This is a genomic window from Sulfidibacter corallicola (assembly GCF_017498545.1).
GTDB classification, from domain to species: domain Bacteria; phylum Acidobacteriota; class Holophagae; order Acanthopleuribacterales; family Acanthopleuribacteraceae; genus Sulfidibacter; species Sulfidibacter corallicola.
The window spans coordinates 749729-807399 of sequence record NZ_CP071793.1; the positions used below are offsets into that span (position 1 = coordinate 749729).

Here is a 57671-nt window from a genome sequence, read left to right on the forward strand (position 1 = left end):
CGCCGTCGCGAGCAAATCTTCCAGCGCGAAATCGATCTGCGTGAACAGCAACTGCTCGACGAGAAGCTGGTCGCCGATCGCCTCAAACGCGTCGACAAGCTGAAGGACCAGATCCTGGCCAATACATCCCACGAGTTGCGTACCCCGCTCAACGGCATGATCGGGTTGGCCAAGTCGATGCTCGACGGCGTCACCGGGCCCATGGCCGAAGACCAGCGCGACAACCTGGTCATGATCGTGTCCAGCGGCGTGCGTCTCAACAACCTGGTCAACGACATCCTCGATTTTTCCAAGATGGTCAACAAGGACCTGGAACTCAAGCTGGAATCCCAGGACATTCACGCCATCGTCAGCATGGTGCTCAACCTCTCGCGGCACATGATGGGCGAGCGGGAACTGCTGCTGACCAACGCCATTCCCAAGACCTGTCCCTTCGTGCACGCCGACGGCGACCGCCTCCAGCAGATCCTCTACAACCTCGTGGGCAACGCCATCAAGTTCACCGAGGAGGGCGAAGTCGTCGTGCGCGCCCACACCGAGGATCGATGGGTGTGGGTCGAAGTCCAAGACACGGGCATCGGCATTCCCGAAAGCAATTACCAACAAATTTTCCAGACCTTCGAGCAGGGCGATGGCTCGACCGCCCGCAAGTACGGCGGCACCGGTCTCGGTCTGGCGGTGACCAAACAGTTGGTCGAACTACACGGCGGCACCATCAAGGTTTCCTCCAAGGTCGGCAAGGGCTCTTGCTTCGCGTTCTCGCTGCCGATCTCGACCGAGCCCCTGGCGGAGAAGACCATGCCAGGACTGGAAACGGTCTCCAAGGTCTCCGTGATCCATGCGCTGTTGGACGACGACGATCTGAGCCGTAGCCGCGATTTCGAGGCCGAAATCACCGGTGACGGTATCTACAAGATCCTGGTCGTGGACGATAACCCCATCAACCAGAAGGTGTTGGTGAACCGCCTCGTGCTGGAGCGCAAATTCACGATCTTTCGGGCCTCCTCCGGTAAGGAAGCCCTGGAAATCGTGTTCTCCGAAATTCGACCCGACTTGATCCTGCTGGATATCATGATGCCCGAGCAGGACGGCTACGAGGTCTGTAAGCACATTCGCGGCAAGTTCTCCGCGGACGAACTGCCGATCCTGCTGGTGACCGCCAAGAACCAGGTGGGCGACCTGGTGGAAGGTTTCGATGCGGGCGCCAACGACTTCCTGACCAAACCCATTTCACAGGAAGAGCTGATTTCGCGCATCAACGTCCATCTCAAGATGTTGGAGCTGCACCGCGACCTGATCGACTCCAACGAGAAGCTGGTGAACGTCAACCGCAACCTGGACCAAATGGTGCGCGATCGAACCGAAGAACTGGCGCAGCGCAACACCGAGCTCAACACGCTCGACGAAATCGTCAAGCTGATCAACAAGGAAGTCCAGCTCCCGGCCCTGCTGAAAACCATTCTGTCGCAAGGGCTCTCCCTGTTCCCGCGCGCCGAACGGGCCAGCTTTTGGCTGATCGACGCCAAAACCGAACACTACAAACCGGTGACCTGGGCGGGTAAGGAACCGGACAACCTGGGCGAAGTGCAACTGCACATCAACGACCTCAACGACCGCTACGTGCGTGACGCGGTCCACGCCGACGAAGGCGTCTACATTGTGCGCGACGTTCAGCTCGCCAAGCTCCCGCCGCGCACGCGCTTCCTCCCACCCGCCAAGACCAGCATGTCGCTGCCGATGCTGGTGGGTGGCAAGCTGGAAGGGTTCCTGATCTTCGAGAACGATGCGGACCCGCTCGCCTTCGACGACGTGGACGCCCGCAAACTGCACCGACTGCGGGGTCACGTGGTCTCGGCCCTGAACAAGGCCCGCATGCTGGAGGAGCTGACCGAAAAGAACCGCGAGATCCTCAAGGCCCAGCAGCAACTGGTGGTTCAGGCCAAGCTGGCGTCGTTGGGTGCGCTGACCGCGGGCATCGCCCATGAGATTCGCAATCCGTTGAACTTCATCAACAACTTTTCGGAGATTTCCATCAGCCTGGCCGACGAACTCAAGGAGTACCTGGCAACGAAAGGCGTTTCCATGGATGCGCGCACCAACGAGGACGTGCAAGGCGTCCTGCAGGACCTGGAAGAAAACGCGTCGCGTATCAGCCATCACGGCCGCCGGGCCGAGGACATCGTGCAGCGCATGCTGGACCACTCGCGCACCGGATTGGGCGAGAAGCAGTGCAAAGACCTGAACACCCTGGTGGAGGAATCGGTCAGCTTCGGTTTCCACGGCGTGATCACCCGCTACCCGAATCTGGACATCTACCTCGAGCGCGATTACAACAAGGATGTCGGTGAAGTGGAGATGATCACCAACGACATCAGCCGCGTGATCATCAACATGGTGGAAAACGCCTGCTACGCGCTGCGCGAGAAAAAGCAGCAGCTCGGCTCGGGCTTCGAACCGGTGCTGAGCGTGCGCACCCGCCGCACCGGCGACTGGGTGGAAATCGTGATTCGCGACAACGGCTCGGGTATCCCCAAAACCCATCTGGACCAGATCTTCATGCCGTTCTTCACCACCAAGCCCACCGGCGAGGGCACCGGCCTGGGGCTCTCGATCAGCTACGAGATCATTACCCAGGGCCACAACGGGCACCTGCTGGTGGACACCGCCGAAGGCGAGTTCACGGAGTTCACGGTACGCCTGCCGGTGTAGGCGACAGGCGGGTTCGATGGTGGGAATGGGATGCACCGTGAAGCGCGCAAAGAACGCCCCTTGGCCGAATCCGGGTTTTATCGGCTGAAATATATCTGAAATGCAGATGTTGACGTCTGGATGGGTTTGATTTCACGATTTTTTCACGTCGAAACATTGGCAAATTTGTCTGTGTTTGCGAACGAATTGCCGGTTGATGGTCGTCATCTGTGCAGCCTGCGGGACAAAAGGGTCAGCTCATGGGACATGTCCCATTTGCTGACTTCTTTGTCCCACAACGCGTTCCGCATCGCCTTAGCTTGGGACTCGTCGCGGTTATCGCGGCATCCAATCGTTATAAGGAGTCTCCAGTATGCGTATGCACTTCGTCCTTATCTGTTTATTTTCTCTGTTTCTTCCTATTCTATCCGCTCAGACCGCTCCCGATGGCCCCCAGGGCCGACGCGTGGCGCCCTCGAACGTGATCCGCCACGAGTTGGCCCCCCTGGCTCCTCTGACCGCGAAGCAAATCACGACCATGACCAAACGTCCTGCCCGTTCCGTCCTCACCCGTGAATTGGCGGGCCAGAACGATGTCCTGACTCGGCTCGGTGCGGCCAATCAGGTCAGTGTCGGCGTGCCGCTCAACGCGACGCTTGCCGCGGCGAGACTGGGCAAGGCGCAATCCTTCGAACGCGAGTTCTATTGGACCGTGCCGATCGAATCGGCCGACGCGCTCGGGATTCGGGCACGGGTGGACTTGGGCCGCCTGGACCGCGACGAACGCGTCTACTTCGTCACGCAAGACCGCAATCGCGCCTACGGACCCTTCACGGTCGAGGACGGCGCTTTTTGGTCGCCCCAAGTTCGGGGAAGCCGGCTTTACCTGATCCTGGTCTCGCCGGACCCCAAACCGAGCCTGCTCACCGTAACCGACCTGAACCACACCTACAAGGACGACTACGACGATCCGGCCCTGGACTGCCACTGGGACGTTTCCTGTGAAAGTCTGGCGATGCAGGAGCTGGGTTCCGCCGTGGGTCACTACTTCTTCATCGAAGACGGCGACGGCTACGTGGCCACCGGCGCCCTGATCAACAGCAGCGACTGGCTGGAGATTCCTTACTTCCTCACGGCCAATCACGCCATCTACAACCAGGAACTGGCCGACACCATCCACATCTACTGGGACTTCCGCTCCACCTTCTGCGACAGCGGCGACATCCCCGACATGGATTTGCTGCCCCAGACCTATGGTCGCGTCGTTCTCGAAGAAACCAGCTCTAACTTGGATCTGTCCCTGCTGCGCCTTCCGAGCTACGGCACCGAAGACCGGACCTTCCTGGGCTACGACACCACCGTACCTGCCTGGAACAACATGGACCTGACCTGCATCCACCACCCCAGCGGCAGCTACCAGCGCATCAGTGCCGGCCACGTCACCCACACCAACCAGAATTCCTGTGGCGGCGAGTACAGCCATCAGTTCCGCGTGTTCTGGGACCTCGGCCTGACCGAAGGGGGCTCCAGCGGCTCGCCCTTCTTCGACGAAGACGGTTACGTGTTCGGTGCCCTGACGGGTTGCGGGCCGGAGAATTGCGGTGGCGACAACTACGACTACGTGTCCAGCCTGTACCACTTCTACGACCAGGTCGAGTACCTGATCGGCGCCGAACCCAAGCCCTCCGTCATCGGTCAGGGAACCCAGGTCTCGCTGCAGGCCGGTGAAACCTACCAATTCACCCGCGAATCGATCGGTGGCTTGGCTTCCCTGGGTGTCAAAACCTCGGGCGTCGGCAACGTGGACCTCTATGTCAAGACCTCACCCATCAACTGGCCCGCCCACCAGGGCGCCCACGACGAAGACCAGTTCAAATCCGCGCTGGGCAACGGCCCGGACAAAACCATCCACATGGAGCGTCCCATCAGCGCACCGTACCACGTCCTGGTCCACGCCAAGGAGGACAGCGAGGTTTCGGTGGTGTTCTACGGCATCAGCAGTCCTGCCTACTATCCCACCTGGCAGTTCGCGACGCCGCACAACTACGGCCACAACCAGGTCTATGAGAAAACCTATTCCATCGCCAAAGCCTACAAAATGGGCATCAAATTCGAGGAACTGCGCGTGCACCCCAGCGATACGCTCCAAATCGTGGACGAGCACGGCGAGATCGTTCACGAAGTGAGCGGGAACCTCGTGACCAACGGCAACGGCTCACCTTTCGGCTGGCTCGACGGGTGGGTGTACGTACCGGGCAATACCTTGACGTTGCGTCTGATCACCGACGGAGCCGGCAGCGACTTCGGTATCGAGACGTCAACTGGATATTTCCGAAAACGTCCGTAAACTGCATTCTTGGAAGGACATGGATGACGCGGGCCACGTGCCCGCGTCTTTTTCGTTTGGTGCCCGGGTTGCTTCGAAGGAATTCTCGAAGTGGGCGGCCATGTGGGGACTTGCGAGTTACGTCCTTCGATGGTTCGACCGAGCTCGGTGCCGGGGTTCCGCACCCGCAAGGTAGAACGCGCGTCGAAACAAACAGGCTTGAAGTGCCCGTGTGATCGAAAGTGACGTAAGGCCTGTAGGTGGAGCAGCCTGCTCCACCAATCGAAGCAACTTTCGGAACGAGAGAGGGTTACACCAAAGAGCGAAGCCGATCACTCCCCTGGCCGCGCGCCATCAAGGCCAAAAAGTCCAAGATTCCCGCATCGTGAGAGGGACGTCGTGCAGGGCCGGTAAGGCCTGTAGGTGCCGGGCCCGCCTAGGGCGCTGGGCCGACGCGTCGAAGCGGCCGAAGCCAGGACGTTGCACGATTGCCAAGAGCGGAGCCAAAGGTTCCGCTGAAGGACTACGGTCGAAGAGCCTGCATGCTCGTTGGCGACGTAAGGCCTGTGTGGGTGAGCAGCTTGCCTTACCTGCCCTGCTCAACCAATCGAAGCAACCCTAGCAACTACAATCGATTGCGCCAAAGAGCGGAGCACAGAATCTCCCTCGCAACCCCAATTCGAAGTCGCAAAGTTCAAGGTCCCCACATCGTGAGAGGGGCGTCAGGCTGAGCCGGTAAGGCCTGTGGGTTGAGTAGCTTGCCTTACCGGCCCCGCTCAACCAATCGGAGTGATCATGATGCGCTGAGGCGAAGCGATCGAGAGTGTCGAAATCTCGGCATAGATCAGCTCGGGGAAGGGGCGCGCTTCGCTCTTTGGCTCGGTTGCAGGTCAAAGCACACGTCGCTTCGATTGGTGGAACAAGCTGCTCCACCTACCGGCACGACGTCACTCTGAGGATGCGGGAACTCCCGAGTCGAATCGCTTCGAGATGTCGGCCCAGCGGGCCAACCTACAGCGACGACGTCACTCTGAGGATGCGGGAACTCCCGAGTGGAGTTGCTTCGATTGGTGGAACAAGCTGCTCCACCTACATGCCTTACGCCTCTCTCATGGTGCGGGGGCTTTGAACTTTGCAACTTCGGATTGGCGTCGCGAGGGCGTCTCTGTGTTTCGCTCTTTAGCGCGTAGGGACAGCCAAGACCGTGCTTCGATTGCCTGACCCAGGGTTCGTTCGTGTTGTTTCGTGGTTTTCGCGGACACCTTTGGTCAGCGGGTCGGGGCCGAATCGCGGTGGTGGTTGACGAATTGGGTCGGCGTCTGGCCGTAGGTCTCGCGGAACATGGCCGAAAAGCTGCGCACGTTCTTGAAACCGACGCGATGGGCCACCTCGGCGATGCCGCCCACCCGCCGCGACAGAAGCTCGCAGGCACGCGCCAGCCGATACTCGCGCAACACGTCCGAAGGCCCCCGACCCGTCAGCGCCGTCAACTTTCGCAGCAATTGCCTGCGCGAATAACCCACTTCCGCGGCCAGGTCTTCCACGCCGAAGGACGGGTTCCCACTGAGCTCCTCGAGAATGTCCGCGATTCGCTGAAGGAACATCTCGTCGGCGGAAGGCTCCTCGGACTGGGACGAATCCGAGGCCAAGGCCTGCATGGGCGCTTGGGAAGCCTCCGTTTCGGAGGAGCCCTCCACCGCACTCAGGAAACGCCGGCGGTAGTGATCGGCCAACTTTTTGCGGCCCTCGATCAGGTTACCCATTCGAGTCAGCAACTCGGCGGTGCTGAACGGTTTGGAAAGGTAATCGTCGGCACCCTGGCTCAATCCCTCCAATTTGCCGGCCTCGTCGGCGCGCGCGGTCAAGAGGACGACGGGAATGTGGGAAGTGCGTTCGTCACCCTTGAGCGCTTCGCAGAGTGCGAACCCGTCGCGGCCCGGCATCATGACGTCGCTCAATACCAAATCGGGCACCCACTCGCGCGCTCGCTGGAAACCGTCTTCGCCATTGATCGCTTCCACGACCCGATAGTGATCTTCCATTTTTTCGCGCAGGTAACGGCGGATGTCGCGGTGATCTTCGACGACCAGGACCGTCGGCCGGTGATCTTCACCATCCTCCGTCGGCGGCGCTGCAATGCCGGGATCCGGTTCGAAGTCGGCGGCGACGTCGACGTAATCGGCGCGGTGCGACATGGAAGAGGCGCCGGCCGAGTCGCGTGTCGAGAGAGAGGCGCCGGTCGCGGTAGCTTCCGCGCCACCCTGGGCGACGGATTGCGCATCCTCGGGATGAGTCGGGGCTTTCGGCAACGCGACCGTGAAGCGGGTGCCCTCCTCCGGCTCACTCCTGACGCGAATGTCGCCGCCGTGCATTTGCACCAACTCTCGGGCGAGGGCGAGGCCGATCCCGGTTCCGCCGGAGCTGATCCGTTCGGCACCCGGCGCCTGGTAGAACCGGTCGAAGATATGCGGCAGATCCGCTGGCGCGATACCTTGGCCGGTATCGGCGACCTGGATACTGACGCCACCGTCGGTCGCCGCTTCCAGCGAGACCGTCACCTTGCCACCGGCGGGCGTATGCTTGAAGGCATTGGAGAGCAGATTGAACAGGACCTTCTCGAGTTTGTCCTCGTCACAGGAAATGGTGACCGGACCCGTTTCGCCCGCGCGTTCCAGATCGATACCCAAGCGTTCGGCCTGATGCCGAAAGGCCGCCACACAGCGATCGACCATCAACGCTACATCCTCACGGCGTGGGTGGAGCACCATTTGACCGGCTTCCAGTTTGGAGACATCCAAAAGCTGGTTGATCAGCCCCAGCAGTCGATGGGTGTGCCGGTGCATCAGATCCAGACGCTCGTGGGCGCGCTCTTCCATGGCCCCCAAGGTGCCTTCGCGAAGGTCTTCCAAGGGGTTGAGGATCAGCGTCAGGGGCGTGCGAAGCTCGTGGGAGATGTTCGTAAAAAACGCGGTTTTGAGGCGATCGGCTTCGAGTAACTTCTCTCGACCGGCCTGGAGCGCCTCGTTCTGTTCCTGAAGTTTGCTGGTGGCGGCTTCGATGCGGCGTTTCAAGACGCGGTTGAGCTGGCGGTCGCGCTCCGCCATTTCCTGGCGCTGCTTGGCCAGGCGTTTCTGGGCGGCGGCATTCTCGCGTTCCACTGCCAGCTTGGAGCGCTGCCAGTGGATTTCCCAGAGGAGCAGCGCCAGAATGATCAGGCCGTACCCACCATAGGCCCACCAGGTCTGCCAGGGCGCCGGATCCACCTCCAGCGACAACCCTGCGCCCGGTGTTCCCCAGTTGCCCTCGCTGTCGGCCGCGGCCACCTGGAACTGGTAGCTGCCGGCGTCGAGGTCGGTGTACACGGCCAGCCGTTCGGATCCGCTGGTCTCGATCCATTCGCGATCGAACCCTTCCAACCGGTAGCGGTAGCGGAGATCGTCGGGTGCGGAGAAGTCCAGACCGGCGAATTCCAATGTGAGATGGTCCTGGTCGTAGGCCAGGTGGATGCGATCCGAAAGGTGCGCCGGCTTGGACAACAGTGCGGAGGGGTCGGTTGAATCGGGCACCACCACGCGGTTGTTCAGGCGCAGTTGGGTCAACACGACGGAGGGGGCGTCGCAGTGGCGATCGATCTCCGCCGGGAAAAATCGGTTGAAGCCGTTGACGCCGCCGAACATCAACCGTCCGTCGTTGCCGACCGCGGCCGCCTGGAGATTGAACTCGTCGCTCTGCAGACCGTCTCGACGAAAATAGGACGTCACCCGGTCACTGTCGGGGTCGAGCCGGAACAGGCCGCTGTTGGTCGCGCCCCAAATCATGCCCTGGCCATCCAGGGACAGCGACACCACGTGCGTGTTGGGGAGTCCCTGGGCGCGTCCGTACCGCACGGCTCGGGTTTGGCCCGGGTCGAGTCGGTTCAAGCCCTCCGGTGTACCGATCCACAGCCGACCGGCCCGGTCCGGTTGCAGCGAGTAAATCGAATCCGAGGTCAGGCCGTTCGCTTCGGCCGAAAAGCGCTCGAACGCTTCGGATCGTGGATCGAAGCGATCGAGCCCCTCGTGGGTGCCCACCCAAATGCGCCCGTCCTCGGCCGGAGCGGTCGATTGGATCCAATTGTGGGAAAGCGAACGGGCGTCGTCGGGATCGTGCTTCCAGGAAATGAAGGCATCCAATTCGGCGTCGTAGCGCACCAGGCCGTGGTAGGTCCCGATCCAGACGGGGGCGTTCACGCCGGGTTCCACCAGGAAATTGAACACGTAAACGCTGCCGAGCTTGTTTTGGGAAATATGCGTGAATTGACCGGAATCGGGATCCAGCCAATGGAGCCCGCCGCCGAAGGTCCCGACCCAAATGCGCCCGGCGGCATCCTCGGCCAGGGCCACCACGCGCGGGTCACGCAACGTCTCGGCCGATGCCGACGATTCCGCGTCGGGGCGATAGCGCGTGACGCGGTTCGTGGCGGGGTCCAGACAATCCAGCCCGATTTCGCGCAGGCCGACCCAGATGCGATCCCGCGAATCCTGCAATAGTGCCCAAACGTTGTTGTGGCTCATGGTCGCCGGGTTGGTAGGTTCGTGACGGTAATGACCGAACGCCTCCTGGTCGGGATCGTGCAGGTTGACCCCGCCAAACCCCGTGCCCACCCAAAGCAGGCCCGAACGATCCTCGAACAGGCAGTAAATGTGCGACGAGGTCAGGCCCTCCTTGTCGCCCGGATCGTGTTGAAACCGTCGGAATCGGATGGACCCGTCCGAGCCGGCGTCCGTATCGGGACGCACCAGGTTCAGGCCATCTTCCGTGCCGATCCAGATACGGTCGCTTCGGTCCGAAAAAATGTCGATGACCGTCTTTTGCGACAGGCTGTGGGGATCGCCGGGGTTCGGTTGAAACGCCTGCAGGGTCTCGCTCTCCTTGGCGAGCCGAAACAATCCGCGATTGGTGCCGATCCAGAGTGCCTGGTCGGCACCGCGATGCATGCTGATGACCGCCGCCTCCGGCAAACCGGCGAGGGGTTTCAGCGATTCGGGAAGGTCCGCGCCGGCGTTCACCCGAACCACGCGTTCCTTGCGGCCCTCGTAGAGATAGAGCCCGCGTAGGGTGCCGATCAGCATGTGGGATTCGTCCACGTCGAAAAAAGCGTAGACCCGAACCCAGTCGTCGGCCTCGGTCTGCTCGACGTCGGGTCGAAAGAAACGAAAGGTCTGCTGTGTGTCGTCGTAGCGGCAGATCCACGGATTGGCGCCGCCGACCCAGATGCCGCCGAGGGGATCCTGATGAAGGGCGGACACGTCGGCCACCATCGTTTCGCGCTGGTGGCTCAAGCTTGGAACGATGCCCGTGAATTCGTCTCGGTTCGGCCGGTAGAGCGCCAGGCCCCGTTGCGTTCCGGCCCACAGGCGACCGTCCGCCGACAACAACAGCTTGTTGACCCAGTCACTGGGCAATCCGGAAGCGGATGGCGCGTCGCGGCGATACGTTTTGAAATGTTGGCCGTCGTAGCGATTGAGGCCGTCGCTGGTGGCGATCCAAACAAAGCCGGTTTCATCCTGGACGATGGCCTGAATCGAGTTGATGGAAAGCCCGTCCTCGACCGTCAGGTCCTGGAAGCGGAACGCCTCGTCCAGGGCCAGGCCGGGCGGAATCAGGAGTGCGGCGATCAGCAGAAAAAGCCGCCGGGTCAGGCTCCGGTGAGCCTGCAAAAGTGTAGGCCATGCGGCAATCAAGGTGCGCGACACATCCATTTAAATGAACCCGAATCACGAATCATTCGTGTTCGCGGGGAGCGCGTTCGTGAGACGCGTTCCACGAGATACCGGCAAACACGGAACCAGCCCGCCTCGCTCGTCGACTTCCCGCTCCGAGGTTGAAAGCCATCGCCACGGCTGCGTGTGAGCCATCGAAAAACCCGCTACGCACCGTCCCTGTACGCCTCCGGTTTTTCTCCGACGCAAGCCTTGTATCGACAGCGTTTTTCATCCTCTCGTAACGAATTTTGACGAGAAATGGGGCTCGGTTCTGAAAACGGGCCCATTATACATCGGAAACCGTGGGTCCGAGGGACAAGCTGGGTCCCCGAAATGAAAGAACCGGGACCGCTTGGCGCAAGCGGTTCCCGGTGCGTTGGTTAGTGCCCATCCAGAAACGGGGACCCCGCCGCTATCGAAGCGGCCAGCCTGACCGGTGCGGTCGCCGATCTCGGACGCCAACCCTAAACCAGCTCAGAACCGGCACGAGTCTGCCGCCATTTGGTACGGCGAATCCCCTGGCGACATTCGCGTTGCAAGGGTTCGATCGTCGCCTGCCGAGATCGCGCCCATCCAGTCGAGAGGCCTCGTTGAAAGGGGCCGCCTCGGTCCGGATGGGCGTCGGTATGTCCAGGAAGGACGTTCGCAGCCGTCAGTCGACCGGCTCGGTGGAGAAGGTGAGGGGGAACAGTTCCTGGTTGGAGAAGGAAAGATTGGTTTCCTCGTGACCCCAGATGATCTTCTTCACGGCGAAGTCGACGGCCTTGTTGAACGACAGGTTGTTGCGGAATGCGGTACGGAAGGTCAACCCGAGCATCTTGCGGATGGTGCGGGTGATCTTGGCCCGCGTCTGCTCTTCCGAAAGCTTCTCGATCTCCAGGTATTGGATCGAGCAGACACCGCCCATGTTGGCGATGTAGTCCGGGCAATAGACCACGCCCCTGGCCTGGAGCGCCTTGCCGATGCTGGAGTTCTGGAGCTGGTTGTTGGCGGCGCCACAAATGATCTTGTAGCGAATCATGTCCAGGTTGCCGCGGTTGACCACCTCGCCCCGTGCGCAGGGAACGAAGACATCGACCTCCGCGCTTTCCCAGTTGTTGGGATCGATGATCGTGGCCTCGGGATAGTTGGTCAGGACGCGCTCGACGTTTTCCGGGCGAATGTCGGAGATGAAGAGTTCGGCGCCCGCGCCGTGCAGGTACCCCAGCAGGGAAGTACCGACCTTGCCCAATCCCTGGACCAGGACCTTCTTGCCTTCGAGGGAGCGTTTCCCGTCGAAGAGATCCATGGCGAAGTAGTTCACGGCGAACTCGATGCTGGCGAACACGCCCCAGGCGGTCCAAGGCGAGGGATCGACGATGATGCCGAAGATGTTCTTGGTGTGCTCGTGCACGATGTGCATGTCGGGCACGGTGGTGTTCATGTCCTCGGCGGTGTAGTAGCGATCACCTTCGCGGTTGACCCAGGCCACGAACTTGCCGAACTCCTGCAGAATGGTTTCGCGCTCGCGGCCTTCCACCTTGGGATCGCAGATGATCACCGATTTGCCACCCCCCAGCGGCAGTTCGGCGACGGCGTTTTTGAAGGTCATGCCGCGGCTCAACCGCAATACGTCGGTCAAGGCCTCGGATTCATTGTTGTACTGGGTCATGCGGCAGCCCCCCAGGGCCCAGCCTCGTGACGTATCGTGTACCGCGATGATGGACACCACGCCCGGGGCGATTTCGGCCCGGTACACGGCTTCCCATTGGGGAATGCTCATACGCGTCACTTTGCTTTCATCGAACATGTCTGCTCCTTCCTAAGTCATGCCGGGACCCGCCCCCGGCGCGTTCGATATTCAATAAGGTCCGGTTCTCGCCGGTTGGAAATCAAAACCCGATGGTTTCAGCGGCTCAGCACATCGATCAATTCGAATGTCACATTGCGAAACCAAGGATTCGGTACACAGCTTCGCTGCTGCGCCGACCGCTCCTCCTGGCGACCTGAAGCGCGAACGGCTCGGTTCTCGCCGGGTCGCCCATGGTCGGCTTGTCACGCTCGTCCTGGCCGATGGTGGTGGACGAGCGAATGCCCCCAAATAAATCGAACTACACGAAAAAGATGTCCCGGATGGTGTGGTGGTCGGATGCACGGCCCGTTTCGATGGGCCTCTCGACTACCTACGATCGACTCGCTCGACGGCAGGCGTGCGCGCGAACGGATTCGGGCTCCTTCGTCCCTTGGGTGAATGGAGCCTGCCCGAACCGGCGTTTCCCGACCTCGATCGCGACGAGCGATCCTCGTCCCCCGAACCCATCCGTGGATTCACCAGATCATTGTCATAACGCGATGAAAAAAGCAAGGCGACCCGCGGCAGAACCCAAGCCGCTGACACCGCGCGAACGGGGGCTTCGCGCCTGGTCGTGCCGTTTCGGAACCAGAGCCCAAAAACGACAAAAGCCCGAAAGCGAAAAACGCTTCGGGCTTTTTTGTCATGTTCCATTTCTCGAAGGAGAAGATGGTGGCGATGGAGGGATTCGAACCCCCGACACTACGGATATGAGCCGTATGCTCTAACCACCTGAGCTACATCGCCACAGGGCTTGCCTATACTAACTGATCTCGAACAAAGGTCAACCCCTTTTTGTACTTTTTTGCGGCTCCGGCGAGCCAACTCTTTCATCTTCAGGCGGGTTGGCGGCTTACTGAGTCGTTGCTCCGGCCGAGGGCGGGATTGCCGGTGGTCGGAATGCCGATCGTCCGGCAATCCAGCCAGCGGCACACCGGGCATTGGGTTTTCAAGTGGGTAACTAATCGAAGCGAGCCCGCATGCTGTTCCCGGCTGCCAGAGATGGTCGTCGGGCAGGGCCGGTAAGGCCAGGTAGGTGCGACCGCTGGTCGCACATTCCGAAGCCGGATGCTTCAATGTTCCCGCAATGGGCTGTGTTTCTCTCTTTCAAGTCTCGAACCTGCGATGCGCGGATCGCTTCGACAAGTTCAGCCGGCGGGCTTACCGCCCCTGATGCCCCTACCGGGCACGACGAATCTCTCGGCATTCGGGGACTCCCAACAGATCTCCCGATCAGGGAGGATTTCCGTCGCGGGTCCGTCATTGAAGGCCCAGGACCGCCCGGGTGATCAGGAACCCGAGGAATACGGCGATCATGGTGCCCACCACGTTGAGCGCCCACTGGGTCAGGCCCGCCCAGGGTTTGTGCTGGAGGAACAGGACGAGGGTCTCCGCGGCGAAGGTGCTGAAGGTGGTCAAGGCGCCGAGCAGGCCGGTCTGGAAGAGCAACCGGACCTCGACCGCCATGTGGCGCTCCTGGAGCCAGGCCAGGATCATGCCCGCCAGAAAGGAACCCAGCAGGTTGGCGGCCAGGGTGCCCCAGGCCAGGTTCTCGCTCAGCGGGGCCAGCCAGATCGAAAGCGCGTAACGGGCCATGGCGCCCAAGGCCCCGCCCAACGCCACCATGGCAAAATATTGCGGCACGATTCACCTCGATGGGGATCCGCGATGGGGTCTACATGTCCTTCCAGCGGTAGATCAACTCCAGAGCCTTGAGCGGCGTCAGTTGGTCCACCTCGAGCCCGCGCAGCTCGTCGAGGATCGGCGAGGGCTCGGGTCCGAACAGGCTGAGCTGCAACTCGCCGGTGCTCGGCGGCGACGGGGCCGACGACTGGGAGCTGTGGGCCAGGCGCGGCTGCCCGGTGGTGTCCAGCTCGTTTTTCTCGAGGTTGGACAGAATCTCTCGGCCGCGGTGGATCACCTCACCGGGAAGGCCCGCCAACTGGGCCACGTGAATCCCGTAACTCTGGTCGGCCGCACCTTTCTCGATGCGACGCAGGAAGACGATCTTGTTCTTCCATTCCTTGACCGTGATGTGCAGATTGGTCACGCCCTCGCACAACTTCTCCAGTTCCGTCATCTCGTGGTAGTGGGTGGCGAACAGGGTCTTGGCCCCGATCTTTTGCTTGTCGTGAATATATTCGGCCACCGACCAGGCGATCGAAAGCCCGTCGAAGGTGGAGGTGCCGCGTCCGATCTCGTCCATGATGATCAGGCTGCGGGCACTGGCGTGGTTGAGGATGTTGGCCGTTTCGGTCATTTCCACCATGAAGGTCGATTGACCGCGCGCCAGGTGATCGCTGGCGCCCACGCGGGTGAAGATGCGGTCGACGATGCCCATCTCGGCTTTGGTGGCGGGCACGTAACTGCCCATCTGCGCCATCAGGCAGATCAGGGCGACCTGGCGCAGGTAGGTACTCTTACCGCCCATGTTGGGGCCGGTGATGATGAGCACGCGCTCGGATGCCTGATTGAGAAAGGTATCGTTGGGAATGAAGGGTTCGTCGGACAACGACTCGACCACGGGGTGACGACCCTCGATGATTTCGATTTCGTCGCCGGCGTGCATTTCGGGTTTGCAGTAGTTGCGCTGCACGGCCAGATCGGCCAAGGCGGCGTGAAGGTCCACCTGGGCCACGGTCTTGGACCAGATCCGCAGGTCCTGCAAGCGCCCCTGGCAATCGACGAGCAGTTCCTGGTAGAGGCGCTGCTCGATCTCGATGATCTTCTCCTCGGCGTTGAGGATCTTGCTCTCGTATTCCTTGAGTTCGCCGGTGATGTAGCGTTCGGAATTGACCAGCGTCTGCTTGCGGATATAGTGCTCGGGCACCTTGGCCGTGTGGATCTTGCTGACCTCGATGTAGTAGCCGAACACCTTGTTGTACTGCACCTTCAGCTTGGGGATGCCGGTCGCTTCGCGCTCGCGCGTCTCGATCTGGGCCAGAATCGCCCGCGAATCCTTGCGCAGGGTTCGCAGTTCGTCCAACTCCTGGTCCACGCCTTCGCCGATATAGCCGCCGTCGCGCATGTGGCTGGGCGGTTCGGGCACGATGAACTTGCTGATCTGGGTATGCATTTCCCAGAGGTTGGCGAACAGGGCGTCGCTGAGACCGTAGCGGTCGGGTACCACCTCGTCGAGTTGTTCCACGATGGCCGGGATGCGGCCCAGGGCGGCGGCGATCCCCAAAATGTCGCGCGGGGTGATGTTGCCCATCGCCAGGCGGCTCACCTGACGATCCAGGTCGGGGACCTCGCAGAGGATCTTGCGCAGTTCGGCGCGTGGGATGGTGGCGTCGACGAAGGAGGTCACGAAGGTCTGGCGCTCGACGATCTGGGCGATATCGGTCAAGGGCTGGAGAATCCACTCCTTGAGCAGTCGCGAACCCATCACCGTCTTGCAGTAGTCGATCTGGCCCAAAAGACTTTCGCCGCGGTTGCCGTCGTAAATCGAACGGGTCAGTTCCAGGTTGCGCTGGGTGGTGCTGTCCAAAACCATGTAATCGCTCTGGTTGAGCACCTTGAGGCTTTGAAGGTGGACCGCCTTGCCCTTTTGGGTCTGGTAGATATAGGAGAGCGCGGCGCCGGCGGTGCGGGTCGCCAGGTGGAGGGCCTCCAATCCGAAGCCGTCCAGCGAAAGGGCCTCGAAATGATCCAGCAATTGTTGGCGGGCGTAGTCCTTGCCGAAATACCAATCGTCGATGGGCGTGACGCAACGCTCGTTGAGGTAACCCGGATCGATCAACGACCAGGCGTCCGATTCGCGCACGATCAGCTCGGCCGGGTTCTTGGCCATCAACAGGTCCATGATTTGATGATAGCGTTGCTCGCCTTCCAGCTCGGTCACCTCGAAACGGCCCGTCGAAAACTCCATGAAGGCCACACCGAGCTGGTCGTCTTCTTCGATCATCGCGGCAAGGTATTGAAAGTCCTTACCTTCCATGCAGTTCTCGTCCAACACCGTGCCGGGAGTGACCACCCGCGTGACCTCGCGTTGGACGATGCCCTTGGCTTCCTTGGGGTCCTGAACCTGGTCACAGATGGCGACGCGCTGGCCCAACTTGATCAATTTGGCGATATAGCCTTCGACCGCGTGATGGGGAACCCCGCACATGGGTGCCTCGGCGGCCGTTCCGCGGCCGCGTTTGGTCAGGGTGATGCCCAGCAGTTCGGCGGCCTTGATGGCGTCGTCGAACATCATTTCGTAAAAGTCGCCCATCCGGAAAAACAAGATTTCACGCGGATACTCTTTTTTGATGGCGTGGTACTGCGCCATCATGGGCGTGACTTTGGCGGTCTCCTTCTTCTTTTTAGAGCCGTTCTTCATAGGTTCCAGCCTCTTGGGTCGGGGGATAGATGTTCATGGCGAGTACGGCCGTGCAACCCAACGCGATGCCGCAAACGTCGGCAATAAAATCGCCTACCGAGGCACTTCGGTGATTCAAAAGACTTTGCACCGCTTCGATCATGAAACCGTAACTCAGCCAAACCATCCAGTTCAGAGCGAGTATTCTAAAGGAAAAACCCTTGATTCCCGGAAAGAAATCAAAATTCAAACTGAGATGGCCCAGGATGTAGAGCACCATAAAGGCGCCACAATGGAGAATCTTGTCCTGAAAACGCACGGGCAGCATGACGCCCCCAAGCGTAAATGCCTGATAGGAAATGAAATCGATCAAGCCCAGCAAAATGATGCTGGCCATCCATCGGTAACGGAAGACACTCAAGATCCATTTCGCGACATACCGCTTCAAAAAGGTGTGCAAGTTGGCTCCAGAAAACACGGAAGATGGTGGAGAGAACCGAATCGGGCGCAACGCTTGGCGGCTTGATCGCCGGATCGGGGACCGGGGCCGATGCGCGCCGGACCTCGGCACGAAATACGAATCACCGGCCGCAGCCGAAAGTGCCGGACAACGCGCGGCGGCGCCGGCCCGGTTCCGGTTTCCCAAACGAAGCCGGCACCCATTCGGGGTGGGGTCGCCGCCGCCGGGTAGGGACCGGTGACAGGGAAAAGGGTACGGACGGGCATGGGCACCCTGTCGATCCTAGCGATTTTCCTTGAAAAACCGCTGTTTCCAGATGGGCACAACCTAGCAGTATCCCCCAAAAAAAGTCAAAAAAATCCTGGGGAGTGCCCATCCAGAAACGAAATCACCGGAACCGCCATGGTATTTCGTCTGGATGGGCACGGTTTCGGGTTTCAGGTGTCAGGTCTCAGCAAAGGTTTTATTTGTAGGTGATTAGCTGAAACCTGATGCCTGAAGCCTGATACCGGCCAGCATTGGGGACCCAGTCCATTGCGAAGGACCATTTCCAAGAGGCCCTATTTCCCGATGGACACTGGAAAATTGACGGTTGTGGACAAGGGCTGTCTCGGCCTTGTGCCAAAATAAATTTGCTGAAAATCCCGATCTCGACTGCTAAGATAACCCACCTTTGAGATGCATCATCCGAAACGGAATGCGTGCCAAACTGCTACGGCAGGAAGGAGAGTGACATGGCCAGCTTGAACAAGGTCACCCTGATCGGCAATCTGGGAAAAGACCCTGAAGTTCGCTACACCAAAAGCCAGACCCCCTTTGCTCGATTTTCTTTGGCCACTACCGAGGAATTTACCACCCAGCAGGGGGAGCGCCAGAAAAAGACCATGTGGCACAACATCGTGGTCTGGGGCAAACAAGCCGAGATTGCAGGGCGCTACCTGCACAAAGGCAAACAGATTTACATCGAGGGTAAGATCGAATATCGCGAGTACGACGACCAGAACGGTCAGCGCCGCAATATTACCGACATTCGCTGCGATCGCTTCCTGATGTTGGGTCGCGCCGGTGACAGCGCCGGTATGGGCGGTGGCGGTCCCATGCGCACCGGTGAACCGCAGCCCATGAACTACGGCGGAGGCGGAGGCGGCGGTAACTTCGGCGGCGGCGGTGGCGGCGGCGGAGGCTTCTCCGGCGGCGGTCAGCCGAAGCCCATGACGTATGGCAGCCAGCAGAACGACAGCACCCCGGATTACGAGGTCCCCGAGAGCGATCAGTTCAGCGACGACGATATCCCGTTTTGATCCGCGCGACGTTTGGCGGTTCGCGCCGGGCCTACCCAAACAAAAAGCCACCCGCATCCGGGTGGCTTTTTTATGTTTGACTTCCATTTGAATGCGGGCTGCCATCAGCTTCGCGGCGTCTCCAGCGGGAAAGAGGTGAGGGTCTCGTAGAATGCTGGGGCCAGGCACTTCCTGGCTCGCGGGTTGTTCCAGATATCAAAGTGACATGAACGCGGTCACATGCCCATCGATTCGGGGTTATCGATGGAGCCGATGCCGCTCCGCACTGCGTTCGAAATTCTCGGTCATATGATGAAGTTCTTCTTCGAGATCGTGCCGAACATGCTCAACCTGGTGTTCCATATCGATCACTTCTTTGTTCAGGTATTCGGCTTGGCGAATGGAATTTTCCATTAGCAAGATATCGGCCTCGAGATCTTTCAATTTCATTCTGAGATCCTCCTGGGTCTTGTCACGATTTGCGATGCGTAAGGTTCGTGCGGAAGTTTAAATAGATTGTCTTACTGGGATCAGTACAACCAACAAAAATTTCGACACAACGCATCCAAATCTTCAGTAATTTTTGGCCAAAATGAGTGCTGCCTCACACCTCGTCAACAACGGGTTCTCGACACGTCCGGTCAAATATCGTGAAGCCAGCAGCTTGCCATTTCGTCCAAGACAAACCTCGAAATGACGTTTTTTCGACTTTTTTGGGCCAATAGGATGACGAAAATCCGGATTCTCGGTAACCCCGAGAAAATCCTAACTCTGGGCAATATTCCGCTATCACGTTTTGCGGTTCGCGCAACGCTCTATAATCCAGTGGGTTCTCAATGCGGCACTATAGAAAAACAAAACGGCACTCACTATCGCGGCAGCCTGCACAAAAAACGGAGCCACCCGCCGCGGTTAGAAATCACCGATGCGCAAATGCGTCAGCCCCTGTCGACACAACCAGACGAGACCGAGCGCCTCGATCAGAAAAAGGCTGCCGAAATAGTAATACACTTTCCCATCCTGGAGGTCTGGCCACCAGGTCATGTAGGAAAGCAGTAAGTTGATTTCGGGGCTGTTGCTCGTCAATCTCAGTATGACGTGCAGCAAGGTGACGAACAGGCCGACCGCCATCAGCAGGAATCCGCCCGTGGAGACGATCATCTTCAACGGGTTGTCGATGCCCGGATTGATGAACAACATACCCAGGCCCAAAGCCAGGAAGACCATGAAGGCGGTATCCCACACTACGCCGATGCCAAGGTACAGCAATTGTTCGCCGGTCAGTTTCATCAGCATGCCGGAGAGCAGATTCAACACGAGTGCAAAAATAAGGGTTGGCACGCCGTAGACCAACAATTTGCCCCGCACGAAGTGGACCCAGCCGTCCGGGGTGGTTTTCATGAGCCATATCGCCTGGCCGTCACTGCTGAAGGAGGTGAACACGAAGCGACTGGCCAACGACAGGGAGATGAAGGCGACGAACCCCGAATTGCCCAGGGCCAGGTTGTACATGGTGCCGCCGAATGGGTTTTGCGGCAGTTTGGTGACCGAAAACAGGTACAGTCCCAAAAGTGCCAGCAGGACGAAGACCTGCGACCACTGCGAGGGGTCGCGCAGGAACAACAGGACCTCGCGGGCTTCCTGGCTCCAGCGCGGATACTGCAGACCGCGGCTGAGGAAGGAATCCTTGGCGATGTCGAGTTGAATTTCGCCCTCGCCGCTGAGCGACTGCAGCGCCCGGTCCCAGGACGATCGATACAGGCGGCGACCCGCCAGCAACATGAAACCCACGGTCCCGACGAAGGCGCCGCCGAGCTGACCGCCGTGACGCAGCGCCTCGGTCCACTGTTTCTGGCTGAGTGCGGCGAGCAGGTTCGAGGCCCAGATGGCGGGGTTCCATTGTTGGGAATCGAGGCTGACCAGGTCGATGTACCCGCGAAACCGATCCATCCCTCCGGGGCCGATGAACTGCTCGGGCTCCAGGTAGCGGAAGAGGAATACCAGGCTGGCGACCATGATCACGGTAGCCACGAGAAAAACCTGGTGAACCCGGCGGGCGGGGAAGACCTTGACGAGCGACATGCAGAGCAGCGTCGAAAACAGCACGGGAAAGGCCGACAGGGCGGCGAGCACCCCGACGCCCAGCAGGCAGACGAGCATGTTGTTGCCGCTCAGGTCGAGAAAGATCCAGATGAAGGGGCCGCCGAACAGGAGCAGCATCCAGTTGGATTGGATGTAGACCTGAAAGAAGCGATGCAGCAACCAACTGTTCAAATTGACGGGCAGACTGAATTGGAACTCGAGGTCCCGGCTGAGGTAGAAGTGGGCGATGGCGTTGGTGAGGCTGGACATGAGCCCGATGCCCAGCGCGATGAAGAGCAGGATCTGGATCAGTTTGGTCGCCAGCAAGACCCCGTACACGGGTTGTTTGAAGATGAAGGCCAGCAGCATCACGCTCAGCTCGAGGTAGCCCCAATAGAAGAGTCCACCCAGGCAGAGGAGCAGGATCATGACGATGGGATTGCGTTGGAAATTCACGAGGAAACGGTTTTTGAGCTGGTAGAACCCAAGCCGGTCCAGGACAACGTAATCGTGAATCAAAACGGAACCACCTCCCGGTCCTGATCGCGCTCCAAATCCTTGGTCAACGCCATGAATACCGCTTCCAAATCGCCGTCGTTGGCCTCGATGCGCTTGGTCAAATTGGGAATGCTTTCGTCGGCGACCAGCTTGCCCTTGTGGATGATGCCCACCTGATGGCATAGCTGGGCGGCGACCTCGAGCGTATGGGTCGACATGAACACGCTCTTGCCCTGCCTGGCGAACTGGAGAATGAGTTCCTTGACCTGTTTGGCCGCACGCGGGTCGAGACCGACCATCGGTTCGTCGACGATCAGCAGATCCGGATCGTGAAGCAGCGCGGAGGCCAGCACCAATTTCTGACGCATGCCGTGTGAATAGCGCTCGATCAACTGGTTGGCGAAATCGGCCAGGTTGAACTGGTCCAGCAGATCCATGGCGCGGCGCTGCACTTCGGCACCCTGTATTTTGCGCAGGCTGCCGAGGAAGCGGAGCAGTTCCATCGCGGTCAGCTTTCCGTAGAGAAAGGGTCGGTCGGGCACGTAGCCCAGTCGATTGAGAATATCGTTTCGGTTTTTTCGGTAGGTCTTGCCGAAAACCAACAAACTGCCCTCGTCGGGCTCCAGAATTCCGGTCAGCATGCGAATCGTTGTCGTTTTGCCGGCGCCGTTGGGGCCCAGGAAGCCGAAGACGCTACCGGGCGGAACGTGTAGGGTAAGTCCGTTCACGGCCACGAAGTTTTGATAAGATTTGACAACGCCCTCGAGTCTGATCATGAACCCTCCGTAGTTCGAGACATCGTGAATCTGCCAGGCTCGCCCCGTTTGACGCGCAAAGCACTTCCGAAAAAAGTCCGCTGGATGCTGAGACGAAGCCAAAGCCCAAAAGGACGGGGGGACGATGATGGTTCCTCGTTTTTCACGGTTAACGGCAGTCCCATTCTAACCCGCTCCGATCTTTTCGGGAAACACTTCGACACCGCTCAAGGAACGCGATCTCAATGAAAGAATGCCACTTAGCCAACCGTTGGGCCCTTATCGCCCTGGTTCTCCTTTCGCTCCACTGCACCAAGAAAGTACCAGAACCGGTGGCCGCGATCGAGCCGGAACCGGTCGTCGAAATCGCAGCCGAGCCCGATCCGGTCGAGGCGGCGATCGAAACCAGTGAAGCGCTCTACCAGCGGGGTCTCACCGCTCTGGAGACCAACCGCGACGACCTCGCCCGCCAGTACTTCGATCTGGCGTTGCAGGAGCTGATGACCTGTGAAAGCGATGCCGGCGCCCATTCCGAGGATCTTCAGTACCACCTGATGCACCTGGTGGAGCACATCCACCAGGCCGAGCGGGAATTCGGTGGGCTTTTCGCCGAGGACAATGGATACACCGCCTCGGCGCTGGACAAACTGGTCGACGACACCCTGGTGGACCTGGAATTGCGGGAGATCGATTCGAACTGGTCGAACCTGGAGCAGTTGGGCGATCAACCGGTGGATTACGACGTGCCGATCAAAACCAACCGGGTGGTGCAGAGCTTCATTCGCGCCTTTTCCACCGACCGGGGCCACATCATCGGCGCGGGGCTGGAACGCTCCACGCGCTATCTGCCGATGATGCGCAAGGTGTTCGAGGAGGAAGGCGTTCCCCTGGATCTCTGCTACCTGCCGCTGATCGAATCGGCGTATCGGAACCGGGCCAAGTCGCGAGCCAGCGCGATCGGGCTCTGGCAGTTCATCGCCAGCACCGCCCGCATCTACAAGCTTCGGGTGAATTGGTGGGTGGACGAGCGCATGGATCCCGAAGCGGCGACCCGGGCCGCGGCCAAGCATCTGAAAGATTTGCACGAGGAGTTCGGCGATTGGTATCTGGCCCTGTGCGCCTACAACGCGGGTCCCGGGCGGGTGCGCCGCGCGATTCGCCGGGGCGGCAGTCGCGATTTCTGGCACATGGCCCGGCGCCGGCTTCTGCCGCGCGAAACCATCGGGTACATTCCGGCCTACCTGGCTGGTGTCACCATCGCCAAGAATCCGGAACAGCACGGCTTCGCCAACCTGGACTACCAGCAACCGCTGGAGAGCGACACCCTGGTCGTGGAAGAAGCGGTGGAACTGGACGTCCTGGCCAAGGCGATGGGACTCAATACTTTGGAGCTGGCCTACCTCAACCAGCACCTGATTCGCGGTGTCTCTCCCGACGAGGAAACCACCCGCATCCGCGTACCGCGCGGCATGAAGGAGGCCGCCGAAAAGGCGCTCGCCACCCTGCCGCCGGCCCAACGGGTCTCCTGGCAGCGTTACACCCTGGAACGCGGCGATACCCTGGGCAAGCTGGCCAAACGGTTCGGGACCACGGTCCACGCCCTCACCAGCCTCAACGCCATCAACAATCCCCGTCGTCTGCGCGTCGGTCAAAAACTGCTCATTCCCAAGGGCAGTCGCCGGGCCTATCCCTTGAGGGTCCAGGAGTTCGATCGCGAGGAGCGGCTGGAGGCCAAGGACGTTCGCTACGAGGTCAAACGCGGCGACACCCTGTACCTCATTTCCAAACGCTTCCAAACCACCATTCCCTCGATTCTCAGCCTGAACGCCGACCTGGACCCCTTCGCGCCGGAGCCGGGCCAGTCCCTGAGCATCCATCAAGGGGATCGGTGGGATCGCCAACGCAAGCCGCCCAGCCGGGCACGGGGGTACACCTACTACCGCGTGCAACGCGGCGACACCCTGTCGGAAATCGCCCAGCGGCACCGGGTCGGCTTGTCCAAGCTTCTGCGAATCAACGGCTTCAACAAGCGGAGCACGATTCGGGTCGGTCAGCGGGTCAAGATTCCGAATCGATCGGGCGTTTCGGGGCGAGTCGTGACCTACCGCATCAAGGCCGGCGACACGCTGTCGAAAATCGCCGCACGCTACAAAGTCAGCGTGGGCAAGATCATGGAATGGAACCGCCTCAAATCGCAGCACAAGATCACGGTCGGCCAGAAATTGACACTCTATCTGTAGGTGCCTTACGGCCCTCTCGCGATGCGGGAATCTTGGACTTTTCGGTTTCGTTGGCGCGTGGCCAGGGGAGTGATCGGCTTCGCTCTTTGTTGTAACCCACTCCCGTTACTAATATTGCTTCTACTGGTTGAGCTGGCAGCTCAACCTACAGGCACGACGTCTCTGTCTGCATGCGGGGATTCCGCTAGCAGGTCACTCCGCTTTGGTACGATCGGGGAAAGAGCGCGCTTCGCTCTTTGTCGTAGCCTGCTGCCGTTGATCATGTTGCTTCGACGCGTCGGCCCAGCGGGCCAACCTACAGCGACGACGCCCCTTCCGTAAATGCGGGAACTCCCAAGCGATTCGCTTCGATTTGTTACCCACCTGAAACCCGGGTCCCCGGCCTGAGTGGTGACTCCATGGTAAAAATTGAATTTTACCAGTAGTTTGAAAAAATCGGTAAAAACCGCGGTGGAGGAATGGCATTCACCCTGTTATCATGAATGTTCCATCAACGTGATCATCGGCCTTACGCTCTGTCCGCCTAGGCCATAAGTCGGGTGTTTCTATGGTATTCCGTGTTTTTCTGCTCGGGTTCCTTTGCACTTGGTCGATATCGCCCTGCCTGGCGCACGACCATACGCCGGGCATCGTGATCGAGGGACTTCCCAAGACGCCGCCCGTGGCGCTTCGCTTGAAACCCGGCGACATCGTGACCGGATGGCGACTGCCCAAGGGTGCCGAAAACCAGGCGCCCCCCACGGTCTTCGAATTCCTGCGCATGCTGGAAGGGGACGGCTTGATCGTGCCGGTCGCGCTGCACGTCGTGCGCGAGGGCAAGCCGGTGAAGATCGAACTGCTGCCCAACATGTGGCGGTTCGATGTGCGGCCATCACTGGACGACCCGTTTCGCGAGCCCTATGCGCGAGGCTTGGCGTTGGTCGTCTCCGGTCAGGTGGAGCAGGGGATGGGTGCATGGCAGGAACTTCTGGATCGTGCCGACCTGCCCGCCGAACTGGCCTGCTGGCTGGCCTACGACATGGGCCAGCGGTGGATGAAACAGCGGAAATGGGACAAGGCCCTGGAAGCCTACGATCGGGCTTGGGCCAGCGCGCCGCACGATCAGGCCCGCATCGCCATTATGGACGCCCGCCGACTGGGATTCCTGAGAGCGAGAAAACTGGACAAGTCCATTGAATCCAGTGAAGCCGCCCGGGCCTTGATTCGGCGACACGACGGTGAAGGGCCCCGTTACGCGCGCCAGACCGTGTTTCTCGGCAGACTGCTCCAGCGCACCCAGAGCTGGGAAACGGCCTGGGATACCTTCGAAGAAGGCATACGCATCTACAGACCGCTGGGCAAAAGCATGGCGCTTTCCTATGCCCTCAACTATCAGGGAGGCACGGCCTGGTACGGCGGTGCCTTCAAAAAGGCCGAGGAACGATTGCGGGAGGCGTTGGCGATCCGCGAGGCACTCGCCCCCGATAGTATGGAACCGGCGAAAACGCTCCACCTGCTGGCGGGCCTGAGCACCGAAATCGGGGACCTGGCCCAGGCTCAGCAATACATGGCGCGCGCGCTCGAACTGTCTTCCAAAGTCGATCCAGGCAGTATGGTCCACCTCAATTTTCTCAGCAGCATGGGCCTGGTCACCATCTGGATTGGCGATTTCGAATACGCGCGCGATTTGCTGCTTCAGGCCAAAGACGGGTACAAAGGTTCCGAAAGTGAAGGTCTGGCCGCTGCGCTTCACAACCTCGCCTTGGCCTACCAAAACCTCAAAGACTACGAAAACGCCGAAAAGTACTATCTGGAATCCATCCGTATCGCGGAACGGACCCTGACGAAATCCGAGGCGGAATTGATGACCAGTCACCTCAACCTGGGGATCATGTTCACCGCCGCCGGAGATTTCGAAAAAAGTGAAGGGTACCTGAAGCAGGCCTTGGCTTCGCTCAAGGGTCCGACGATGGATCTGGCCAAGGTACGCTCTGCGATGGGATCGCTTTACCTGCGGCAGGAGAAATGGGCCGAAGCGGCTTCCTACTACCGCCAATCGCTGAAGATCGCCGAGGACATCAGTCCGGAGTCGAAGTTTACGGCCCTTGTTTGGAACCGATTGGCCTTGAGCGTTCAAAACCAGGGGCAGATGGAGCGGGCCGGCGAATATTTCGAGCGATCTCGCAACGCGATGGATGCCCAAATCGTGGCCCTGGGCGGTACCCTGTTACAGAATGCCCGCTACCTGAGCCAGGAAGACGACATTTACCGCAACTATCTCACCTATCTGGTGAAAGCCGAAAAGCACGAAGCGGCGTTCGAGTTGTTGGAAACCCTGCGAGCCCGCAACTTGCGGGGCCAACTCGGGCGGCGGCGTTTGTCGTTCGAGAAAGACGAGATCCCTGCGGAATTGCTGGCCGCGTTGAAGGACCTGGGCTCACGTTATGACCGGCTGCTGTCGGAGCGGGCCAAAGTGGTGCCCGAGAACCGCGCGGAAATCGAGCGGTTGGATGCAGCGCGACGCGAATTGCGCGTTCGGCACGGCCAGATCGTCGTAGACATTCACGAGGCTGCGCCACGCACTGCCGCCATCCGCCATCCCAGACCTCTGAAATTGGAGGAGGTGCGAGCCGCGCTTGACGAAAGCACGGTGTTGCTCAGCTACGCCGTGATGGAGGAGCGGACCTTTCTGTTCGTGTTGAACGAGCGCGGGCTTGCCAGGGTCGTGACCATTGAACGCGGCAGCGAGGACCTGGCCGCACAGGTTCGCGACCTGCACACCCGCATCAAGTTGAAATCGGGCGGTGCGGGCACCCGTCGTTTGTTGGATCGGCTGTGTCGCGATCTCTACGGAACCCTGATCGCCCCGATCGCGCCCTTGTTGGTCGATGCCGAGCGATTGCTGGTCGTTCCCGACGGCCCGCTTCACACCCTGCCGTTCAATGTGCTGATCATGGATCCGGCGCCCGCCGGAATGGCGGAGGGTCGTCACCTGGTGGCGTGGAAGCCGGTGACCAAGGTGGAGAGTGCGACGATTTTCGCCATGTTGAAGGCCCAAAAGGGACCCGAGGGGTCACATCTGGCGGCCTTCGGCAATCCCAAATATCCCTCGCCCGCCGTTGCCCGAAACGAAGCCCGGGATTTGGACGCCAGGGTTCGCTCGGCGATGAAAAACCGCGACTTCGCGTTCGAGCCGCTTCCGTACTCCGAGCGCGAGGTCATGGCCATCTCGAAACTGTTTCGCGACAATGTCTCCCTATACCTCGGTGCGGCAGCGATCGAGGAGAAAACCAAGTCCCTCGGCCCGGAAACGACGCACGTCCACTTTGCCTGTCACGCAGGGTTGGACAACCGGTTCCCCATGGACTCCTACTTGGCGTTGACCATTCCGACCGATGGGAAGGACAAGCGGGACAACGGTCTGCTGCAGGTGTGGGAAATTTACGAGCAATTGCGGCTTCACGCCGATCTGGTGGTGCTTTCCGGCTGTGAAACCGCGTTGGGCAAGGATTTCGGGGGCGAGGGGTTGCTTGGGCTCACCCAGGCGTTCCAATACGCGGGGGCGCGCTCCGTGGTGGCCTCGCTCTGGGCCGCCAACGACCTCTCCACTTCGTTGCTGATGGAGCACTTCTACCGGTTTCTCGATGAGGGGCTCGCGAAGGACGAGGCCCTGCGCCGGGCCCAACTGGAGCTGATCCGTGGGCCCGTCACCATCACCGATGCCGATGGGGAATCGCGCCGATTCGATGCCTCCCATCCTTATTATTGGGGAGCCTTCCAGCTCATCGGGCCCTGGAACTGAGTTTTCGCGAGGGAAAATGTGCCAATCCCGGAGGTCTCATTCGAAACGAATCCAATCGGCGTGCCCGGATGCCGAGAGAGTCGTCATGCCCGGTAGGTTGGGCCGCCGGCCCGACACTTCGAAGCGATCCACGCTTCGCAAGATCGGGTGGGAAAAGAGCGAGGCAGATAAGTCGAGCCTCTAGATCTCTCAATGATGGATTTCGATCCTTGCTCAGTTGCTTCGATTGGTTGAGTAGGACCGGTAAGGCAGGCTGCCATACCGGCCGTGGCATACCGGCCGTGCCATACCGGCCGTGCCATACCGGCCGTGCCATACCTACAGGCTTTACGAAGCTTGTGTACTTGCGGGGAGCTCGTGCCAGGTGGCTCCGACGAGCTGCCGATCTTGGGGGAACGGATCCCTGACCCGAATCAGGTCGACCCATCGTAGCGCGTGATCGGGGAGTTCCCGCATCTCGGGAAGGGCGGCAAGGCCTGTAGGTGGAGCAGCTTGCTCCACCAATCGAAGCGACGTCGGCTTCGGCCAGGTATTGAGCCAAAGAGCGGAGCGATCCCCTCGCCCGAGCAGGTCAAAGCCGAGATCCAGGCCCTCTCGATCGTATCGATACATCGCATCGGCGGGGCTTCGGCTGGTTGAGCAAGCTGCCTTACCGGCCCTGCTCAACCTGCAGGCTTTACGTCTCTTGCGCACGTGCGGGCCCTCGGGATCGGCTCGCTTCGCGTTGTTTCTTTCCCGAAATCGAGTTGGCTATGCCCACTGGTCAGGGGCTTTGTTTCCAGGAGTTCCGGCGGTCTCAGGGCTCCTGATCCCGGCGTTTCAACATCTCCATGTATTTGGCCGCCTTTTCCTCGTCCCCGACCAGCTCCGCGGCCAGGATCATGTGTTCCAGGGCGCGCACGAACTCGGGGTCCAGTCGATAGGCCAACTCGAAATCTCGCAGTGCCGCCCGATGGTCCTCCGCGCTGTCCCGACCCAGCAGGTGGACGCCGCGTTCAAACAGGGCTTTGGCGATCTCGCGGTCGTAGGTACGGGTCTCCGGTGGGAAGGCGAAGGGGACCTCGTCGGATCGAACGATATCAGGGATGGGGTCGATCAACTGCGGTGCGCGAGATGTTCCCAGAAACCAGCCCAACAGCGGCAACAGGATCAAGCCGCAAACCAGAACCCAGCGAGGGGTCGTCGCCAAACCCGACCACCACTGGGCCAGGGTGCTGACCAGACGCTGGAACCGGTTGTCGAAATAGCTGAGGTGAAGCAGGGTGCCGTGGTCGAACCATCGGAATCGAAGGCTGCGCCCCTGCCCCAGCGACATGTGCTCGCTGGTGCCCTCCTCGGGGCTCGAAAGACCACCCCACAGGGGATGGAAACACAGCGGCTGCAGGTCGCCGTCGCTGCCGCCCCAAACTTCCAGGTTGTCGTCATGGGCATCCAGTTCGAGCATGACCGGTTCGGTGCCTCCCAGCGTCCACCGTTTGATTTCCTGGCCGCCGACCTTCACGACCAGCAGTCGAAGCTCCGTCACCCCTCGTTTCGAGAGCACGAAACGCTCGTACAGCTCTTCTCTCTGTTCCGGTTCCAACTCGGGGTGGTCGTTTTGTTCGGGCGTTTCTTTGTCTTTCACATTCACGAACCTGGGAATCCTCAGAGCTTCGTCCAACGGGGTCAGGTCGAGGTCGCGGACTCGGTCGCTCAGGGTTTGCGGTTCAAGCATAACCTGGATGCGTTCCATGTTTTCATCGGCTCTGTCCGCCGGCCAGGGTGAAAACAGGGCCATACATCGATGGAGGAGGGGGATCCACCGATGAGGTCGCTGGTCGATTTCGAAGAACTTCTCGCCGCGAAAGCCGATTTTTTCGACGATGAACCCATCGAAGCGGCTCTTCACGTCGGCATGCAGGCGCGCCTTGGCCCGGCGATAGGCGGCCATGTCCAGGATTCGGTTTTGGTCCAATGATTCGAAGAGGGCGGCACAGTCGGCGCTCGTGTAGTCGTAAATGAACCGGGTGAGACCGACCGTGACGTGGAAGGCGGTGTGGGGCGTCGTCCGCTGCACGATGAATTTGACGTATCTGACGAACAGGTCCCATTCGGTTGCCAAGCCCTGGCGTTCGTTTTTCCTTTCGAAAAGCAACGAACGCTCCATGACCAGTTGTTGCAGCAGTTGGGCTTCGGTGAACTGTGTTTTCGAAGGTTGGGCCGCGCGATAATAGGCGCGTTTCTGTTGCCTGAACATCGTCACCGGCAGGAAGGCGAACGCGTCGGCGACAACCGAAAACGCGACCTGTCGATTTCCATGAAGAAAAAACGCGATCACATATGCGCGTTGCGCGTACTCGTCAAACCTGGATCGGCGCATGTAAAACCCGTAACCCTTTCACGTCCCTCGAGTTGGCATCGAATCAAAAGTGACCCTGATGTAGCGAAGCACGCCGGAGCCTATTTATGAAATGGCGTCGCTACCATATTATTGATTTCAAGTACAAGAAAACTTTCTTTTTCAACACTCGGTATCTACCGAATCTTTCGGTTAAGTCCAGTTTATCTGTGAGCGTATCTTTTTTGGAATCCCAAAGTGTCATTCTCCTGCCGAAGCCGCGGCGTTAGGTTGTAGTCAGACGCGAAAGCGTTGATTCATTTCCGGTCCCATGGACCCTCCATCCTCGTGTAAAACCCGGCCCCCGGTTTTCACTTCGGAAATCCGGGAAGACGGCACAGGTTTCGGACCTATCTGGTGGCATCGCTTGTTTCCAATGCGGTCGATACCCGTGTGCCCACCTGTGATGGGTGAATTGGGGGATCGGTCAACATGCTGAATTAAAAACACTTGTGCTGGGTTGTGTCCTGAGTCCGGTACCGCACCTGCGACCGTGAACCGGCCCTGACAAGAAATCCTCGCGCAAAACCCCAAACCCGATTTCACCAATTGTTCTTCGTTAAGGAGTTTTCCATGTTCCGTCTAATTTTGGCCTCGATGGCGACCATGCTGACGTTCCCCATTTTTGCCGGCGTCGATTTGGATGCGCGTACCTTCGTGTACCATCAAGAGAAGCTCTCCTCCACCAACTACACCACCGTTCCGGGCAATAAGGACACCACCAGCGATCCTGGATGGTGGCTTTGGGAAGAAACCGGAAGCTTCGATCTCCCGGATCTTCTCGGCACGGATTTCCCCGACACCGCGACCCACGTCGTCATTCGCGCCCAGGTCGATGTCAATGGGTTGGCCAATGGGTTCACCGACCTGTACATGGATGCCTATCCCGCACTGGGCGACTTCACCGGATTCGAAAACTCGGACAACCATTGCGGTCATACCGACGTGGAAAATGGTCTCGAGTCTCAGGTCTGGCCGACGGTGGTCGTACCCTTGGACGACGACGGCCTGATCGGTTGGAAATTGAAGTTCAAGCTGTTGGCCAATTCATCCCTGGGCCTCACCACCCTGGAATTCTGGATCGACGGCTTCTATCAAACGGCAACCCGCCAGGATGTCTGGAACGAAACCGCCACCGGCGTCTATCTGGTGCCGGATCACGAGGACGTGGGCATCGGTACCTTCAGCCCGCAAACCAAGGTTCACGTGGAGTCGGGCACCGACGCGATGGTGCGGATCGAAACCACCAATGCCGCCGGAGATGCGGGCGTCGAGTTCAAGAACAGCCATGCCAACGTGAATCAAGCCTACAGCCTGTTCAACCACAACAACGACGGCAAGCTTTTCCTGTGGGACGACACGGCCAATGCCTGCCGGCTCTCCGTGCAAACCAACGGCAACATCGGCATCGGACGCACCGACGCCAGCCACCCCATTCACATGAGCAGCGGCGCCCACGTCACCTCCGGAGGGGTATGGACCAACGCCTCCTCGCGGGCACTCAAGCATCGGATCGCCGATCTCAGCCCGACCGAGGCCCAGAGCGCCCTGATGCGGCTTCAGCCGAAGCGCTACCAGTACCTCGCCGAGCCCGGTGAGGAATATTTGGGCTTCATCGCCGAAGACGTGCCGGACCTGGTGGCCATGACCGGCCGCAAAAGCCTGAGCGCCATGGACCTGGCCGCCTTGTTGACGACCGTGGTCCAAGCTCAGGCCAAGGAACTGGAGCGCCTGGAGGCCCAGATCCAGCAACTGCAACAAGACAAGTAAACGAAGTCACGCTTTGATGAATGCGCCACCGATGCCTCGCCGCATCGGTGGCGTGCTGCGTTTAGGTCGTCATCGATCGCTGAACTCCCGTGCCATCTCGTGCCACAGCTCGCTGGCGACCCGTCCCGGTGGGCGTTCCGTCAGGCGGGCCAGGTAGATCGGGAGTTCCACCTGGTGGGTGAAACTGCCCGTGAGCGGCAACAGCGTTCCGGATTTCAGCTCCGCCTCGATCATATGATCCGGCAACGCCCCCCAACCCAGGCCTGCCAGAATGATTTCCTTCTTGATCCACGGATCGCCCACCGACCAATGGCGCCCGCCCTCCAGCATGCCGCCCGTATCGATTTTCGGCATGTGGCGGGTGGTATCGCGCACCACCACCTGCACGAAGCCACGCATATCCTCGAGCGTGGGTTCCCGGTCCAGGCGGAAGGCCGCGAAGTTCGGTGCGGCGACCGAGAGCATGGTCACGTTGCCCAGAGGGATCTTGGTGAGGCTCGTACCGATTCCGCGAGGCAATGCGAGCAGGGCCAGGTCCACCTCGCCGTCCAACAGGCGCTCGATGGTCCCGCCCATCACTTCGAAACCGATGCGCAGGCGAGTGGCGGGATGGGATTCGTCGAAGCGCCGCAAAAAATCCAGGATGATCGGCATCGGGCAAATGGAGTTGACGGCGATGCGTAATTCGGGTTCGCATCCCTGGGCCAGATTGGCGGCCAGGTCCTCCAGCCCGCGCGCCTGACGCAGCACCGACTGCGCCTTTTCCAGGATGGCCCGGCCCGCTTCGGTCAGCACCGGTCGGTACCCATCGCGTGAAAACAGTTTGAGGTTCAGTTCCTCTTCCAGCTTGCGGACGGCGGCGCTGATGGCCGGCTGGGTGCGAAAAAGCGCTTCCGATGCGGCCCGAAAACTGCCTGTCCGCACGATGGTCTCCAAAACGATCAGTTGATCAAGCGTCACCACGAGCCTCCCATTCGACGTGTGTATGCTTGAGCCCGTGCCCATCCAAAATCGGAAAGATTCACCTGGCCCGGTCGATTTGCTTCGCGGTTCACCGGGTCAGATCTCGGCAAGGCGTGTACCCGTAGATGATTAGCTGAAATCTGATGGCTGGCTGCTGATACCGGTTCGCATTGGGAACTCCGACGATTCCCAAAAACCATGTCAAAGAACCCGTTACTGGACGAGCACGAGCGAGGCATGCCGATACCCATGTTATAAAAAAAAATGATCAAGATGATTGAAAAAGGAAACTTTTATTTGTGTTGGCGGCGGCGTATCTTGAGTTCAGACACAACGAAACGCTCGGGAGGTAGACATGAGCGACAACACCAAAAAGTATCTCGTCTTTGCGGCACAAGGCATTCTGGGAATCATCTTCTTTGTCATGGGCGGATTGAACGGTTTCTTCCATTTCATGGAGCCGCCCACCCCCTCCGCATCGGCCGGTGCCTTCATGGGTGCGATGGCAGCCACCGGTTATTTTTTCCCGCTGGTCAAGAGCATCGAGTTGGTGGGCGGTGGTTTGCTGCTGGTCAACCGCTTCGTACCCTTCGCACTGGTTCTGTTGGCGCCGATCATCGTGGGCATTTTCACCCTGCACCTGTTCCTCGATCCGGGCGCCCTGGGGCTTTCCATCTTGACGGTGGCCTTGGAAGTCTTCCTCGCCGTGATGTATCGCGACAACTACAAAGGCATGTTCGCCATGAAGGCCGCACCGGCCTGAGCGCGAGGCGTGCCGCTGGGGGCCGTTCGTCACGGGAACCGCGAACGGCCCTCGGGAAATGGCAAAACGAAACGAGACAAAGGAAAGGCGGATTCACGGTCGAGACGTGAATCCGCCTTTTTTGTTGGTTCTTGGCGGGAAGGGGAGGGGGTCAGTCGACCCTACAGGGCTCGACCTTCCAGATGTCGCGCGCGTATTCGGCGATGGTGCGGTCCGAACTGAACTTGCCGGAACTGGCCGTATTCAGCACGGCCCGACGGGTCCATTCCTCGCGATCGCGATACAGCTTCTGGATGCGCTGTTGGGCTTCGGCGTAGGCGGGTAGGTCGGCGAGCAGCAGATAGCGATCGCCGCCCTCGAGCAGGGAATGGCGAATCGGCTCGAAAATCCCGCGCTCGAGAACGCTGAAGTGATCGGAGAAGATCAGGTCCAGGGCCTCGCGCACTTCCTCGTTGCGCTGGTAGTAGTCGTAGGGATTGTAGTGTTCGCCGAGATCCTTGGCTTCCTGGGCGTTGAGCCCGAAGATGAACATGTTCTCGGAGCCCACTTCCTCGGCCATCTCCACGTTGGCGCCGTCCAGGGTGCCCACGGTGAGCGCCCCGTTGAGCATGAACTTCATGTTCCCGGTACCCGAGGCTTCGGTGCCGGCGGTGGAGATCTGCTCGGAGACATCGGTCGCCGGAATCAGCTTTTCGGCGAGGGTGACGCGGTAGTTGGGGAGGAAACGGACCTGGAGTTTGTGGCGCACGGTCTCGTCGCGGTTGATCATGTCGCCGATGTTGTTGATCAACTTGATGATCAGTTTCGCCATGAAGTAGCCGGGCGCGGCCTTGGCGCCGAAGAGGAAGGCCTGGGGATGGAAATCCATGTCGGGGTTCTTGCGCAGCCGGTTGTAGAGCATGACGATGTGAATCGCGTTCATGAGCTGGCGCTTGTACTCGTGGAGGCGCTTGATTTGGACGTCGAAGATCCAGGTGGGATCCACGTCCCAGTTCCAAGTGGCCTTCATGTAGTCGGACAGGGACTTCTTGGCCTGGTACTTGACGTCGCGGAAGCGCTCGCGAAAGCCGGAGTCGTCCGCATGGGTCTCGAGCTTGGTGAGGCTGCCGAGATCGGTGATCCATGAGTCGCCGATGGTCTCGGTGATGAGTTGCGCCAGCGGCGGATTCGACTCCAGCAGCCAGCGGCGCTGGGTGATGCCGTTGGTCTTGGCGTTGAAGCGGCTGGGATACATGTCGGCGAAATCGGGCACGACCCGTTCCTTGAGCAGGCGGGTGTGGATTTCGGCCACGCCGTTGGTGGAATGGGAACCGACGATCGCCAGGTGGGCCATGCGCACCATGCGGTGCTCGCCCTCCTCGATGATGCTCATGCGGCCGACGCGGTGCATGTCGCCGGGGAAGGCCGCGGCCACGTCCTTGATGAAGCGTTGGTTGATTTCGTAGATGATCTGCAGGTGCCGGGGCAGCAGCTTCTCGATCAACTCCACGGACCACTTCTCCAGTGCCTCGGGCATCAGGGTGTGGTTGGTGTAGCCCAAGGTGCGGACCGTGATGTCCCAGGCCCGCTCCCAGTCCAGGCCCTCCACGTCGACGAGCAGGCGCATCAATTCGGGGACCGCGAGGGAGGGATGGGTGTCGTTGAGCTGGATGGCGACCAGGTCGGGGAAATCGTCCCAGTTCTGGGAATCGGTTTTGAAGCGGCGGATGATGTCCTGCAGGGAGCAGGAGACGAACAGGTATTGCTGGCGCAGCCGCAGCTCCTTGCCCAGGTAGTGCAGGTCGTTGGGATAGAGGACCTTGGTGAGGTTTTCGGCGGTGACCTTGTGCTCGACCGCGTTGATGTAGTCGCCCTTGTTGAAGTCCTCGAAATCAAAATCTTCGTGGGCGTGGGCGGTCCACAGCCGCAGGGTGTTGACCGTCTTGCCGCCGTAGCCGACGATGGGCACGTCGTAGGGAATGCCGATCACGGGATGGGCGTCGACCCAGCGGGGGGTGAGCCGGCCCTGCGCGTCCTTCTCCAGTTCGACCCGTCCGCCGAACTGAACCTTGAATTGCAGGCTCATGCGCGGGGTTTCCCAGACATTGCCCCATTTCAGCCAATCGTCGGGTTGTTCGACCTGGCGTCCCTTCTCGATCTCCTGGCGGAAAATGCCGTAGTTGTAGCGAATCCCGTAGCCGAAGGCCGGGATGTCGAGCGTGGCCATGGAGTCGATGAAACAGGCGGCCAGGCGACCCAAACCGCCGTTGCCCAGGCCCATGTCGTGTTCTTCGTCGCGCAACGCCTCGTAGTCGAAGCCCAGCTCGGTCACGGCACGGCGGACTTGATCGTCGATGCGCAGATTGAGGACGTTGTTGTGCAGGACGCGACCCATCAGGAATTCCAGGGAAAGGTAATACACGCGTTTGGCTTTGCGTTGGTGATGGGTTTGCTGGGTGGTGAGCCACCGGTCGATGAGCCGGTCGCGAATGGTGTAAGCCAGTGCCTGGTAATGATCCAACTGAGTGGCGCTGTATTGATCTTTCGCCAAAGTGAAATTGAGATGGTCTTGAAAGTCCTTGCGGATGGAATCGGCGTCCATGCCGCGGCGAACTTGATTGTGATCAATTGCAGTCATATTGCTACCTTGTTTGCTTTCTCGTTTCGCTGGTGAGACTTGAGGACTTTGCTACCTGTTTGGGTTGAGATCCGGCGTAGTCGTGGGTCACGCGGCGTCACCCGTCGTCGAGGTCGCGGCGGGGCCGTGGATGCGCCTTGTGTAGTTCGGTGCCCGAGCAAAGGGGACGTCGCTGGGGGCGGGAGGTCGGGCGCACATGGGTGACGTCGCCCGAACCCGCGTGGGACATGCCCTGACATGCTTTTCCGAAAACGAAAAGAGCCCGAAGGTTTGCCAATACTACGGAATTTCCGCTGCCAGTATAGCGAACGCACGCGAAGCGTGACAAGCCCGTTGCCGCAGCGCCCCATTTGGCCGTCCGGCGGCTGGGGACCAGGCGGTCACCGGCCCGGAGGCCTCAAAAAAACCTACCTTCCCGTGCCTGAATGGTGTAGTCTAGGTGTTTGATTGCCCCTTCTGCAAATACCTGAAAGCGTTCATTTGTCGTCACATCGAACGCCGTTGTCGGTCCAACCCGCCGGTTGCCACGACACGCTTCGGCTCATGAGGTTTTTTGCCGGTGGGGTCATCGTCGCTCGGTTCGTCAACCGGGCGGTTTTTTTCGTGGGGTGCGGTTGTCGCAGAGCCGATATGCAGGGCCCCCGCCGACATTCCCGGGAGGTAGAGGCCCATGGCCGCGGAAATGGAACCATCAAGTCAGAAGAAGAAGTATCGGCTGGTCACCCGCAGTGATTTCGACGGGCTCGCCTGCGCGGTACTGTTCAAGGAGCTGGACATGATCAACGAGATCATGTTCGTTCACCCCAAGGACATGCAGGATGGCAAGATCGATGTGATCTCCACCGACATCACCACCAATCTTCCCTACGTGTCGGGCTGTCACCTGGCTTTCGATCACCATTACAGCGAAACCTTGCGGACGCCGCTTTCCGAGCGCAAGAACCACATCATCGATCCCAATGCGCCCTCGGCCGCCCGCGTGGTGTACAACTACTATGGTGGGCGCGACACCTTCCCCGACATCTCCGAGGAACTGATGTTCGCCGTCGACAAGGCCGATTCCGCCGATTTCACGATGGACGACGTGCTCGACCCCACCGGTTGGGTGCTGCTCAGTTTCCTGATGGACGCCCGCACCGGCCTGGGTCGCTTTCGCAAGTTCCGCATCTCCAACTACCAATTGATGATGGACCTCATCGATTATTGTAAAGGGCACACCATCGACGACATTCTCCAGTTGCCGGATGTCAAGGAACGGATGGACATGTATTTCTCCCACAAGGAGAAGTTCGACGACCAGATTCGACGCTGCACCACGATGCACGGAACCCTGGCCGTCTTGGACCTGCGCGACGAGGAAGTCATCTACACCGGGAACCGATTCAAGATCTACGCGTTGTTTCCCGAATCGGAAGTCTCGATCCACGTCCTCTGGGGTTTGCGCAAGCAGAACACCGTGTTCGCGGTCGGTAAATCCATCTTCAATGCCGACCATCCGGTCAATATCGGCGAGTTGATGCTGAAATACGGAGGTGGTGGTCACGCCGCTGCCGGTACCTGCCAGGTCGCCAACGACTCCGCCGACGAAAACCTGGAGAAATTGATCAAGGAAATTTCCGAAGCCAGAGATTCCTGAGCGAAATACGCCCTCATTCGGGTCCCTCGGGCCAAAATAGAGCCCGATTCGGTGGTTCCCGAGACAAATATGCCATCGAACGCTTCCCTTCCTTGACAAGCCTTTGGGAAGTTTGGTTTTTTATTACTTTTATCGTCGCGTCGCAGTGACTGACCAGGCGGCCCCACCTTTTTTCGATGAGTGAGCTTCACATGTTCGCGATTTTGGTTTGGTTTTGAGTTCGGCATCCATGGATGGTGTTGGTTCTGCCCGGAGGTCCTTGTTGTCTGAGAAGATGTTGACCCTGCCTTGTCACCACCGAATCAGGGACATTTGGCGGCATCCCTTGCCCGATCGGGCCTCCAAGCGCAGCGACCGCATCGTGATCAAGACGATGGCTTGGGTCTGTAACCGCTATGTAGTGGACATCGAGAACGGTCTCGATGCGCTGGCACTGCCGGAAGATCCCTTCATCCTGGTCTTGAATCACAATCAACGCATCGAGGCGGTGGCCGTTCCAACGTTGTTGATGTATTATCGCGGCGGTCGGCCCGTTCACTTCATGGCCGATTGGAATTTCCTCATGATGCCGATCGTTGCTCAACTATACCGCAAAGCAGAAACTATCATCGTTACCAACAAAAGTGCCAAGCCAAAGTTTCTCAATATGTTCAAGCCATTGTTTCGCGAGGAGCGTCCCGCCTTCGAGCGCGCTCTCGATCTCTTGCGAGCGGGTGCCTCGGTCGGGATTTTCCCCGAGGGCACCATCAATCGCAATCCCCACCGGCTTATGCGCGGCCTGCCAGGGGCTGCCGGACTGGCGCTTCGTTCCGGGGTCAAGGTCATCCCGGTCGGGATTCGTTTTCCCTACCTCGATCCCGCCAAGCCGATTTCCGACGGGGCCAAGATGTCGCTGCACGTCGGTAACCCGCTGGTGCCACCCAACGAACTCGGTATCGCCGATCCGACGCGTCATCAAATCACGGAATTCCATCATCACATCATGACCGAATTAGCCGAGGTCTCCGGTAAATCCTGGGATCCCCATGCAAACAAGAGGAGGAAGTATGTCCTTTAAAGACGAATTATCGGTCTCCAAAATCAAGACATCCGAACAGAGGGAGGCCGCACTCGAAGTCATCCAGGCTGTTTTTCAGGAAGAAAAAGGCTGGGTTCCCGACCGCGAAAAACTGCTGCCGGTCGAGGATCTGGAACGGGACGACGTCTCCTGGTTTGTCGTGACGCGAGACAAAAAAGCGCTTGGGGTCACCCGAGTTCTCTACACCCTGCCCATCGATCTCTACGAGGAGTACGGGTTCCAACCGGTGAATCCCGATTTGGACGTGGAAGCCTTCATCCGCAACAATCGCATCGCCGAGGTCGGTCGTTTCGCCGTGCTTCCCGAGTTCCGCCGCAAGATCCATGTGGCCGCGCTGCTCATGAAAGCCGCCAGCACCGAGACCGTGGAAAAGGGTTTTACCCACTTCATCACCGACGTGTTCGAGTCCGACCCCAACACGCCTTACGGGTTCCACAAGCGGGTGCTCGGGTTCAAGGTCGTGGCCACGCACGATGTGGGCGAGCTGAAGTGCCAGAGCCGCCGCATCACCATGTTGCTCGACTTCAAGGAGGCCTTCAACTGCATGAAGCGCCGCAATAGCTGGGTGTTCCGGTTCATTACCGAGGGCTGGAGCGACAAACTGATTCAGCATCTCAGTGCGTGAGGGCTCCGCTTGGATCCCACTCGGCTTCGGTCTGCTGAATCCGTCAGGTTCGGTCTTTTAGTGTTGTTGGACAACGCTTCCTTCCCCTAGATTTTCAAAAACCCGCGGCGGGCCTCGCACTCGAGGATGGCCCGCTTCCAGGGTGACCCATTTTTTTTGCGCCGGTATGGAGCCGAAAGCGGCACCCAGCCGGCGTTCTTCTTGCTCCCCCGTTCCGCGCCTGTCGCGACGCTCGGCCCCTTCGGCCCCGGCGTCGTATACTCTTAGCCAGTGCTCATCCGGAAACGGAAATCCCGCAGCTACCGAAGGGGCTCGGCTGGATGGGCACGGTACCGGGCATCGGGCGTCGGGTTTCAGCGTGTTTCACGAACGGCAAATGGGCTGGGATCCGATACCACGTTGCATGGGATGCCGGGCCGGTTCAGAGAACATCATGAAAAACCCCTATTTCCGGATGGGCGCTAGCCAGCCTTTTCCCACTCCTGAGGATTGACATGAAAAAAGGTATCCTTCCCCGCGATCTCCCCCTCAAACTGGTGCGCTTCGCCGGACATCATCCCAAGACCATCGTCTTCGGGGCCATCTTGCTCCTGACCCTCGCCGCCTTCGTCGCCAGAACCGTCCGCATCGAGTCCGACATCCTGGCCCTGATCCCCGAAAACAACGAGGCCGTCCAGCAGTTCCGCACCACCATGGATCGCTTCGGCTCCATCGACATTCTGTTGATCGCCCTGGCCTTGGACCCCGATCGGGATTTGGAAGCCGATACCACCTACGCCGACATTCTCGCCGAGCACCTGCGTGAATCGGAACTGATCAATTGGGTCGAATACAGCCTGCACGACTTTACCGATGCCGCCGACGACCTGTTGGACAAGACCGCCCTGTTCCTTCCGCCCGAAAAGGTGCCCGCCTTCTTGGCTCGATTCGAGGGCGAAGGAATCGAACGCAATGCGGACCAGTTGGAGAAGCGGGTCAAGTCGCCGATGGGCATGGGTCTCAAGAAACTGCTCGTCAAGGACCCGATGGGCGTCTTGCCGCTGCTGGCCGGAGAGTTTCTCCAGGGAGACGGTGTCGGCCCTCGATTCGACAGCGATTCCGGTTACGTCATCGATCCGGAGGGCCGCTACCTGTTGATGTTGGTCAAACCCAATGGCGCCGCCGCCGACATTCCCTTCGACCGCAAACTGTTCGCCGAGCTGGACAGGATTCAGGAAAACGTACGCGAGGAGTGGGCCGCCGACGAATGGGAAGGCGCGGCTCCCGAGGTCCTCTACGCGGGCGGCTATCCGGCGGCCCTGGAAGACTCCAAGTTGATCATTCGCGACATGACGATCGGGGCCATCAGCGCCTTGATCCTGGTGGTCATCCTTTTTGCGGTAGCCTTCGCGCGCGGCACCGCCCTGATCATTTCGCTGGCGCCGCTGCTCACCGGCCTGGTCATCACCTTCGCGTTCGTGGCCATCGCCCTGGGTCGCCTGAACGCCGCTACCTCGGCCTTCGCGGCGCTCTTGATCGGTCTCGGCATCGACTTCATCATCGTGCTCTACAGTCGCTATTTGGAGGAACGCAAATGCGGCGGCAGCCACGATCAGGCGCTCGACGCCATGGGCCGCCACACGGCCGTGGGCGTGCTGTTGGGAGCGGTGACCACCGCGGCCACCTTTTACGCCTTCCTCATTTCCGGGTTCAAGGGCCTGGCCGAACTGGGCCTCCTGACGGGCACCGGCATCCTGATCGTGGTCGTGACCGTGTTTCTCCTGTTGCCCGCGTTGTTGACCCTGCTGGAACGCGACCGCTGCGAGACCACCTTCCGGTTGCGCGCTTTCGGGATGGAGCGGTTGTGTGCCTTCAGCCATCGCTACGCCCGTCCCGTCATCGGGCTCTCCCTGGTCGTATCGCTCGTGTTCGGCGCGGCCGCGCTCGGGATTCGTTACGATGACGACGTCATGAACATGCGCGCCACCAACAGCGTCTCCTCCACCAATCAACGCGCCATCATGGAGGCGTTCAACACGCGGTTCGTGCCGCTGATGATTCGGATCGACGGTGCCACCGAACAGGAGGCCCTGCAACGCGCCCAAAGCCTGATGCCCGAACTGCAGAAGCTGGTCGATGGCGAGAACCTCGCCAAGGTGGACTCGCTGATCACCTTTCTGCCCAATGCCGATCGCCAGCGGGAGACCATCGCCCAACTGGCCTCACTCGATTTGGACCGAGCCGCCTTCCAGAACCGTTTCGATGCGGCGCTTTCGGCACGCGGGCTCAATCCCGGGCCCTTTCAGGAGGGACTGGACCCTCTGCTGCGCTCGCTTTCCGTACGCGAACCCATTTCGTTCACCGACCTGAAAGGCACCACCATCGGCCACGTTCTGGGTCGATATCTGTCCGTCGAGGAACACGAAACCTCGGTGTTGATCTACACCTACCCGCCGGCCCACAAGTGGCGCCGCCACACACCTCCCGCCCTGGAGCGCCTGATCGAGCAATATCCCCATGCCCACCTCACCGGACCGGTCATCGTTTCTCGCGAGTTGAAAAAGGTCGTGTGGCAGGATGCGGGCATCGCCGCCGGCCTGGGCATGGTGTTGGTGTTCCTGTTCCTCATGCTCGATCTGGGCGGCTTCTGGCGAGCCGTCTTCTCGTTGATCCCGCTCGGCGTGGGCATGATGTGGATGGTGGGTCTCATGGTGATGTTCGACATCCCGGTCAACGTCATGAACATCTTCGTGTTCACCATGGTGATCGGAATCGGGGTCGACTACGGCGTGCACCTGATCCATCGATGGCACGAATCGGGTGGCGACGTGGCGGCACTGGACGGTACCGCCAAGGCCATCGTCATCGCCGCGCTGACGACGATGACCGGCTTCGGTTCCCTGGCGCTGTCGCACTACCCCGGGTTGCGTTCGATGGGCGCGGCGGCCATTCTCGGTGCGCTGGCCACGGCCGTGGTTTCGATCACCCTGCTGCCGGCCCTGTTGGTGCTGTTCGATGCCCAGGAGGATTCGACCTCGGCCGCCGAAACCGAAGAATCCGGAAATGCCGCCGTCGTCTGAATGCCTCGCCGCGCGTGACTTGCGGTGCGGTTCGAAGCGGGGAAAGCGCCCGATCGCGAAACCTGTGGATGTCCTGGACCCGAGTCCCGGTGTCCGCGGTCGGGCTCGGTGAGGGGCTCGTGAAGATCGGGGCTCGGTGGGTCGGCCCCCGACATCCCCAGAGACCGTATCCTGCGCGGAATGGGGCGAAATAAATCCAAAAAATGTTGTATCTGAACATGATTGACTTATGGATAACCTCGTTCTTCTCCTGCGTTTTGTTGCGAAAAATTAAAAGGTATTCCGGCTTGATGAAGTCGTGCAAATCGTCCCGCGCCTCGTAAGTCGACCGGCCTCGACAAAATGAATCGGTGCTCGGATTCGTGTCCGACGTGGAGAATGCTCGGTGCGACGCGGCGCTGAACCCGCGCCAAATCACGATTCCCGATGTTCGTGCGTGGAAAAATTGCTCGCGCGGTTAGACAGGTGTCGAAAAAAAACACGGCCTCGCGTTCGCAAACGTTCAAAATTGACAGGCTTTTCTTGATATTATTCTTTGTACAAAATTGTATATAAAAAGACTATTAAAATAGTGTTTTTCTTATTGCTTTAAGAGCTAACATTCCTATATTAATAGTATGTGGTTTGGGCCTTGGCGTTTTCGCCTGTGTGAGGCGCCTTCAGCGGCCACCGCGGGAAATATCCTAGATCCCGAGCTAAGTTGCTGGTTTTACATTCATGAGCTCGCTCCTTCACCAGCGTGGCACCTTTCTCAATGCTTATTCAGGCCCTTCATCTTCAAGTTCCCGATCCCTGGCACTCAACGTACGATCGGTTCAGACGGCATGTCTCGCTCTGCGCCGGCCTACACTTGTTTCGAATCACGCCCATTTTCTTTCCGAGCGTTGCTCGTCGCTGCGAGGTTGTCTCATGTCCCGTTTTCAGTTCTTCAGACTCGATACCAATTTTTCTTTGTCCGAGACCTGTCCGGCCGATGCTCAACTACTCGACCACATGATCTCTCAGGCAAAAACTGAATCTCCGCAGTGCGCCCAACACGAGAGCCGGCTGTTGATGCTGGGCTCCGTGATGAGTTCGAATCAGGTGTCTGACCGGTTCATCACTGTGGTCAACATCGAGGATCGTTCTGGAACACGCCGTAAATCAGTCGTGCCTTGAGCCACCGAGGCCCCTCGAGAATAAAAAGCCCGCACTTGCGGGCTTTTTTGATTTAGGGCGTGATAAGTACTTACGGCGGCTGGAGGGTCCGCGAATGTTACGCGGATCTATCTTTTGACTTTTGAAGTATTTTGAATACATTTTACGATTTTTCCTGATAGTTGTGGATAAACTTCATCAAAAACTCATTGTTTTCTTGATGCTTTTTTCAAGAATCCTCATTCCCGTCTCATCCTAGCTGGGCAACATGGCCCCCATTGACCGGGTCGACGTGATCGGGGTGTTCTTCGTTCGCCGACGAAATATCGTCCGTTCCGGTCGCGACAGCGGAAGCCGATCGCTTCACCGGTGTCCGGCATTGGCTGTCGATCTTTGCGGTTTCCCGAGATGTGCAGGGGCCCGATCACGGATGCCTCCGGGGGGTGGTTGGAACCTGGTTCCATGCCATGCGCCCGAATCGCACAGCTCGGATTCGAGAGTTGCAAATGAGGGTAATCATTTTCTTGTGCCTGCTCACCTTGTGGCAGCCCGTGATCGAACCCTCGATGGCATTTGACCGCGAGGAAGGCAAATCGTTGATCGAGAGATTGGTCGACATTCGCCCATCCGACCGCGAGGTCATGTTCATCGAAATGATGTTCGCTTCCAAATACCGGTCCATCTTCTTCGAGGGCGACGATCTGGCCGCCATGGCCAAAATGGTTCGCCGTACGGGAGATCGCCGGTTCGCCAAACAATTTGGCACGGATGCGAAATATCGGAGTTGGTTACTGGACAATCTCAAGGAGATGCAGGTCTACAGCGAGACCAAGAGGGACGACCTGGAGAATTTGGCGACCAGGATGGCGTCGGCCAGCCTGGACATGAATGCAACGCTTAACAACACCAGCAAACGCAAACTGTTGTACCTGATCCAGTACGCCGCTGAAAAAAGACCGACCGAAGTGGTGGTCGACAACCCCAAATCAATCCGAGTGTTTCAGCTCCTCGAGGTCCTGAGAACCGAATACAACAGCCGCGGCTAGACCTCATCCCTGTCTCGAGGCATTCCGTATCATCACCGGCAACGCAATATCGACGGCCTTCGCGGCCCACCCTTTCGAGCGGATTTTTCTTCTCGATTTCGATCCCATCGCCGTCTCGAAAGGGTTCGCGTGGGCCCACCGGATCGATCGCCGAGTCGAGGTTCTCAGAACGTCGGGCCCGGTGGATCCGGTGCGATCGGCGGTTTCTTGCGGTCGTTGTTTTTCCCGAAGAGGAATTGAAACGGGATGTGGAGCCTCGCGGCCCAGAAGCCTTCGTGATGGCCGGCCAGGGGGAAGTTGAAATAGAGCAGGTCGCTGCCGAATTGGAAACCGTGATGGATCAACAAATCCTTCATGCGTTTGGTCGCATCGAAATTGTCCTCGGGCCATCCGCTGTCCAGGTAGATCCGAACCGGGCGTTTGGGATCCTTTCGGACGCGTTCGTACAAGTCGTCTCGATAACCGAAGGTGCTGGACATACAGGCCACCTTGCCGAAAACCTTCGGCCATTGCCAGGCCAGGTAGAAGGAGACCACGCCGCCCAGTGAGGAACCCATCACCCCCGTGTGAATCGGGTCCGAAAGCGTGCGGTAGTTCCGATCGATATGGGTTTTCAGGTGGTGAACCACGCCTTCGCCATAGCGGTGATAGCCGGGATGGGTGTAGTCGTGGTTGCGGTTCGCGGCGTAGATGCCCACCACGATGGTCTTGTCGATGACACTGAGGGCGTTGAGCAGATTCATCGTTTCGTCGACCTGCCATTCCCTGCCGAGAAACGCCTCGTCCGGAAAGAAGAGATTGGTGCCGTCGTGCATGTAGAGCACGGGGTAGCGCTTGAGCGTGTTCTCGCGGTAGCCGGGCGGCATGTAGATCCGCGCCGTGAAGAGCTGCTCATCCGGGTTGTCGGAAGGAATGCCGATCTGCTCGGAGATCGTACCTTCGGTGGCCCCTTCGAAAAAGTGGGGATAGATGGTGAACGGTCGTCCCCAGTAGGGATAAAGGGTGTAATTGCGCCCCTGCGACCAGTGCTGTCCGTGATCGTCGACCAGCATCGGTTTGAACTCCAGGGGTTCCGAGGGCTCCCAAAACGTGAAGATGGCCTTGTCCCTGGTCTGGAGGGTGGGGGAGACGTCGCGGTGCCAGTCGTTCGACGTACGAAGGACCATCCGGCGACCATTGAGCGGATAGTGGATACGGACCTCGGCGGTGGGATTCAAGGGCAAGGCCAAGCTCCTCGTGACAATGGAGATGCGGCGGAACGATCCTCCATTTTAGCACACCACTCGGTCAGGTTTGGGACTGGGGTTTCGGTGTGTCTCGAAAGTGCATCTCGACGATCCGGTGGTGTTCGTCCAGCCGGCAGGTACACCACGCCAATTCCGGCATGACGCGAAGCATGTGGCGCGTCAAACGTTCGTAATGTGCGATGAACCGGAGCAGGGCCGTCGAGTCCATGATGGCGGTGGCTTGGGTGCCGCGTGTCCGTGCCAGCTCTCGCTCCTGCTGGCCGCGCCATCGAGCCACCCAGTCGAAATCGGGGATCTCGAGAAAGACCAGGAGATCGAGTCGTTCGAACAGGGGAGGATAGGCCTCTGCCAGTTGGCGATTCACCCACCGGCGCCAAACCTCCTCGCGATCTTCTTCCGCTTCCAGCCGATTGATCGGGGCGGCCAGCTCGTCCTCTCGCTGAGGCGGTGCGCCCACGCACCAGCCTTCGAAGAAAACCACGTCGGATGCGCCTCGGTGAGTCGGCCAACGGTCGCGATCCATGCGATCGTCGATGCCCTTGTCGAAGGCCGGTATGGGAGTGATGTCGTCCGCCTCGGCCGCGCGGAGGTCCGCGAACAACTTCAGGCCCAACGCGGGATCGTGGGTCCCGGGTACACCGCGGGTCGCCAACAGGGGGTGCACCCGTCGCGACAGGCGCAGGCGCTCCTCGCGGCGCAGGTAGAGGTCGTCCAGCGAGAAACCGGTGGTACGCAAGCCCTTGGCCCGCATCCGTCGCATCAGATCGCGGGCAAGCGTCGTTTTGCCGCTGCCTTGGGCTCCGGCGATACCCACGAACAGCGGACCCGTGGTGCGCTTTCTTTCGCGAACCAGCGTCTCGGCCAATCGTTGGGTGGGGTCATCGGCGAGCTGCGTGTGCATCCTGAACGTCACCGGTCTGTGAGATTTCGGGCGAAAACCGCGGTCCCAGGGCGGAACATCCGCCGGGGCGCATCTGGAATGGGCCCGAATCCAGTGTGGCATCGGCCGGTGGCGCCCGTCAACGACTCCTGGCCGAGACGCGTCGTTCGATGACGGGCTGTTTTCCGTGCACCACAACCGTTGTTTTCCGGACAATCGTGGGGAGGTAGGTCGTTTCAGTATGCGGGAATGGCGGTCAGGTCCGTGTTGCTCACGGTGGTCGCCGTGCTGAAAAAGTGGCTCGGCCAGGGGCAGAGCGTTCCCTTTGCGGCCGGAGCTTCCGATGCCAAGATCGGGGTGGGGTCGATGGTGGGTTTTTCCGTCGACCGGCTGTCCCGTACCTGACCCGAACCAGGTGCCTGCACCGTCGGGGTTGCCTTGGTGCGGACGGGCTTTTTCTTCGGGGAAACGGTCGATTGTTCGGCGAACGGGCCCGAGCCATAGTGGAAACCCTGCGAGAAGGGTTGACCCAAGGCCGGCCAGGCCTTTCTGGGATTCCAGGACAGTTCCAATTCTTGGCGCCAATCCTGGTGGGTACCTTTGACCCCTTCGTGCAACGGCAGGTTTTCCACCAGATAATCCAGCAAGTCCTCGACGTCCGCGAAAACGGGGCTGATCGGGACACCGCCCTTTTTCAGGTCGTAGGCCTGCACGTGATCGGGCATGCTGAAGTACGGCATGTAGTGATCGGCCTGGGGCGCCAATTGTGCCAACTGCGTCAGGGCTTCCTGGCGGGATGCGTATTGGCCTTGATTGACGAGGTCGACGATGTGGGCTCGAAACGAGGCGGTTGCGGAGAGATAAGACTCGTGGGAAGCGAGGGAACGGTGGGTTCCGTCCGGTTTCTTGGGATGAGTCCAGTTGGCCGTGACGTGGCGAATCTGGTATCTCGAGAAATTGGTGGTCGGTTGGTTGTTCATTTTGTCTGAGATGTTGTTGCACATTGTACTACCCCTGCTGTTGCTGGAACGCATGGTTCCCTGGATTGCCGGCATTTCCCGTGTCCGTCGCGATGATTCGTCGATCCGCATCCATAAATGATTGATGAAGCATCCACCGGTCCGGTGAAAGGGGCGGGGTTGTACTTATTCCTTGGCCAGACCAACCGAGCCCGAGTGAGAAAAGTGATGGAGACCATTTCGTGATCTCCTATTCGATACGGCTGAATCTAGCGGTCAAACTTGTGCAAAGTTGGGAGAAAATGTGGAGATATTGTGGAGATTGGGCCAAAAAAGGTGATTTAGGTTCACGTTTGATGGACTGAGGGGCCGGTGAACTGGGGAAAAACCGTAGTCTCGATGCGGCATGGGCGATTGTGCCGCGCCCCGACATGTGCCTTGCTTTTTAGTTTGATGTCCCATTATAATTCATTGGATATCCAACTAAGTGCACTTCCTGGAGTCGTCATTTTGTCCCGCTTCGATCATCTCTTCTACCTCACTTCACGCCTTCACGCACGTACGGACCGGTTCATTCAGACTCGTTTGAACCAGCATGGATTAAAGGGGTTGGTACCCTCTCACGGGGCCATCCTCAGCCTGCTCTATCAGCGTGGTCCCATGACCATGGCCGCCCTCGCCGAGGCCATCGATCGCGATCGTTCCACCGTCACCGCACTTGTGGAGAAATTGGTCAGGTCGGGCTACGTCGCTCGGGATCCCGATCCCGATGACCGCCGTAAGACGCGCGTCGTCCTCACCGAGGCGAGCAGGCCCCTGAAAAAACCCCTGCTGGCCATTTCCAGCGAGTTGCGTCGTACCGCCTTTCGAGATTTGGATCCCGAGATGCTGCATCGGGTGATGGGCGTGCTCGAGCGGCTCATTCAGAATCTGGATGACGAACATGTGGCGGCCGACGAACGTTCCGCGCGCTCAACCCGAAACCGCAAACGATAACCAAGGAGCGAACCATGTCCCCCATGTCCAACGGTTCCGAACCGACCTCGATCATCGATGTATGGATGCAACATCCCAATGTCCAGTTTTTCAACCACCCGATGCTGGCCTCGCTGAGGCGATGGGCCGGTGCGGATAAAATCGAACAGACCCCACCGGTATCGGCGACCCTGGCCGCGATGGATCACGGCGGGGTGCGATTCGGGCTGCTCTCGGCCTGGTGGGGCCCCAACGGGCCGCTGATCGGCAACGACGAGGTGGCCGACGCCATCGCCCAGGCGCCCGACCGGTTCGGCGGGCTGGCCGCGGTCGACCTGTTTCGCCCCATGGAAGCCGTTCGCGAGTTGCGGCGCAGGGTGCGGGAACAGGGCTTTCTGGGGTTGCGCATCGTCCAGTGGCTGTGGCGCCTGCCCGCCACCGATCGCCGCTATTATCCCTTGTTCGCCGAATGTGTCGAACTGGGCGTGCCCGTCTGCCTGCAGGTGGGGCACACCGGGCCGCTGATGCCGTCCGAAACCGGCCGACCGATTCCCTACATCGACGAGGTGGCGCTCGACTTTCCCGAGCTCAAGATCGTGTGCGGCCACATCGGTTATCCCTGGACGACCGAGATGATCGCCGTGGCCACCAAACACGAGAACGTGTTCATCGATACCTCGGCCTATACCGTCGCCCGCTACCCGGCCGAACTGGTGGCCTACCTCGAGCACCACGGTCGCCACAAAGTCCTGTTTGGTTCCAACTTTCCCATGATCACCCCGCAAAAGTGCCTGAAGGGTCTCGATGCCTTGGGGTTGGACCGAAACACGCGCGATGCCTTTCTCCACGGGAACGCGCGGCGGGTGTTCGGCCTGCCCGATTCGGTTGGAGCCGCACCCGGCGGTGCCGTATCCGACGGCGCCGTGTCGGGTGCCGTGAATTCGTGAGTTCCACGGAGCGGAGGCGATGGCTTCCGCGATCGACCTGAACGCCAAAACCGAAAAAGGCGCGACCTGATGGCCGCGCCTTCGTTTTTCGAGAAATCGAATCGGTTCCAGGTCAGGGAATGAACCCGACCGGCGAGTAGGTGTGACCGGGAATGACCGCCTGCAGATCGTTGTCGTTCATGCCCATGTGATTGCGCAGGATTTCCCAGTAGATGTCGCGGAAATCGGTGACCCAACCCAAATCGTGACCTCGGTACAGACTGGCGAGGCTCGGCCAATTACCGCCGCCGTTGATCATCTGACCGTTGGTGGGACCGCCCATGACCATGGCCAGTGCACCCGTGCCGTGGTCGGTTCCGTTGGAGTCGTTCTGATAGGCGCGGCGCCCGAATTCGGTGACGACCAGGAACAGGATGTCGTCCATCCGGGTCGCACCCATATCCTGGTAGAAGGCCACCATGGAGCGCGAAAGTTCGTCCAGAAGCTCCATGTGCGGCGTGTCGAGCGAGGTGAGGTTGTTGGGGTTCACCTGGCCGGCGTGGGTGTCGTAGCCGCCCTGGTCGATGGTGACCACCTCGATGCCGAGCGGGTTGTCGTCCTTGAGCATCTGGGCCGCGTGCGCGACGCGCTCGCCCAAACGGCTGTCGGGATAGACGGCGCCGTTCTCGGGCACGTAGTCGTCCAAATCGCGGTCCGCGAAGTTGTCCAGCATCTGGAAGATCTTGCGGCCCGTTCCGTACACCCGATCGTTGGAACCGGTGATGTCCAGGTTGTAGATGTTGCGGATTTCTTCGCGGAGCGCGGCTTCGCGGGTGTCGTCCAGGGCGCCGTCCACTTCGAGTCGCAAGCGTCCGAAGTTGTTGCTCACCGGCACCGACACCTGACCCGAGGCGGCCTGGGGAATGTTGGAACCGATGTGGATGCCGCGAATCGGAGGCTCGGGATTCAAGGGACTGGTGGAGTTTTGCAGAAAGCGGTTCAGCCAGCCGGAACTCAGGCTGTTGCCGGGAATCGCCGTCTCGTAATAGGCCTGTGACTCGAAATGAGAGCGGTCCGAGTCGGGGTAACCCACCGCGTGAATCATGGAGAGGTCGCCACCGCTGATGAGCCCGGACATGGGGTTCAGGGCGGGGTGCATCCGAAAGAAACTGTTGTTCGGCACGGGCGAGAGTTGGTTGGTGGTGAAGCCCAGGGTCGGGCGCAGGTTGCGATACAGGTTGTATTGGGTGGCGTCGACGGGGACCAGGGTGTTCAGGGCGTCGTTGCCGCCGCGCTGGAAGACCACGACCAGTTTCTTGACGACCCCGCCTTTCCCGCGTAGGCGCGGCTTGGCGGAGCGCGCGGCCAGGGCCTGGCTTCCGAGGGTCATGCCGCCGGCCAGTGCTTTCAGGAACGTTCTGCGTTTGATGCTCATGACTGTTTCTCCTTCTTTTCTTCGCCGTTGGCCGGTCTTACTGTTTGCTCAGTTCGGGCAGGCGCAGGTAGATGGACAGTACCTGTCGCACCTGGTTGTCCAGGGTTTCGTCGGTGAGGACGAAGCTGCCGGGACTCCCGTCGGTGAGCCAGTTCATCGCGATGTCGCGGACGCCGGCGTTCTCCCTGCCGTGAGTGGTGATGGCCGAGAAGAAGTCGAGGATTTCGTCGGCGGTCTCGACGCCGTGGGATTCGAGCAGATGCTTCAAGTCGACTTGAGGACTGCCGCCGTATCCGCGGTTGGTGGCCAGGGCGTTGGCGAAGTTGAGGCGCTGCAGCATGGAGTTGGTGTCCATCCAATCGACACCCTCTTCGGAGAATCCGGTGGGATCGGCGAACTCCAGCAATTCCATACCCATGTCTTCCAGCACGCCGACCATCGGTCGCGTCATCGGGAACGCCTCGGTCATGCGGCACAGGCTGGCCAGGAACTCGAGCGGGGTCTTGGTCTTGTTGCCGCGGTAGGCGAGATCGGTTCGGAAACGCGCGTGGCTGAGAATCGTGTTCAGCGTGGCGGCGATGTCGCCGCTGGTGTTTTCGAAGGTGGTTTGGGCGGCGTTCCAGACGTCCGCCGGAGGATCGTCGCTGATCAGGAGCTGACACATCTTCCAGGTGATGAATTCCGCGGTCTGGGACAACGAGGTGAGGTGGTCGATGAAGGTCAGGCCGTCGCTGAGACCGCCACCGGCCGGAATGACCAGCTCGTAGGACGTCCCCGCGAACAGCGTCTTTTCACCGTAGTCGTGGAGGCCGGGGTCGAAGTAGAACTTGCCGCGCCGTGCCGTCCAGCCGGTGAAGACGCGCGAGGCTTCGATGATGTCGTCGTGGGTGTAACCGTTGTTGACGCCCATGGTATGCAGTTCCATGATCTCCCGGGCGTAGTTCTCGTTGGGGGCGCCCACGACGTTGGTGTCGTTGTCCAAGTAGACCGTCATGGGGAAGTGCATGGCGGAATCGACCAGCAGGTCGCTGAAATTGCCCAGTGCGTGTTCGCGGAAGCGGGCGTTCTCGGCGAGCTCTTCGGTGATGTGGTCGGTCTTGTCGAGCAGGGTATTGAAGTGGTTGTCCCAGAACTGGGTCATCACTTCCAGGAATTGCCGCTCGCTGTGAACCATCCGCATGAACATGTGGGAGCGCAGGTCCTGTTTGTTGTTCCACGGCATGTAGAAGTCGGAATTGAGGACATTCGAAAGATGGCTGTCGTCGATGGCATCGGGCGACATTTGCTGGTTGATCCAGGTATCCACACCGACGGACAGAATGTTGGCCAGTGAATCGGGAGTGGGTCCGAACGTCATCCGGTTGAGCACGTGATGGGCCTCGGCCAGTTGACCGGCGGTGGTTCCGGGCGGCGGAAACTGGGTGACCGGCGGCGCGGGCAAGGGGCCCGGCGACGGGTTAAGGGCCAAGTTGTGGTTGCGGTTGTGGGTCACGCCGGATGGGGACATTTGTGCGGCGTAGACCGCGGCGACCAGGATCGAGCCCGGCAGTGACCTGTCCGAAGTGCCCAGCCCTTCGTGGCGGCTGTAGCGCGGTCCCACGTTGACCTGGGCCAGACTGGGCCACATGATCAGGCTGTCGATGTTCGTCGCGGTGGCGAGCACCTCGACGCCGTTCACGTAGATCCGCACCGAGGCCAGGCTCATCGTGGCCATGATGTGGTAGCGACCGGGGCCGGTGATCACGTCGTCCACTTCGTAGTTCCGCTCCGTGCCGTTGCGGTTGTTGATCGTGAGCCTGATCCGGTCGTTGCGGAGGCGCAGGCGGGCCAGGTAGTTCCAGGCGCCATCGGTGATGGAGATCAGCTCGTAGTTGTCCCAGCCGTCGACCTCGCGGTCGTAGGTCACGTCGGCTTCCAGGGTGAAGGCTTCCGCGTTGCGGATTTGGTACACCGAGTGGACACCCGCCTGTTGGGAGAAGAGCGAGGTACCCGTTTGCAGCGTGATGCCGCCCGGGTTGCGGACGTAGATGCGGGGATCCGGGGTCAGGTGGTGCCCGTAGCCGGAGGTGTCGGCGTAGGGATCGTTGGCACGGAAGAGGTATTCCGCGACCAGCGTGTCGCTGACCCGGTTGTGCCCGATGCGGATCGGCGTCGGGTTGGGAACGGCCGGGCGATCGGATACGGCCCGCGTGAAGATGTTGTCCGGAATCTGGACTTCGTCCTCCCAGTCCTGGTTCTGCCCGCCGTATTGCCAGTAGAGGCGAAGCTGCGGAGAGTTCCAGGCTTCGGCGGTGCGCACCCACCAGTGGTGTTTGCCGGCTTCCAGATAGACGGAGCCGCGGTTGATCCACTGGTCCGGATACTGGTACCAGATGCCGGCGATGAATTCACCGTTGATGCGCAGGGCGCCGGTGTCGCTGATACGGAAGCGGTACCAACCGGTGGTGGGAATCTCGATCAGGGCGGTGATGTCGACGATGCTTCCGCGGCTGACGAAGGCGTTGCCGTAGAAGAGGTCGTCGTTTCCGTTGCGCAGGATCTGGGTGGAGTTGGGGGCGGCGACGGCCCAGGGCATCAGGCCCAACTGATAGGGATCGGGCATGACGTCGTCGTAGTGCTCCGACGAGTACAGCGCCGCGTAGGTGCCGTTTTGGATGTCCGGATCCGTGTCACTGTAGACGTAGTAGGACTTCTCGAAGGTGCGGCCGCCGCTGTCGGAGAGTTTGAAGTCGAAGCGGTTCAAGCCGGGATCGAGCGCGATCGAGGGGTACCATGTGTCGTTGACGAGCTGCTGGACCTGGTCGTTGACCTCGAGCGTCACGTCCGGATCGGCGTTGACCATGAACGCGGTGAGATCGAGCTGTCTCGTCGTCAGGCGGGTGCCGCTGGGCGGATCGAACAGGATGTCCAGGTCGGCGATCTGGTTTTCGGTGACCGAGGTGCCGGAGTGGTAGAGGTATCTGGCCGCAATGGTCTTCAAGCCCGGTCCGATTTGCGAACCGTTGGACTCCCAGGCCAGGGTCAGCTCCGCGCCGCGATCGTTGTTGAAGTACTCGATGCGAATCGGCAGCATGCCTTCCTGGAGGACGGCCGCATAGGTGGCCTGCGGCGGAGAACCCTCGAATTCCGCCACGATCAGGTTGTTCACGATCAGGCGGGCGCCGCGGCTGCCGCTGATGGTGATGCTGTAGTTGGCCGTCTCCGGCACGTACAGCCATCCGTCGAAGCTGGCTCCGAAATTACGACGCATCGTGGTGTTCAGGAACTGGTTGTCGAAGCCCTCCGCGTCGTCGATTTGGGGGATCGGCATGACGATGGTCGGGTCGTACGGCATCGCCGCGAAGTTGGGGAAGTCGATGCTTTGGTCTTCCGAACCATCCGCAAATCCCCAATACCGGCCCAGCAGCCCGTGGCTGAACGCACTCGAAGAGCGTTCCAACTGCATCATGAAATCCAACACATCGACCTGACCGTTTCCGTTCAGGTCCGGTCCCGAACCGCGCTCGTTCCAAAGCGGCAGGGACTGGCCGAGGTTGTCGTCACAGTAGGTGGGGTCATCGAAAAGATCGCAGGGACGTTGTGCCCACAGCGGTAAACTCACTGCGAGCACCATCATCAGAGCGGGCTTGGCTAGCCGAATCATAATGTTTCCTCTCTCCATAGATGAATCCGGGCAGGTCCGAGGAAGCGAATGGCAGGTCTCGGGTGACTGTTCCGGAGGTTACTCCTGGTACTGAAATCGTGGGGCTTCTTGCCATGCGGGAGTCCGAGCGTCATTTTCTTCGGGCTCCTCGTTGAATCCAATCGCGGATGCGTTCTTTTTCGAGCTGGCTGAGGGGATCGCGCCCCAGCGGCATTTCGTCGGACACCACGCGATCGTAAAGCGGGCTCAAATTGGGTTCGAAGGGGATGAAGGCCGGGCCGGAGTTACCGCCGGTTTCCGCTTCGTCGTAGGTGGACAGGTTCAAGCCGCCTTCACTCGCATTGATGTGGCAAGCCCAGCAATGAACTTCGAATATGTCGGTCAGCAGATCCGTGTAGTTGTCGGGCGGCAATACCTCGATCGCAACGGTTTCGGGCAGGGTGGTCAGACGTCCATCGGTGGCCGCGACCTCGAAGCTGTCGTTGCCCACGAACTGTTCGTCTGGCAGATAGCGCAGAATGCCGTTGATGACGTTGACGAATCCGTGGTCGGGTTGGCGTGCGATGACCAATAATGGTTGTTGTTCCGCATCGTTGGCTTCGTAACTGATGGAAACCGACTGGCTTTCGAAGGTGAAGGTGGTGGCTTCGACGGTCAGGCTCGGTGGCGTGTTTTCGGGGAAATCGACCAGATTGCAGAAATAGAACCAGTCCAGAAGTGTCAGGACCTGATCTCGGTCGGGGTCGTAATCTTCGTCGGGCGGCGCTTCGCCCCAGGCTGCAAACCATTGTCCCCAGTCCTTGGAATCGAGGATTCCGTCGGAGAACAGGTCGGGTGAGCCGGGGTGGACGAGCACGCGCGTCGTTGCCTCGTACACGATGTCGGTATCCAAATCGGTCAGGAACACGCGGTATTCCGTCGTCTCCAAGGGTGTGACGACGAGAAAGATCCCGGGTTCGGGTGCGTCCTCCCACTGTATTTCGAAGCGGGCAGGAGGGTTGACGGGTGATGCCGCGAGCGTGACGATCGATCCGCCGCAAGATGCGGGCGCCGGACCAGCGTCCACCCCGATTTGGGCCATGAGAGAAGCCAAAATCCAGAGCATAGACGGAGAAACCTCAAAGGTGGGTGGTAGAGTCGGTTGTCCCTGTGGGCATATGATTGGGTGACGGATGTATGGGTTCGAGAGGGTTGGGAAGAACCGACGAACCATCCAGGACTGGAATCAAACCATCAATAATAAAACTCTGAAAATGACTTCCAAATAAAGACCGATCTGAATGAATGATCGTTGGGGCTCAATTTAAAAAGATCTTTCGCGAAGTCACCGTGAGCGCGATCACTGAAGCCTGTAATCGTGAGCTTTGGCTAAGTTTATGTGATTCATGTAATTAAAAGCACTGATTGATTGTTCGGGGGAAAATTGTCGATGTACCGACCCTTTAACATAGCACGATTTGTCGTTCAAGGAGTAGGTCGCGGGGGGTCTGGGAGACGTGTCGAAATCTCCGGATCTGTCTGTGAACACGGCCCTTTGACATGATTTCGCGTGGTTTTGGTCAGAATTTCCACGCTTCCGGGTTGTTGCCTGTGGCCGAATTTTTTCTCGTTTGAGGGCAAAAACCGAATCGTTCGGTCGACGCGCTCCGGGTTCGCTCGGCGGCGATCGATTTTTGGGGCGCACGTTCGAAGCCCCGGGCTTTGTCCAGGGCAACGCGATGGATCGTTGGGCGGGGGGAACAAGCTGTGTATAATAGGGAGCCCCACGCGCCGAAACACGGAACCCTCACCCAAACGCTACGGCCGAGGCGGGCCGCGTCAGTCTTTCGAGACGGATGTCTCGGGGAAGCTGATCGGGCCCTGCGTGCGCTTGGGGGCATGCTTTGCCGAAAGTTGGTAGAGCCGACCGCGGTCGATGTGATGTGACCGCGGGTTTGGAATGTTGCTAGAGGAGGATGGGATATGAGCATTCCGCGCATTGATTTGAGAGATTATCGTCAGGGGGATGCCGCGACGCGGAGCCGCTTCATCCAGACCCTGGGAGATGGATTGAAAGACGTAGGATTCCTTGTGGTGAGCGGCCACGGTTTGGATGCCGAGGTGATCGATCGAACCTACGGTATGTTCCGCGATTTTTTTGCGCTGCCGGATGACGTGAAGCGCAAGTACGACGTCGTCGCGGGCGGGGCACGTGGCTACACGCCCTTTGGTCGCGAGCATGCCAAGTACACCAATGTTCCCGATCTCAAGGAATTCTGGCATACCGGCCAGGAACTGCCCGAGGGCCATTCGCTGCGGGAAGAGTACCCCGATAACGTTTGGGCCAATGAGATGCCGGACATGAAGGAGTACGTCGTCAAGCTGTATCGGGGCTTCGAGGAGTGCGCCTCGACCCTGCTGACCGCCCTGGCCGAATACTTCGAATTCCCCACCGACACCTTTTCCAAGATGATGGTCGACGGAAATTCCATTTTGCGGACCATTCACTATCCGCCCCTGTCCGAGGACATGCCGGCCGGTGCCGTTCGCGCCGCGGCCCACGAGGAC

General features: G+C 59.7%; 33 protein-coding genes and 1 tRNA gene (2 of these 34 running past the window's edge). 16 read left to right on the forward strand and 18 right to left on the reverse strand.

Annotated features, from left to right (window positions below):
* Both J3U87_RS35165 and J3U87_RS02130 read left to right on the forward strand, forming a co-directional pair.
* Positions 1 to 2709, forward strand: the 3' portion of a protein-coding gene (locus J3U87_RS35165; protein ID WP_420038274.1) for a two-component regulator propeller domain-containing protein. The gene continues 2403 nt to the left of window position 1, outside the view; the window shows 2709 of its 5112 coding nt (coding positions 2404–5112); its start codon lies beyond the left edge, outside the window; the stop codon is at positions 2707 to 2709.
* 517 nt (positions 2710 to 3226) lie between these two features.
* The gene (locus tag J3U87_RS02130; protein WP_237381375.1) at positions 3227 to 5035 is read left to right on the forward strand and encodes a trypsin-like serine peptidase; all 1809 of its coding nucleotides are present in this window, start codon (positions 3227 to 3229) and stop codon (positions 5033 to 5035) included.
* Between the two features lie 1247 nt (positions 5036 to 6282).
* On the opposite strand, the gene J3U87_RS02135 is transcribed toward J3U87_RS02130, so the two are convergent.
* The 6 genes from J3U87_RS02135 to J3U87_RS02160 all read right to left on the reverse strand — a co-directional run bounded on the left by J3U87_RS02135 (position 6283) and on the right by J3U87_RS02160 (position 17352).
* Positions 6283 to 10737, reverse strand: coding sequence for a hybrid sensor histidine kinase/response regulator transcription factor (locus J3U87_RS02135; protein ID WP_237381376.1), 4455 nt, complete (start codon positions 10735 to 10737; stop codon positions 6283 to 6285).
* Positions 10738 to 11410: 673 nt separating this feature from the next.
* Positions 11411 to 12547 (reverse strand): Glu/Leu/Phe/Val family dehydrogenase, encoded by a 1137-nt coding sequence (locus tag J3U87_RS02140; RefSeq protein ID WP_237381377.1) that lies wholly within the window; start codon positions 12545 to 12547, stop codon positions 11411 to 11413.
* A gap of 712 nt (positions 12548 to 13259) precedes the next feature.
* Positions 13260 to 13336: transfer RNA gene (locus J3U87_RS02145), tRNA-Met, on the reverse strand.
* 513 nt (positions 13337 to 13849) lie between these two features.
* The gene (gene crcB, locus J3U87_RS02150; RefSeq protein WP_237381378.1) at positions 13850 to 14233 is read right to left on the reverse strand and encodes a fluoride efflux transporter CrcB; all 384 of its coding nucleotides are present in this window, start codon (positions 14231 to 14233) and stop codon (positions 13850 to 13852) included.
* 31 nt (positions 14234 to 14264) lie between these two features.
* Positions 14265 to 16913: a DNA mismatch repair protein MutS gene (mutS, locus tag J3U87_RS02155; RefSeq protein WP_237381379.1), complete on the reverse strand. Its 2649-nt coding sequence runs from the start codon at positions 16911 to 16913 to the stop codon at positions 14265 to 14267.
* Positions 16897 to 17352, reverse strand: a complete 456-nt coding sequence (locus J3U87_RS02160) for a VanZ family protein (RefSeq protein WP_237381380.1) — start codon at positions 17350 to 17352, stop codon at positions 16897 to 16899. The genes mutS and J3U87_RS02160 overlap by 17 nt, the downstream gene beginning before the upstream one ends.
* 734 nt (positions 17353 to 18086) lie before the next feature.
* Here J3U87_RS02160 and J3U87_RS02165 point away from each other — a divergent pair.
* Positions 18087 to 18653, forward strand: coding sequence for a single-stranded DNA-binding protein (locus tag J3U87_RS02165; protein ID WP_420038249.1), 567 nt, complete (start codon positions 18087 to 18089; stop codon positions 18651 to 18653).
* Positions 18654 to 18890: 237 nt separating this feature from the next.
* On the opposite strand, the gene J3U87_RS02170 is transcribed toward J3U87_RS02165, so the two are convergent.
* From J3U87_RS02170 to J3U87_RS02180, 3 genes are all read right to left on the reverse strand, one after another.
* Positions 18891 to 19082, reverse strand: a complete 192-nt coding sequence (locus J3U87_RS02170; RefSeq protein ID WP_237381382.1) for a hypothetical protein — start codon at positions 19080 to 19082, stop codon at positions 18891 to 18893.
* 462 nt (positions 19083 to 19544) lie between these two features.
* A complete protein-coding gene (locus J3U87_RS02175; RefSeq protein ID WP_237381383.1) occupies positions 19545 to 21233 on the reverse strand; it encodes a putative ABC transporter permease subunit in 1689 nt (562 codons plus the stop codon).
* Positions 21230 to 21988: an ABC transporter ATP-binding protein gene (locus J3U87_RS02180; protein WP_237381384.1), complete on the reverse strand. Its 759-nt coding sequence runs from the start codon at positions 21986 to 21988 to the stop codon at positions 21230 to 21232. Before J3U87_RS02180 ends, J3U87_RS02175 begins: the two co-directional genes overlap by 4 nt.
* Before the next feature lie 224 nt (positions 21989 to 22212).
* Here J3U87_RS02180 and J3U87_RS02185 point away from each other — a divergent pair, with 224 nt between their 5' ends.
* Entirely contained in the window at positions 22213 to 24207 is a 1995-nt protein-coding gene (locus J3U87_RS02185; RefSeq protein ID WP_237381385.1) for a LysM peptidoglycan-binding domain-containing protein, read from the forward strand.
* Positions 24208 to 24754: 547 nt separating this feature from the next.
* The gene (locus tag J3U87_RS02190) at positions 24755 to 27988 is read left to right on the forward strand and encodes a CHAT domain-containing protein (RefSeq protein ID WP_237381386.1); all 3234 of its coding nucleotides are present in this window, start codon (positions 24755 to 24757) and stop codon (positions 27986 to 27988) included.
* Between the two features lie 796 nt (positions 27989 to 28784).
* Here the strand turns inward: J3U87_RS02190 and J3U87_RS02195 are convergent.
* Complete coding sequence (locus J3U87_RS02195; RefSeq protein WP_237381387.1) at positions 28785 to 30347, reverse strand: tetratricopeptide repeat protein; 1563 nt, start codon at positions 30345 to 30347, stop codon at positions 28785 to 28787.
* Between the two features lie 591 nt (positions 30348 to 30938).
* Between J3U87_RS02195 and J3U87_RS02200 the strand changes: the two genes are divergently transcribed.
* A complete protein-coding gene (locus J3U87_RS02200; protein WP_237381388.1) occupies positions 30939 to 32135 on the forward strand; it encodes a tail fiber domain-containing protein in 1197 nt (398 codons plus the stop codon).
* Positions 32136 to 32204: 69 nt separating this feature from the next.
* Here the strand turns inward: J3U87_RS02200 and J3U87_RS02205 are convergent, their stop codons facing one another.
* The gene (locus J3U87_RS02205; protein ID WP_237381389.1) at positions 32205 to 33095 is read right to left on the reverse strand and encodes a LysR family transcriptional regulator; all 891 of its coding nucleotides are present in this window, start codon (positions 33093 to 33095) and stop codon (positions 32205 to 32207) included.
* Between the two features lie 358 nt (positions 33096 to 33453).
* Here J3U87_RS02205 and J3U87_RS02210 point away from each other — a divergent pair, with 358 nt between their 5' ends.
* Complete coding sequence (locus tag J3U87_RS02210) at positions 33454 to 33861, forward strand: hypothetical protein (RefSeq protein WP_237381390.1); 408 nt, start codon at positions 33454 to 33456, stop codon at positions 33859 to 33861.
* Positions 33862 to 34012: 151 nt separating this feature from the next.
* Here J3U87_RS02210 and J3U87_RS02215 read toward each other — a convergent pair whose 3' ends face one another.
* A complete protein-coding gene (locus tag J3U87_RS02215) occupies positions 34013 to 36478 on the reverse strand; it encodes a glycogen/starch/alpha-glucan phosphorylase (protein ID WP_237381391.1) in 2466 nt (821 codons plus the stop codon).
* A 670-nt stretch (positions 36479 to 37148) separates the two neighbouring features.
* On the opposite strand from J3U87_RS02215, the gene J3U87_RS02220 reads away from it, so the two are divergent.
* The 6 genes from J3U87_RS02220 to J3U87_RS02245 all read left to right on the forward strand — a co-directional run bounded on the left by J3U87_RS02220 (position 37149) and on the right by J3U87_RS02245 (position 45059).
* On the forward strand, positions 37149 to 38114 hold the full coding sequence (locus tag J3U87_RS02220) for an exopolyphosphatase (RefSeq protein ID WP_237381392.1): 966 nt from the start codon (positions 37149 to 37151) through the stop codon (positions 38112 to 38114).
* 361 nt (positions 38115 to 38475) lie between these two features.
* Positions 38476 to 39171 (forward strand): lysophospholipid acyltransferase family protein, encoded by a 696-nt coding sequence (locus J3U87_RS02225; RefSeq protein WP_237381393.1) that lies wholly within the window; start codon positions 38476 to 38478, stop codon positions 39169 to 39171.
* On the forward strand, positions 39161 to 39817 hold the full coding sequence (locus tag J3U87_RS02230) for a GNAT family N-acetyltransferase (protein WP_237381394.1): 657 nt from the start codon (positions 39161 to 39163) through the stop codon (positions 39815 to 39817). Before J3U87_RS02225 ends, J3U87_RS02230 begins: the two co-directional genes overlap by 11 nt.
* Before the next feature lie 494 nt (positions 39818 to 40311).
* Positions 40312 to 42876 (forward strand): MMPL family transporter, encoded by a 2565-nt coding sequence (locus J3U87_RS02235; protein WP_237381395.1) that lies wholly within the window; start codon positions 40312 to 40314, stop codon positions 42874 to 42876.
* Positions 42877 to 43785: 909 nt separating this feature from the next.
* A complete protein-coding gene (locus J3U87_RS02240) occupies positions 43786 to 44034 on the forward strand; it encodes a hypothetical protein (protein WP_237381396.1) in 249 nt (82 codons plus the stop codon).
* A 485-nt stretch (positions 44035 to 44519) separates the two neighbouring features.
* On the forward strand, positions 44520 to 45059 hold the full coding sequence (locus J3U87_RS02245; protein WP_237381397.1) for a hypothetical protein: 540 nt from the start codon (positions 44520 to 44522) through the stop codon (positions 45057 to 45059).
* Between the two features lie 164 nt (positions 45060 to 45223).
* Here J3U87_RS02245 and J3U87_RS02250 read toward each other — a convergent pair whose 3' ends face one another.
* From J3U87_RS02250 to J3U87_RS02260, 3 genes are all read right to left on the reverse strand, one after another.
* Positions 45224 to 46282 (reverse strand): alpha/beta hydrolase, encoded by a 1059-nt coding sequence (locus tag J3U87_RS02250; RefSeq protein ID WP_237381398.1) that lies wholly within the window; start codon positions 46280 to 46282, stop codon positions 45224 to 45226.
* A 64-nt stretch (positions 46283 to 46346) separates the two neighbouring features.
* The gene (locus J3U87_RS02255; RefSeq protein ID WP_237381399.1) at positions 46347 to 47207 is read right to left on the reverse strand and encodes a hypothetical protein; all 861 of its coding nucleotides are present in this window, start codon (positions 47205 to 47207) and stop codon (positions 46347 to 46349) included.
* Positions 47208 to 47422: 215 nt separating this feature from the next.
* Positions 47423 to 48190, reverse strand: a complete 768-nt coding sequence (locus J3U87_RS02260; protein WP_237381400.1) for a hypothetical protein — start codon at positions 48188 to 48190, stop codon at positions 47423 to 47425.
* Positions 48191 to 48655: 465 nt separating this feature from the next.
* Here J3U87_RS02260 and J3U87_RS02265 point away from each other — a divergent pair, with 465 nt between their 5' ends.
* Both J3U87_RS02265 and J3U87_RS02270 read left to right on the forward strand, forming a co-directional pair.
* Complete coding sequence (locus J3U87_RS02265) at positions 48656 to 49141, forward strand: MarR family winged helix-turn-helix transcriptional regulator (protein ID WP_237381401.1); 486 nt, start codon at positions 48656 to 48658, stop codon at positions 49139 to 49141.
* A 23-nt stretch (positions 49142 to 49164) separates the two neighbouring features.
* Positions 49165 to 50067: an amidohydrolase family protein gene (locus J3U87_RS02270; RefSeq protein ID WP_420038275.1), complete on the forward strand. Its 903-nt coding sequence runs from the start codon at positions 49165 to 49167 to the stop codon at positions 50065 to 50067.
* A 112-nt stretch (positions 50068 to 50179) separates the two neighbouring features.
* On the opposite strand, the gene J3U87_RS02275 is transcribed toward J3U87_RS02270, so the two are convergent.
* The 3 genes from J3U87_RS02275 to J3U87_RS02285 all read right to left on the reverse strand — a co-directional run bounded on the left by J3U87_RS02275 (position 50180) and on the right by J3U87_RS02285 (position 56229).
* Positions 50180 to 51481, reverse strand: coding sequence for a DUF1501 domain-containing protein (locus tag J3U87_RS02275; protein WP_237381403.1), 1302 nt, complete (start codon positions 51479 to 51481; stop codon positions 50180 to 50182).
* A 37-nt stretch (positions 51482 to 51518) separates the two neighbouring features.
* Positions 51519 to 55124, reverse strand: coding sequence for a DUF1800 family protein (locus J3U87_RS02280; protein ID WP_237381404.1), 3606 nt, complete (start codon positions 55122 to 55124; stop codon positions 51519 to 51521).
* A 130-nt stretch (positions 55125 to 55254) separates the two neighbouring features.
* On the reverse strand, positions 55255 to 56229 hold the full coding sequence (locus J3U87_RS02285) for an Ig-like domain-containing protein (RefSeq protein WP_237381405.1): 975 nt from the start codon (positions 56227 to 56229) through the stop codon (positions 55255 to 55257).
* An 857-nt stretch (positions 56230 to 57086) separates the two neighbouring features.
* Between J3U87_RS02285 and J3U87_RS02290 the strand changes: the two genes are divergently transcribed.
* Positions 57087 to 57671, forward strand: the 5' portion of a protein-coding gene (locus J3U87_RS02290) for an isopenicillin N synthase family dioxygenase (protein ID WP_237381406.1). It continues 363 nt past the right edge of the window; the window shows 585 of its 948 coding nt (coding positions 1–585); the start codon lies at positions 57087 to 57089; the stop codon falls past the right edge of the window.

Coding starts and splice junctions, on each gene's coding strand:
- J3U87_RS02130 (WP_237381375.1), top strand. CDS start 3,227: ATGACCAAACGTCCTGCCCGTTCCGTCCTCACCCGTGAATTGGCGGGC.
- J3U87_RS02140 (WP_237381377.1), bottom strand. CDS start 12,547: ATGTTCGATGAAAGCAAAGTGACGCGTATGAGCATTCCCCAATGGGAA.
- mutS (WP_237381379.1), bottom strand. CDS start 16,913: ATGAAGAACGGCTCTAAAAAGAAGAAGGAGACCGCCAAAGTCACGCCC.
- J3U87_RS02165 (WP_420038249.1), top strand. CDS start 18,087: ATGGCCAGCTTGAACAAGGTCACCCTGATCGGCAATCTGGGAAAAGAC.
- J3U87_RS02170 (WP_237381382.1), bottom strand. CDS start 19,082: ATGAAATTGAAAGATCTCGAGGCCGATATCTTGCTAATGGAAAATTCC.
- J3U87_RS02180 (WP_237381384.1), bottom strand. CDS start 21,988: ATGATCAGACTCGAGGGCGTTGTCAAATCTTATCAAAACTTCGTGGCC.
- J3U87_RS02185 (WP_237381385.1), top strand. CDS start 22,213: ATGAAAGAATGCCACTTAGCCAACCGTTGGGCCCTTATCGCCCTGGTT.
- J3U87_RS02190 (WP_237381386.1), top strand. CDS start 24,755: ATGGTATTCCGTGTTTTTCTGCTCGGGTTCCTTTGCACTTGGTCGATA.
- J3U87_RS02195 (WP_237381387.1), bottom strand. CDS start 30,347: ATGCGCCGATCCAGGTTTGACGAGTACGCGCAACGCGCATATGTGATC.
- J3U87_RS02200 (WP_237381388.1), top strand. CDS start 30,939: ATGTTCCGTCTAATTTTGGCCTCGATGGCGACCATGCTGACGTTCCCC.
- J3U87_RS02210 (WP_237381390.1), top strand. CDS start 33,454: ATGAGCGACAACACCAAAAAGTATCTCGTCTTTGCGGCACAAGGCATT.
- J3U87_RS02215 (WP_237381391.1), bottom strand. CDS start 36,478: ATGACTGCAATTGATCACAATCAAGTTCGCCGCGGCATGGACGCCGAT.
- J3U87_RS02220 (WP_237381392.1), top strand. CDS start 37,149: ATGGCCGCGGAAATGGAACCATCAAGTCAGAAGAAGAAGTATCGGCTG.
- J3U87_RS02230 (WP_237381394.1), top strand. CDS start 39,161: ATGTCCTTTAAAGACGAATTATCGGTCTCCAAAATCAAGACATCCGAA.
- J3U87_RS02235 (WP_237381395.1), top strand. CDS start 40,312: ATGAAAAAAGGTATCCTTCCCCGCGATCTCCCCCTCAAACTGGTGCGC.
- J3U87_RS02240 (WP_237381396.1), top strand. CDS start 43,786: ATGTCCCGTTTTCAGTTCTTCAGACTCGATACCAATTTTTCTTTGTCC.
- J3U87_RS02245 (WP_237381397.1), top strand. CDS start 44,520: ATGAGGGTAATCATTTTCTTGTGCCTGCTCACCTTGTGGCAGCCCGTG.
- J3U87_RS02255 (WP_237381399.1), bottom strand. CDS start 47,207: ATGCACACGCAGCTCGCCGATGACCCCACCCAACGATTGGCCGAGACG.
- J3U87_RS02260 (WP_237381400.1), bottom strand. CDS start 48,190: ATGTGCAACAACATCTCAGACAAAATGAACAACCAACCGACCACCAAT.
- J3U87_RS02270 (WP_420038275.1), top strand. CDS start 49,165: ATGTCCAACGGTTCCGAACCGACCTCGATCATCGATGTATGGATGCAA.
- J3U87_RS02275 (WP_237381403.1), bottom strand. CDS start 51,481: ATGAGCATCAAACGCAGAACGTTCCTGAAAGCACTGGCCGGCGGCATG.
- J3U87_RS02280 (WP_237381404.1), bottom strand. CDS start 55,124: ATGATTCGGCTAGCCAAGCCCGCTCTGATGATGGTGCTCGCAGTGAGT.
- J3U87_RS02285 (WP_237381405.1), bottom strand. CDS start 56,229: ATGCTCTGGATTTTGGCTTCTCTCATGGCCCAAATCGGGGTGGACGCT.